Consider the following 57,671-nt stretch of genomic DNA (forward strand, 5'->3'; position numbering starts at 1 on the left):
CCATCAGGGTCGGCGACGGCACCAGTGCGGGCGCAGGGTACACGGCGACGGTCGCTTCGGCGCTCACCGGCAATGCCCAACTGGTGAAGACCGATGCAGGCACGTTGGTGCTGACCGGCACCAACAGCTACAGCGGCGGAACGGCGGTCAATGGCGGCACCTTGCGGGTCTCGCAGGATAGCAATCTCGGCGATGCGGCGGGCGGACTTTCCTTCAACGGCGGCGCGCTCAACACCAGTGCCAGCTTCGCCAGCGACCGCGCCGTCGACATGCTCGGCCAAGGCACGATCGCGACCGATGCCGCCACGACGCTGACGCTCAACGGGGCAATCTCCGGCGCCGGCGCCTTGACCAAGAGCGGATCGGGCACACTGGCGCTGACGGCCGACTCTTCCGGCTTCACCGGCACCACGGCGATCGGCGGCGGCACGCTCAATGTCTCGGGCAGCCTGTGCGGCGACGTCAACGTGCTATCGGGCGGGCGTCTCGAAGGCACCGGCACAGTCTGCGACACCACCAACGCCGCGGGCGGCACGATCGCCGCCGGCAATGCGGGCCTGCCGGGCACGCTCACCATTGCCGGCAACTACACCGGCAATGGCGGCATGCTGGAGATCGAGACGGTGCTCGGGGACGACAGCTCCGCCACCGACCGGCTGGTCGTCACCGGCGACACCGCCGGCACCACCACGCTCAAGGTCGCCAATCTCGGCGGCGGCGGCGCGCAGACGGTGGAAGGCATCAAGATCATCGATGTCGGCGGGACCTCGGCCGGCACCTTCTCGCTCGCCGGCGACTATGTCTTCGAGGGCGACCAGGCGGTGGTCGGTGGCGCCTATGCCTATCGGCTCTACAAGAACGGCGTCAGCACGCCGACCGACGGCGACTGGTACCTGCGTTCCGCGCTCACCACACCCAGCAATCCGCCAGGACCGCTGTACGCGCCGAGTGCGCCGCTCTACGAGGCCTATGAAGGCGTGCTGCAGACCTTCAATGAACTGGGCACCTTGCAGCAGCGCATCGGCAACAGATCGTGGGGCGAGGGGGCAACACCGGAAGGTGCTGATGTCCCGGGCCAAGGCCCGGTCGACGGCAAGGCCATCTGGGCCCGCATCGAGGCGGCGCACGCCAAGCTCGACCCGAAGACCTCGACCACCGGCACCGACTACGACGTAACGACCTGGAAGCTTTATGCCGGTGTCGACGGCCTGCTGCATGAGAGCGAGGACGGCGTGCTGATTGGCGGCATCACCGCCCATTACGGGACCGCGGTGGCGGACATCTCGTCGGTCTTCGGCACCGGCTCGATCGCCGCCACCGGCTACGGCGTCGGCGGCACGCTGACCTGGTTCGGCAACGGCGGGTTCTATGTCGACACCCAGGCGCAGGCGACCTGGTATGACAGCGATATCCGATCGGCCACGCTCGGCACCACGCTGGCCGAGGGCAACAACGGGTTCGGCTATGCCCTCAGCATCGAGAGCGGGCAGAAGATCGCGCTGTCCAACAAGTGGTCGCTGACCCCGCAGGCGCAGCTTGCTTACTCCGACGTCCGCTTCGACACCTTCACCGACAAGTTCGGCACGGCCGTGTCGCCCGGCAGTGGCGACAGCCTCGTCGGCCGCCTCGGCCTGTCGGCGGACTATGAGGACCAATGGGCGGATGCTGCGGGCCAGGTCAGCCGCACCCATGTCTATGGCATCGCTAACCTCTACTACGACTTCCTCGACGGTTATGATGTCGACGTGTCGGGCGTGAAGCTGGTCAGCCAAAACCAGGCGCTGTGGGGCGGTGTCGGCCTCGGCGGCTCGGTGGACTTCGCCGACGGCAAATACGCCGTCTTTGGCGAAGCTACCGCCAAGACAAGCCTCGAGAAGTTCGGCGACAGCAATTCAATCGGCGCCAAGCTCGGCTTCAGCGTGCGCTGGTAGGTGCGAGTCCGCTGCAACACAGTGGGATTTGATGATCGAAAATCCGGGGGCGAGGCACGCGCCCGGACCAGTGTTTGATGGGAACCGACAGAACATGAATCGGAAGAACTGGGGTAGAAGCGTCCTGCTGGGAGCAACCACGCTGCTGGTGATAGGCTTTGCCGTTTCGGCGTTTGCGCAGGAGGCCGGGCTGCCGGGTGGTGCAACTTCCCTGAGGGAGGGGCATGGTGACTGGACGGTGTCTTGCAATGTCACGACGCAGAACGGCGCGGCGGCAAAGGCCTGTGCACTTTCGCAGGAGCAAACGGATGCGCAGTCGCGCCAGCGCGTGCTGGCGATGGAAGTGCGCCCAAATGGCGAGATGGTGCAAGGAACGCTAATCTTGCCGTTCGGCCTTGCGCTGGATCAGGGCGTGACGCTGCAGATCGATGACGGCGTGGTGCTTCCGGCGCTGCGCTTCCGCACCTGCCTGCCCGGGGGCTGCCTGGTCGACCTGAGCTTCGAGGGAGACACATTGGCGGCCCTGCGCAACGGAACCAGCCTCAAGGTCAAGGTCGTCGCGGATGGCGGCAAGGAGACGAACCTGGCCCTGTCGCTGAAGGGCTTTCCCGGCGCGCTCGACAGGACGGCGGCGCTGCTGCAGTAAGACGTAGAATCGCTGCGAAGGCAGGCTGGTACTGGCAGCGGTCCGAAGCCGGATCCACCGCAACGACCGCTTGGCTGCGAGGAGCGGGACCCCTGAACAAGGAACTGTCAGCAATCAGAGACTTCTTGGTTGAATGATCGTGCCGCGGACAATTCAAGGGTTTAGCTGGCGGGTTCGGTCCGGCCGCCTTCGTCGCCGTCTTCATGGTCATGGGTGGACCGCGGCTTCCGCTTGGCGTCACCCTGCTTGCCTTCGTGCTTCTGTTCCCCGGCTCGCTGACATTCGTGAATGCGACCGTTTTATTCTCGCGGGCACCCCGAAACGGTCGCGAATTTTCCTTATCGAATACCGCTTTTGACGATCTATCTACTCACCATCCAGGGGCATAGATTGCAGGAACGGCAGATATTCTCGGATCCGCCACTCTGCGTGGGCGGCTCTACGCATGGGTGCGATCATTTTGGGGTCACTTAGTCAGGGGGCGGGCGCGGGCTATTGCGTGAGTTTCAAACCCCAAGCTCGCCAGGGGCGAAAGGAAAATACGCTATGGGCTGTCGCACAACGAGAATAGATCGGCCGCCTAAGAAGGCTGGGCGAGGGGCCGTCCAGTGTGCGTGGCCCAAATGTTAATGAGCCGGACAGCGACCGTTTAGCAGTACATGCAGAGCTCAGAGGCCGGGTGACAGTGAAGGGAAGTGGCCGCACCAAGGAGAGCTGTTCTACGAGCAACTCACAATGTCCTACTCACGCATTTGTGGCCGTTATTATCCCCGCCTACAACGCAGAACAATTCATCGAACGCACCTTGGCGTCGGTGATAAACCAGACCTACAGAAACATCGAAATAATAGTCGTCGACGACGGTTCGATCGATGAAACTGCATCAATCGTCCGCCGCCTATCTAATGACGATCCGCGTATCAAGTTGCTCCAACAGAAGAACAGTGGCGTCGCGTCGGCGCGGAATACGGGGATACGTGCAAGCAAGGGCATCTACATAGCGCCCATAGACGCCGACGATCTCTGGCACCCAACCAAACTCGAAAAGCAGCTGCGTGTTTTCGCTGCAGCAGGCAATGATGTCGGGCTTGTCTATACGCTTTACCGGACGATTGATGCCGATGATAGGGCGATCATTACGCCTAAGCGCACGCACCCGCATGGATGGGTATTCATGCAGCATCTCGGACAGAACTTTATAGGTCACGGAAGTTCGGCAATGTTCCGGCGCGATGTCTTACTCGAAATGGGTGGCTATTCCTCGCGACTGCGCGAAAACGGTGCGGAGGGTTGTGAGGACTTCTTCCTCCAATTGAGTATCGCCTCGAAATACCGATTCGATGTCGTCATGGAGCACTTGGTCGGATACCGCCGAACGCCAGGGGCTATGTCGCAAGACTTCGTCCGAATGCTCATCTCGCGTCGGATGGTGCTCGAGAGCCTCTTTGCTCGCTGCACCGAGGTGGTGAGCCCGATCCTATCGGATGTGATGTTCCGTAACGATGTCGAGATCGCCAGGCTCGGGCTTAAAAGGCGCCGCTTTGCTGCCGTCGCCATGAACTTCGCCAGGGTGCTCTGGCGATCGCCCTCGCAGTTCGCGAAAGTCGCCGGTGCGACGCTTGCCATTTTCCGGCGCAAGGCGAAGCAAGGAACCAAACTGGAACGCGAAGGCCGCAGCTCGGGGATCGGGAAACCGTTCTGGGACTACACTGTCGATGAGTTTTTCGATCGGGGCGAGAATACCGATTACCGCGCCTTGCTCAACAATCTGGCTGTAATGGACAGCAAACTTGGACCCTGCGGAGGCTATTTGGCGCAGCATCCCGAACGAGGAACCTTTGCAATGCCCCAGGAGGGCGGCGACTCAGACAGCCTGTTTCTGCTTCGAGGCTTGGAATGAAGAAGCTGCTGCTGTCGAAAGAGCAGTCGTCATCGGGCCGCAACTTGGCCCAGGGGGCAGAATGCACTTTGGAGCGGACAGTGAATGAACCGACGGTCAGTGTGACCGTCCTCATTGTCACCTACAATCACGCACGCTACGTAGCGGCAGCGATCGACAGCGTTCTCATGCAAGACGCGGAATTCGGTGTTGAGATCCTGATCAGCGAAGATTTTTCGACGGACGGTACCCGGGAGATCGTTGAGCGCTATGTATCCGATTATCCCGAAAGACTATCGGCGATCTATTCTGGCAGCAACTTGAGATCCAACGAGGTCGTTACGAGAGGACTCCGGGTTGCGCGCGGGCGCTATGTCTCGATCCTTGACGGCGACGACCTGTGGACATCCAGGACCAAGCTGCGAGATCAGGTGGCCCATCTTGACGCGCATCCTGAGCTCTCGGCCATATTTTACAATGCGCTCGTGGCGCACGGCGACGAGATCACGTCGCGGCGGTGGACGCCACCGGATCAGAAGCCCTTAATCACACAAAGGGAGATCTGGGAAGGCAATCCCTTCGCCACTTGCGGCGGTATGATGCGAACGGCGTGCGTTCGGGACGTACCATCGTGGTATGCAGATTTCTTTCCGATTACTGACTGGCCGCTGTATGTGCATTGCGCAAAGACAGCAGACCTCGCTTTTGTCGACGAGGTGGCAGGTATCTATCGTCTGCACCCGGGTGGGCTTGTATCGGCGCTGCCAAGCCCGCTCAGGCTTGATGCGATCGAGGGATTCTACCGGCGAATGGCGAATGTCATGGATGCCCGTGGGGCACAGTTTGCCCTTGGCGGCTGCTCCCGTTACTTTTACGAATGGTCGAAGCAGTATCTGAACGAAGGTGACTTGCCGTCGGCCAGATCGTGCTTCCTGCGATTGCTGCGAAGCGGCAGGGGCGGAAACAACGTGCCGAAACGCGATATCGCGCGGTTGGCACTGCTCCTGCTGAAATCCTCGGTGCTCGGGAGATGACGGCTTTCCGCAACTTCGAGAATCGCGATCCGGTCCCGTCCTTGCCACAGGCGGCTGTTCGTCCGAAGTGGTCGGTGATGATCCCCGTCTATAATAGCGCCCGCTTTCTTGCCTCAACGCTGCAAAGCGTGCTCGCGCAAGCCCCTGACCCGGCTCATATGCAGATCGAAGTGGTTGACGATTGTTCGTCCGACGATCCGCAAAAAGTCGTGAACGAAATCGGGGGAAGGCGTGTCGGCTTTTTCCGCCAGCCGCAAAACCTCGGCCATATCGGCAACTTCCACACCTGCCTGAACCGAGCCCAGGGGGAACTTGTCCATCTCCTGCACGGCGACGATGCCGTCCGACCAGAATTCTACGAATTGCTCGGTCGAGGTTTCGATGCGGACCCGAGAGTGGGAGCGGCGTTCTGCCGGACGGTCTTCATGGACGCCCATGGACAGGAGTTGTCGATCGAACCTGCAATGCAGTCAATCTCCGGACGGCTTGAGAATGCGGTGGTCCGACTGGCGCTCGAACAGCGCATCATGACGCCGTCCATCGCGGTCCGACGCGCGGTCTACGAAGAACTCGGCGGCTTCGACCGGCGGCTGAAATGCAGCGAAGACTGGGAGATGTGGATACGCATCGCTTCTCGTTTTCCCGTCTGGTACGAACCGCGAGCCCTTGCACTTTATCGGATGCACCCGCAATCGAACACAGGACGCCATATCCGGAGTGCCGGGGACATGGCCTACACGCGAATGGCGATTGATATTTTCAAGAGCTATCTTCCAAGCGAACTCGCGGACGATGTCGCCGCATCGGCTCGGCGGACCTATTCGCAAAGCGCTCTCGAAACCGGGCGGCGGCTGCTTGGCTCTGGTGATTGGGCTGGATGCCTCGCGCAAATGAGTGAAGCCTTCCAACTCGATCCGTCGCTCAAGACAATTGGACGTATGCTGCGACTCGTTGCGAAGCAGGGAGGCGAGATTGTCCGCCCAAATTGAAACTGTGCAACGGCAGCCGGCACGCCTGCGGCAAGGTGAGCCTGTCCGTCTCGTTTTGGCCGGATGTGGCGCCGTCACGAAGCTCTACTATGCGGAAGCGCTGTCGCGCCTTCAAGGCAGAGGCCAGATCGCAGTCGCAGGCATCTTTGATCCCGAAGCGAAATCCGCCGCGGTCGTACAGGCGAGGCTGCCCGGAGCGAAGGTTGCAGCCAGTTTCGACGGCCTTTTGGCTGTGGGCGCCGATGTGGCGATCATCGCTTCCCCGCCTCGATACCATCTTGATCAGTCGATGCAGGCGTTGCGGGCCGGCATGCATGTTCTATGCGAGAAGCCGATGGCCACGAGCAGCTCCGACGCAGATCTTATCCTCGCGGTAGCGGCAGCCAACAACCTGCATGTGGCAACAGGCCTCGTCAGAAGGCAGTTCCCTGCCACCCGATCGATAAAGGCCATGGTCGAGGGCGGATTGATCGGAAAAATCCAAAGTGTTTGTTGTTTTGAGGGTGGCCCCTTCCAGTGGCCTGTCGCTTCGACGAGCTATTTCAGCCGCGCGGAATCCGGCGGTGGAGTGCTTCAGGACATAGGCACGCACTGCCTCGACCTCCTGACCTGGTGGTTCGGAGAGCCCCATGAAATCCACTACGCCGATGACGCAATGGGCGGCGTCGAGGCGAACTGCCTTGTCCGGTTAGGTTTTGGCGGCTTCGAGGCAACGGTCCGGTTGAGCCGTGATTGGGCTCGTCCGAACCTTTACCGTCTTGAGGGCGAACGTGGCTCGATTTCTTGGGCAGTCAATGAGACTGAGCTTGTAGAGATCGCCTTGAAAGGATGCCGCACGACAGCCACCGCCTCCTTCACCAACACCGACGACCGGTCGCGCGATTTCGTCGACGCGTTCTGCGATCAGATTTCGGACTTGGTCGACACGGTCCGAAATGGAATCCCCCTTTCCGGGTCCGCCACAGCGGGGCGCAACGTGCTCAAGCAAATCGAGGAATGCTATGCCAGACGGAAACGGCTGGACATGCCTTGGCTCGGAGCAGAAGACTTTCGCCACGTCATTGCTTCCGCCGAGACCAGACAATGACCGGCACTGTTGCCGTGCTTGGCGCCAACGGCTTCATAGGTTGCCGTACCGTGGAGTTGCTGCATCTTTCCGGCTGGGCAGAGGTGAGGCCGATCGTTCGCAGGCCGAGTGCCTTCGCCAGCCTGTCCCGCTTTGCGATCGATGGAAGGGTGGCGGACGCGCATGACGTTCCTGCTCTTACTGCGGCCCTTGTTGGCTGTCAGTCCGTTGTTCATGCAGTGGCCGGTGATACTCGCACGATCGTCGATGCCGTCGAGCCTGTCTATCGTGCCGCCGCCGCCGCGGGCGTCGTTCGCCTGGTCTACCTCAGTAGCGCATCCGTTCACGGCCAATCGCCGCCGCCCGGAACGGACGAAACGAGCGCGCTGCACGACGGCCAGACGGTCGAGTACAACAATGCCAAGGTTCGTGCTGAACGTCGTCTCGGGGAATTGTCACGGGACGGTGCAATCCAGGTGGTGGTGCTGCGGCCCGGAATTGTCTTTGGCCCGCGCTCCAGCTGGACGGGCGGCTTTGCCAACGATCTCCTCGAAGGCTCTGCCTATCTGGTGGATGGCGGCCATGGCATCTGCAACAGCGCTTATGTCGACAATGTCGTTCATGCGATCAAGCTTGCCATCGAAGTGCCCGAGGCGGCTGGGCGAACCTATCTGGTCGGGGACCGCGAAAGGATAAGTTGGGCAGATCTTTGCCGCCCGATCGCCGAGGCATTGGGCTTCGACCTGGCTGCGATTTCGGTTTCCGCGCCATTGTCATTCGCACCGAACTGGACACAATGGCTGAGAGATGGCGACCTATACCGGCGGCTTGTCCGAAGCCTCCCGAGACCCGTTCGCAGCGGACTAAAGGTAGGCTATGCCGAGTGGCGGAAGTCAGGGCTCAATCAGAGGCCGCCTACGGCTCCAAAGATCAAGATATCTGAAGAACGTGCGCTGTTGCACCGGTGTCGGGTGAAACTCCCGTCGGCCAAGGCCGAGCGCGAGCTCGGATACCAACCGGTGGTCGGCTTCGAGGAGGCATGTCGGCGATCAGTCGCATGGCTAACCTTTGCCGGCTACCCGACTGCGCGGAGCCAAGTGGGCGAGAGATGACCGCCAGACCCGCCGTAGCCCGTGTCTCGGTTGTCATTACGACCTATAACCATGCTCGATTTCTCGCGGAAGCGATCGACAGTGTCCGGAACCAGAGCGTGCGGCCCGATGAAATCATCGTTGTGGACGATGGTTCGTTGGACAATCCCGAGAACGTCGTTCGCCGGTATGTCGACGTCCACTACATCCGCCAAAAAAACCAGGGTTTAGCCGCTGCCCGGAATACGGGAATGAAGGCAGCACGTGGCGATTTCATCGCGTTCCTGGATGCCGATGACAGGCTGCGCCCGACGGCGCTCGCCACCAATCTTGCTTTGTTCCATGACAGTCCCGATTGCGCCTTGGTCTATGGAGCCTATTGCTACATCGATGAGACCGGCGCAGTCAGGAATTCAGTTCCGCTGAGGCCAGTGGGAGAGGACCCGTATGCCGGATTCTTGACCGGCAACCTGATTGGAATGCATGCGACGGTGCTCTATCGCCGTAGCACATTGGAGGCCGCTGGCGGATTTGATCGATCCCTACGGGCTTGCGAGGATTACGACGTCTACCTTCGCCTGTCCCGGGCAAACAAGGCCGCATGCACCCCGGAGTGTCTCGCAGATTACCGCAGGCACGCAACGAATATGTCCAACAGCAATCCGATGATGTTGCGCGCGGCGCTAAAAGTCCTTGGCCGGCAGAGGAACCTTGCGCACACCAATCCAGACTGGACGGCCGCCTACCATCAGGGCGTCGAAAATTGGAAACGCTATTATGCGCATATGCAACTGGGACAGCTTAGTACAGCGGTTCGATCCCGTTCCTCGCTCGGCGGTCAGCTGCTGAACACCATTGCCGTTTCGCTCGCAGCGCCCTTGCAGACCACCATGATGCTGCTGCAGCGTTTCAAGGGCTGGTCAAGTCGGCGCCGCTCGGGCGTCCGGTTCGGTGACCTCAGCCGCCCGCTGCCCTTCAGTACAAATTTCGGTTTTGATCGCGGGAAGCCAGTGGACCGCCGCTATGTCGAGACTTTCCTCGCATCATGTTCGCTGAACATATCCGGCAGGGTTCTGGAGATCGGGGACAACGCCTATACGACCCGCTTCGGAGGCAGTCGGGTTGCCACGAGCGACGTTCTAAACCGATATGAAGGTCACCCGTTGACGACCTTGGTGGGCGATCTGGCCAACGGCGACGATCTGCCGTCCGAAACATTTGACTGCATCGTGCTCACCCAGACCCTGCACCTCCTTTTCGATCTCCCTGCTGCGGTTGCAACCCTATGGCGGATGCTGAAACCGGGAGGCGTGCTCCTGGTCACGGTGCCTTGGGTAAGCCCGATTGACCGAGGTGAATGGGGCGAGAGCTGGTTCTGGTCGATAACCCCGGCGGCGCTGGGCCGGCTTCTCTCAGAGAGGTTCGGGGTGGAGAATGTCGAAGTCTGCCACTATGGAAACGCCTATTCGGCTACCGGATTTCTCTATGGCTTGGCAGAACATGAGCTGAATTCGGCAATGCTCGATGTGCATGACCCCTGTTGTCCGGTGATTGTCGCCGCGCGCGCTTTCAGGCGATGAGCGGCGTGACGGTGCGTCAAACTCTCAGCAAGCTCCTGCGACGGGGCCGATTGCTTGCTGGTTACAATCGGCCGCTCGTGCTGATGTATCACCGCGTCGGAGAACCGCTCGTCGATCCTTGGGAACTCTCGGTCTCGCCACAAAATTTCGCGCGCCAAATCGAAACCCTGGCAAAGGCGCGCGATATCGTTCCCCTGCAATGGCTGGCACAACGGCTTCGGGACGGAAAGCCACCGAGAAATGCCGCGGCAGTCACCTTTGACGACGGTTATGCGGATGTCGTGCAAAATGCCGTGCCGATCATGCTACGCATGAACGCTCCTGTGACTGTCTTCGTCACCACCCACGCGCTCACCGATCCCTCAGTGTTCTGGTGGGATATTCTGTCGCGCATTACTTTGGAGACGCCTGCTCTCCCGGAGAGGCTGGCGATCCAGATCGCAGGCCGAAACTATGATTGGCTCGTGACGGAGGACGCCACGCGCGCGAAATCGAATCTCGCCATCAGTCGCACGGCGCTCCATTTCGGCTTACACGCACTGCTGAAGCCGTTGAGAGTACACGAACGGAAGAGGGCGCTGCAGCAGCTGGCAAGATGGGCAGGAACCGACGCCAGCCCCCGAACGCGTGATCGCGCCATGACTCATTCGGAGCTGCGGCATCTCGCCGACACCGATGGCGTTTCGATCGGTGCCCACACCTGCACGCATCCGTCCCTGCCGTTGCTGAAACGGGACAATCTTGAACGCGAGATCTCCGCTAGCCGCCAACAATGCGAAGAGATCACAGGGCGGAGGGTGGCGGGATTCGCATACCCCTTCGGAGACTTCGACGACAGCACCGCCAAAGCGGTAAGATCTGCTGGCATGGACTATGCAGTAACCACCCTGCCGCGTGAAGCTGGGCCCAGGGTCGACCCCTTCCGACTGCCGCGGGTCACGGTCGCTGATTGGGGTGAGATAGAGTTCCGGCGTACGGTGCTATGCCATGGCTGACCATGCATGCGGAGAACCGCGCGTCACGGCAGTCATCGTCGTGTTCAACGGTGAGAGATATCTCCGGGAAGCTATTGACAGCGTTGTCGGTCAAAGCTTCACCGACTGGGAACTCCTCGTGGTCGACGATGGCTCGAGGGACCGTTCATCTGTCATCGTGCGCGACTATGAGCAGCGCTTGCCAGGCAAGGTGCGACTACTCTCTCATCCCGACAATGGCAATCATGGTATTAGCGCGTCGCGCAACCGTGGGCTGGCCGAGGCGCGGGGCGTCTATGTCGCGTTTCTTGATGCAGACGATACATGGCTGCCCGAAAAGCTGTCCGAACAAGTCTCCATCATGGAAAGCGATCCGGCGCTCGGCATGATCTACGGCCGGACGCTGATCTGGCATAGCTGGGAAGCGGTTGCTGGCCGTGCGGACTACTATTACCCGCTCGGAGTCGAACCAAACGCCCGATACGATCCGCCCGTGCTGCTGGAGCTGCTGCTGCAGAACCAGGCCCAGACGCCGACTACTTGCAATGCCCTGATGCGTTCAAGCTTGTTCGCAACCCTCGGGGGATTCGAGAACAGTTTTCGCCTGATGTTCGAAGACCAGACATTCTTTGCGAAGGCGCTCGCATTTGCACCCGTCTACGTGTCCGGCCAGACTTGGGCGAGATACCGCCAGCACGTCGAAAGCTGCTCTGCTGCTTCTGCCAGGGCAGGCACTGACGAAGCCGCGCGTATCACGTTTCTCAAATGGCTGAATGGGGTGATGGTGGATCAGGGCGCCTCCCTCCGCATTCGTTCCGCAATCTGGAAAGTGCTCGCGCGCGAGACCTGGAAGATGAGCAAGCGAAGTATCAGCAGACGGCTGCCGCGATGACTTCCCTGCCGCGGGTGACAATCATAACCCCCTTCCTCAACGCGGAATCAAATCTGGGCGAAGCGATCGCCAGCGTCCGGGCCCAGACGGTTGCGGATTGGGAGCTCTTGCTGGTCGACGACACTTCGACGGACGACAGTGTCAGGATCGCCAATGATGCCGCGGCAACCGATCCCCGAATTAAGGTGCTGCGCAGGCCGCCCGGATCCAAGCGTGGCGCCGCGGCAGCGAGAAACGCCGGAATAGCGGCCGGCTGCGGCGATTTGCTCGCCTTCCTGGATGCAGATGATTTGTATGAGCCGCATATGCTGCAGACGGTCCTGGCGGCAGCCGATGCAAACCCGGATGCCGCAATGATTTTCGGGCCGACCAAATGGTGGTACCCGGATGGAGCGCGCTCCGACTGGATCGAGCCGACGGACGGACTTGCCGCACGCTTGCATCAGCCCCCCAGGCTTCTGGGGCGGCTTCTGCTGATGCAGGACGGCCACGTTCCGTGCACCTGTTCCGTGCTCTTGCGGAGAAGCGCGATTAGCACGGTTGGGGGCTTTGAGGAGCACTTTGATCTCTATGAAGACCAGGCTCTGTGGGCGAAGCTATTCCTGCGATTCCCAGCCTTTGTTACTCCTGTAACTCTCGCATGTTACCGGCAGCATTCCAGTTCGGCCTCGGCGAGGGCCACTGAGCGAGGGCTCTACGACCGGATGGGGAAACACCCCGCCCGCGCCGCTTTTCTGGACTGGATCGCGGAGCATGTGATGGAAAGTGGAACGCGGGATTTCCGCCTCCAATTGGCGCTGCGGCTGGCACGCGCGCCCTATGTCACGCCTGCAACGATCGGAAGCAAAGCCGAACGGCTTGCCCTGAAGATCATGATGTGGACAGCAAAGCAGCGGCGCAGGGTTCGGCGACAGCTTGCGCACGTGGCCAGGTGAGGCGTCACTTCCTGACCACCCATCGATGCGGGAAGCTGACATTGCCAAAGCCAGGCTGGGCGCTGACCGGTCGATCGTCGAGCAAACCGGGCATGACATCGAACACAGCGGCCGTCTCGACATGGTCTTCGACCACCCTGTCGTCCGCCACCAGCGCTACGTCAATCCTGTAGCGCCCTGGTCTCAGCATTAGGCTGTCCACATGTACCGTGTAGACTTCGCCCTGACGGTCATGCAGGGAATGCTCCCGGCTATCAAAGGAGGTCACAGGATCCCCGAGATCATCGATGATAGTCACAAGGCACTGCAATGTTTCGCGCGGCCCATCAACCTGAAGCCGAAAAGTTGCCGGCTGCCCGGACGCGACGGGACCCATTTCATTGAAGACTTCGATGCCGACCACACGGAGGCGGCCGCGCCCGGTGCGCGTGGACCGCACACTCAGATCGGTTCCTGCGCGTGCCTCAAGCGTCTGGAGATAACCCCGGACCACGTCCTGAGTCGGGCCGTCCGCCTGGATCATCCCGCCGTCGACAAGGATTGCGCGGGTGCAAAGTCGCTGTAGAACCGGCATCTGGTGACTGACGATCAGCACGGTGCGGCCTGTCCCGGCGATGCTCGCTGCCTTGGCAATGCATTTCTTCTGGAACGTGGCATCCCCGACGGCCAAGACCTCATCGACGACCAGAATGTCGGGATTGACGTGGGCGGCAATCGCGAAGGCCAGACGCAAGTACATGCCGCTTGAGTATCGTTTGACAGGCGTATCGAGAAACGGCTCGACCCCGGAGAAATCCACGATCTCGTCAAGCTTGGAATTGATCTCAATGCGCCGCATGCCGAGTATGGCCCCGTTGAGATAAATGTTCTCACGGCCGGTCAGTTCGGCATGGAACCCCGTGCCGACCTCCAGCAAAGCTCCCAGCCGTCCACGTATCGTCGCGCGGCCGGAAGTCGGCTCCACGATCTTCGCCAATATCTTGAGAATGGTGCTCTTTCCTGCACCGTTGGGGCCGATCACGGCAAGGACTTCGCCTGCGTGCACCTCGAAGGAGACGTTTTTCAACGCCCAGAACGGCTCGTCCGCACCTTTGCGGTGGCTTGTATCGGCCTCCCCGCGAAGGCCCCGCCTTTTGCTGGCGAGCGCGTCTCGCAGCGTGGGGAAGCTGTTGTTCGCTACACCAAGTCTATACGCCTTGGAGAGATTGGCAGCCTGAATCACAATGTCGGTCATCACTCAGATCAGGTCCGGAAACGCGCGTTCGGATTTTGAGAAGATAGTCAGTCCGGCAACGAGAAGGGCCAACGAGGAGAGCGTTGATATCGAGATCATGAGCCAGTCCGCAGGTGTGCCCAGTACGCTCCAGCGGATGGCTTCGACTGTCCCAACCATTGGGTTCAGACTATAGAGCGGCCGCCACAATTGAGGGACGAGATTGGCTGGATAGACGATCGGGGTCATGAACAGAAGTATCTGAAGGCTGAACGGCAAGAGATAGCCCACATCGCGAAAGCGAACGTTGATCGCCGACAATGCCACGCCCACTCCAGTCGCTGACGCAGCCATCACGAGCACGAACAGCGGCAAGAAGACTGCTTGTGGTGCCGGCCAGCTTCCGAATGCCAGCATGGCGGCGAACAAAAGAGCAAAGCCGACGAGCATATCGGTCAGGCATGAGGCCATCGTGGAGATAGGAATGATCAGACGCGGGAAATAGACGCGTTTCACCAGTTCCTGGTTTCTGACGAGGCTGCCCGTCATGCTGGCGACGGCTCGCGAAAAAAAACTCCATGGCACAAGCCCACACAGAACAAATAATGGGTATGGCGCGCCGTTGGACGAAATGCCTGCGAGCTTGCCGAAGAAGATGCTGAAGACCGACATAGCAACGAGCGGCTGCAGCATTGCCCAAAGGATGCCCAGATAAGTCTGCCGGTATTTGACCTTGAAATCACGCCAGGCCAGGAAGAACACAACTTCCCGATATCGCCAAAGCTCGGAAGGTTCGAACAGTCCTCGCTTGCGGGACGGATCGATGATTGTCACGACAGCTGATTGTGCGCCTGTCCGGTCCGACACGATGATGGCGTCCGCCTCCCTTGACAGCCCCATTGAGGCCTACATTTCCGCGCAGTGCAATCAGCACTTTTGATGGTGCCTGCCGTTCCACGAACCTCACCATTCGAGAGCGCATAGCAGCCGCCCTTGATGCTCGACCAGATCCTCCGGAGGCGCGAGATCGCGCCGCTCCAACCGGAAGGAGGCATTTCTCGCACACGGACTTTACGTTCGATCCGGATGCGAACGAACACTTGCCCGGGCCGTCTGAGTTTCTACCGCTATTCTCCCACCTGTGCTGGGTTTGTCGAGGATACATTTCCCCATTGAACTTGTGGTGATGTTATGCCCATCGAAGATAGTCAGGCTACAGAAATCTTTCGTTTTTACAGTGTAGTGTATGCACTGCACCGCTGGTGACAGGGTCCTTAAGATGTGCCATTGTCCAATGGGGTGGTACTATTTGCGCGGATTTGGGTTGTTCGGGCGATGCGCGTTGCGCGAACTATCATTGCGTGGAGGGAGTGACATCTCATTGGCAATTCAGACGGCTTGATGAGTCAGCGTTCATAGCTCCTGAGCAAGCTGCAAAGCTTTGGGTCGGAAATGAAAAGTGTTCTTGTCGCGGGAGCAGCCGGGTTCATCGGGTCCCACCTGGTTGATCGACTGTTGTTAAGGCAAGAAATCAATCGAATTGTTGCTGTTGACAATTTCTGGACTGGTACGCGTGCCAATCTGGATCATATCGCCGACCCTCGCTTGGTCGTGGTAGATGTGGCTGTTGAAGATTTTCAGCAGGGGAGCCTTTTTGACGAGATCTATCATCTCGCCTCGCCTGCTTCGCCTCCCTGGTATATGCAAGATCCGGTACGAACCATCTCGGCCAACGTAATAGGAACTATGCGGCTTCTGACCCTTCTTCGCGCCGGGGGCCGCTTCTGTTTCACGTCCACGTCTGAGGTTTACGGCGATCCGCTGGTAACACCGCAACCGGAAACTTATAGGGGCTCCGTTGATTGCACGGGGCCGCGTTCATCGTATGACGAAGGTAAGCGTTGCGCCGAGGCCCTGCTTTTTGAGAGTAACCGATTGAGCGGGCTCGACATTCGAGTTGCAAGATTGTTCAACGTCTACGGACCTAGGACACGACCTGACGATGGACGCGCAGTATCAAATTTCATCACGAATGCGCTGTTCGGCAAACCTATAATCGTTTTTGGCGACGGCTTGCAGTCGCGGAGTTGGGGATACGTCAGCGATATCGTGGACGGCCTAGAACAATTCTTCTGGGGGGAGGAGCATGGTTATATTGGTCCCCTGAACATCGGAAACGATCGTGAGATTTCCGTTGTCGATGTTGCCCGTTACGTCGCTGGCTTGGTGCCAGGCACCAAAATCGTGCATGTTGATCCGATCCCCCAAGATCCGACGAACCGCTGTCCGGACTTAACTCTAGCGCGGAGGATCATCCCCGGCTGGGCCTGTCAAATACCTCTTGAAGAGGGTGTGCGCCTCACCCTGGATTGGTTTCGCCGCCAGCAACAGAACGACTTGTCCAGTGTGTCCTCGGACTCGGTGGTTGCCGCATCGGTGTGAGTGGGATCCGCCCCGATAAAATGTGACCGAAAAGGGGAGAAATGTGCTCGCCGCAATCCGGTTCCTTCGAGTGCGGAAGGCTCCGCCCGCGGCAATGCATGCTTCCCCAGCAACTCCTCCAACGCGTGGTCGGCAACCTTATGGGTGTTCGAGCGGCGCGGATGGCCTCGGCGACGATCCCAGTTCGTGATGGTCACACCTTGCGCTGGCAGGTGATAAGGCCCGTACGACCGGAAGGCTGGGCGATCAGAGGCAGTGGCATGCCTTGATCAGGAAGATTACTCCCACGAAGTAAGGCAGGGCTAAAAGCCCCAAGGCGATCCAGAAGCCGGGTTCGGCCATTGCGGCGAGATCTGACAGAAGTTGCTTCATGTCGCCTCGGTCCACGCCCCCTGATCGCTCCGCATCCGATCCACAAGGAAAGAGCCCGCTCTTGAGGGAGGGGGAAGCGAGCTCTTGGCTGGGGCTTATGACCCAGCAGCACGGCGGACTTGAATTTGTACTGCGCCGGCTGCTGTCCAAACCATAATCGGGCAGCTTTGTTCCCCCGTCGTCGGCTATGGTCCTGGGCGCAGCCCGTGGTCCCGCCGAGGCGGCGGTCTATCTCAAAGCATAGAGATAGGCGGCGATGTCACGCGCTTGCTGCTCGGTGATGCCGGTGGAGGGCATGGCGGTGTGCGGATTGATGTCCCTTGCTGACCGTATCCAGCGGATCATGTTCTCCGGATTGTTAGCCAGCACGCCGCCAACATAGATCCTGTCAGATAGACTGGCGTCCAGGCGCGGGCCGACGTGGCCTACCGCCCCGGGTACACCGGTGATGGTGTGGCAGCCGGCGCAGCCATTCGCCAGCATGATCGGTATCGCACGTGCACCGACGCCGCCTGTAGCGGCGTCCGCCTCTTGCTGCACCCGACGGGCTCGGTCGGCCCACAATGCGAGCGCGCCGCCCGCGACGACCAGAAGAATGCACACGGCGATGATCAATTTAGATGGGCCAAGGCGCATGCGCGACCTTCCTGGTTCCGCTCGTCGTTATCCAGAGGCCGGCCAGCAATAGCGCTGCCCCGCCATAGATAAGGCCGGCCGGGACCCACATGACGAGCCCGGCAAGCTGCTGGTCCTCGATCGGGCTTAAATTCCACACTGCCGCCCCGGCAGCATTCTCCGGGTACCAGAGCTTCGGCGATAGAAGAAGCAGGACGCCGAGCAGGCCGGTGTGCAGGGAGGTGAAGAAAAGATGCATCACGGCACTTCCATAGGCCTGCTGTTGGCCTTGGCGCGGCAGCAACGCCCACCAGAAGAGCAGGCCGGTGCCGAGGAAGCTTGCATGTTGCGCATAATGCAGCACGCCATGCTCGAGCGCTGCCTCAAACAGGACCGGAATGTGCCACACCCATATCGCGATCCCGTGAACAATCGTTGCGGTGACAGGCCGGCTCGCAAAGGTCCAGAGCGCTCGCAGCGATTTGCCATGCCCGATCATACCCAGGGCACGCCGAAACGTTACGGGAAATGCCCACAGCAGAGCAGGGGCGGGGCAGGCAATGACCAGCAGCGGCGCCGCCACCGCCATCAGCAACTCGTGCTCGATCATGTGCGCGACAAACAGCCGCTCGCCGAGAGCATGGATCGGACTGACCAACGCTGCCGTCAGTACGCTCCATCCGGCGGCAAACAGCAGCGCCTGACGCATCCGTAGCGGACGGCCGCGAGTGCTGCGGCGCCACAGCCGCATCGCACCGGCCACGTAGATGAGCGCGACGGCCGTCAGCGGGACCGTGATGGGAAGCGCAAGTGTCCATCCGGACTCGGGCGCGCCGGAGCCATAACAGATCGAGGTGGAGAAGAACGCGTCCAGGTTCATCGCAGACACTCGTCCAGGATGAGGGCGGCGCTTCCCTGCATAATGATGACGAGTGCAAACAGCAGAGCCGCCAGCATGCCGAGACTGGCGACGAAATGCTCTGTGCCGCGCGTGCGCTCTGGTTTGAAAGCGGCGCCGCCTTGCCGCTTTGCCTGCCAGGACAGAGCACCGCCCATAAGCGAGAACAAGGCGAGCAGCAACGCTAAGGGAAGCACGACCGGCACCTGGTGATTGCATTGCCAGGGAACCAGCGAGTAGTTCAGTTGCGTCGAGACCGCCCAAGCCAACGGGCCCGACAAAAGCCCACCCCAGGAAGTTCCCAACCGCACCGCGCGCATTTCAGCCGAGCCTCGGTACCCAGTAGATCAGCAGATAGATCGGAAGCCAGGTTGCGACCACGAAATCCCAATAGAAAACATTGTCGCCGACGTCGCCGAAGCGTCGCCCGCTATGGCCATGGCGCGTGAACATCAGCACCGTCAGCACGATCGTATCGCCGACATCTGTTATCAGATGCGTGGTGTGGAGCCCGAGCAGCACCCAAAGCATCGAGCCGTAGGCGTTCGTATCCCAGTAAACGTTCAAAGCCGGAAACTCGAACCAGCGGACAAGGAGCGGGGCGAGACCGAGCAGCGACATGATAACCAGTCCGATCCGCACCGGCACGATGGCGCATTGCTTGGCATAGCGATCGAGGATGTGGTTCGGCACCAGGCTGGCGATCAGCAGCAGCGTGACGATCGTTCCTGGCCAATGGTTCGGCTGCGGTGCACTCAACGGCCATTCAGGCCAAGAGAGCGCCAGGTAGAGATAGGCGGCTGCGGCGAGCGCAAAGCCGGTGCCCTCCAGAGCCATGAAGGCGAGCGTGCCCCACCAGGTCGGGCTGCGCGGACCATGCCCAAAGGTGGGAAGCCCGGAAACATCTGTGACGGGATGCTCGTTCATTCCTCGTCCTCCGGATCACCTTTTGGCCAGAACCAACCGATCAAGGTGACGGCGATTGGCAGGGCGCCCCACACGATGGCCCAGGGCGTGAAGATCGAATAGAGAAACGTGCCGCCTACGGCGAGCGCCGCAAACAGCGGCCAGATCGACGGTGTCGCCGATTTCTCGCGGATGTCGGGATGGGCTTCGGCGACTGTCGAGACCAGCAGCTCGCGCGCGTCGACGCGAAGCCCGGTCGCTACAGGGAGGGCGTCGCGCTCGGCCCAGAGTGGCTCCGCGTTGGTGACGACCGGAATGCGCGCAAAATTATAGCTCGGCGGCGGCGAGGGCGTTGCCCATTCCAGCGTGCCGGCGTCCCAGGGATTGTTGCCTGCCGCCGTGCCGTTCGACGCGCCATGCACAAGATTGACGGTGAACAGGACGAAACTCAGGAAGAAGACCACCGCGCCTGCTGTTATGAACAGGTTGATGTTCCCCCAGCCAAGCTCGGCCGGATAGGTGTAGACCCGTCGCGGCATTCCCCACAGCCCAACGATGTGCATCGGGAAAAAGGCTGCGTTGAAGCCAATGAAGGCCAGCCAGAAATGCAAGCGCCCCAGGCGCTCGCTCATCATGCGGCCGGTGATTTTAGGAAACCAGAAATAGGCCGCACCCAGCAGCGGGAATACCGATCCGCCGATCAGCACGTAGTGGAAATGCGCGACGACGAAGTAGGTGTCGTGCACCTGCAGATCCAGCGGTACGGAGGCCAGCATGACGCCGGTGAGACCGCCGATGACGAAGATGAAGAAGAAGCCGAACACGAACAACATTGGCGTGCGGATCACCGGTCTGCCGTCCCACATCGTTGCCAGCCAGCAGAAGATCTGTACCCCGTTGGGAATAGCAATCATCATGCTGGAAGCGGTGAAGAAGCTGGCGCCGAGCTTGGGCAGGCCTGTCGCGAACATATGGTGGACCCACAGGCCGAAGGACAGGAAGCCGACCGCGATCAACGACAGAACCATGCCGAGATGACCGAACACCGGTCGCCGGGCGAAAGCCGGGATGATCGAGGAGACCATGCCGGTCGCCGGCAGGAAGATGATGTAGACCTCGGGGTGACCGAAGAACCAGAACAGATGCTGGAACAGCAAGGCATCACCGCCTTCGGCCGGGTTGAAGATGTGTGTGCCGACCAGCCTGTCGAGGATCAGGAATGTCGAGGTGATCATCACCGCCGGCATTGCGAAGACGATGACAAAGGAGGTGACCAGCATCGCCCAGACGTATAGTGGGATCTTGTCCAGCGACATGCCGGGAGCACGCTGCTTCAGGATCGTGACGATCGTCGCCACTGCCACAGCCAGGGAAGACACTTCGGTATAGGTAATCATCTGCGCCCAGACGTCGGCGCGCTTGCCAGGGGCGAATTCGGGACCGGACAGCGGCACATAGGCGAACCAGCCGACGTCCGGCGCCATGTTGAGAGCGAAAGACACCCAGGCGAACAGGCCGCCCGAGACATAGACCCAGTAACTGAACGCATTCAGCCGCGGAAACGCGATGTTGCGGGTGCCGACCATCAGCGGCACCAGATAAATGCCGGTCGCCTGTACGATCGGTACCGCGAACAGGAACATCATCGTGACGCCGTGCATGGTAAACAGCTGGTTGTAGAGGTCCGGCCCGATCAGCCCACGCTGTGGTCCCGAGAGCTGAACACGCATAGCTACTGCGTTGAGCCCGCCCAGACACAGAAAGATAAAGGCAGTGATCAGATAGCGCCTGGCGATCACCTTGTGATCGACGCTGGACAGCGCGCCGATGATGCCGGGCGGCGTACGCCAGGTGCGCTCCAGCCACCGCTGGAGGTCGGCTTCCTCCATGCCGGTATCGCGCGGTCCGTCATGCTCGGGAGCGAGATCGCCCTTTGCTTGGGCTTCCGCCCGCAGGTCGCGTCCGCTCGTCAGGTCGGCGCTGGTCATTTCAGCCCCTCGAGGTAGACAATAATGGCATTGAGCTCGTCGCCGTTTAGAGCCGTTACAGGCATGTGGGAGCCGGGCTTGATGCCTTGCGGGTCCGCGATCCAAGCGGCGAGATTGCCGCGGCTCATCATCAGCGTTCCGGCTGCAAGAGTTTGCCGGCTGGCTATGTGGGTGAGATCGGGCGCTACCGTGCCGCCTGCGGGTGTGCCGCCGATCCTGTGGCACATCACGCAGGGCCGCTGGAGGAAAAGGTCCGCGCCGGCCTTGGCTTCGGCATTGGTCGGAGCGGCGGCAGGCCGCAACTGGTCGTCCAGCCAGGCATCGAACTGCGGCCGCGGCTCGGCGATGATGAAGGTGCCCATATTGGCGTGCTGCGCGCCGCAGAACTCAGCACATTGACCACGATACACGCCTGGCTTGTCAGCCCTGATATCCAGCACATTCACATATCCGGGGATGAGGTCGAGCTTGCCCGCAAGGCTCGGCACCCAGAAGGAGTGGATTACGTCTGTCGAAGTCAAAAGAAGCCGAACCGGCTCGCCGGCTGGAATGTGGATCTCGTTCGCTGTCGTCAGGATGCGGCTTGGCTGAGCATTCTCGTAGCGCACTTCCCACCACCATTGGTGGCCGGTCACGCGGACCGTCAGCGCCTCGTCCGAGCCGACCCCGGCAAGGGTTCTGTTGGCGAAGAAGCTCAACAGGGTCAGCCCAATTAGGATCGCCGCAGTAACCCCAACCGCAGTCAAGACCACGCGCATTTTGCGATGTTCGGAAGCGAGGTCGAGCACGAGCGGATCGTTTCCTGTTCGAACTCGCCGGAACAGGGTGGCGACCAACACGACCATCACCAGCATCCACACGGCCGCGCATAATGCAGTGAAAAACCAGATCAGCCAGGCGAGCTCGCCCGCGGCGGGGCCTTTCGGATCGAGAGCGGACTGCCAGCCGCTGCAACCTGAAAGCGCCAGGAGAGCGGCTGCGCAACACGCTTTGGGAAAAAAGCGTTTCACGGTGATTTCCCCAGCGTCGCGGCATCGGGGAGGCGATTTTCCGACGGATGGACCATCATGTCGTCGTTACGCTGCGGTGCGGCGGAGGAGGGCGCGTTCCCGCTCAGCGAACGTACGAAGGCTGCAAGCTCCCAAATCTGATCATCGGGAATCTTGTTTCGGAAGCTCGGCATGCCGTTAGGCCGCCCGTCCCGGATCGTTGCGTGGATACTCTCGATCGAGCTGCCGTAAATCCACTTCTCATCCATCAGCGCCGGTCCCATGCCGCCGCCGCCATTGGCATGGCACCCCGAGCAATTGAACCAGCTGAACAGGCGCTTGCCCTCGCTGAGATGAAAGGCGTTGGCCTCGAAGCTGGCCGCCTTGTTGTCGCTCGGGAGCGGCCTTTGGCCGCCTGGCTCCAGCGCAGTCACCGGCGTTGGCTGTTGGCCGGACCCAAGGGCCGATTGCGGACGTGTGTTGCGCTCTTCCCGCTGGCAAGCGGCAAGGGCGAGCATCGTCGACAATAGCACGGTGAGGCTCCGCTTCATCGCGCCGCGCTCCCGCCGGTATCAAGGCGCGGCACACCGTATCGGGCCAGGGTCGCGTCGATCTCAGCCTTGTGCTTGGCAAGGGCTGCATCCACTTCGTCGCGTAGCGCGTCGTCCCCGCGTCGGACGCCCATGGAGATGTCGTAGACCATTGGCAATTGAGGCCCGTCGATTCGAGGTGTCACGGGCGTGATGCGCAGCGGTGTTTTCTGCTTGGAGGCGAAATAACCAGCGAGCGGGCCCCAGACGACGGCAACATCGATCTCGCCGCTGGCCACCGCCTCGACAATGCGCGCGGGCGGGTTGGGAGCCGAATAGTCGCCATAGACTGGATAGCCGACGAGATGACCGACAATGCCGCGGCGGCCGAGTGCCTGGACCGGTGGGGAATTAGCGCCGTCATCGCCGATGAGCTGCACGCCGATGCGCAGAGTGCGCAGGCGTGGATCGTTGAAAGACGTGATCTCGGGACTGTCCCGCCGCGTCACGAAGACATAGGTCGAGCGGTAATAGGGAGTGGTGGCGCGGAGCATTTCGAGATTGGCGGGGGTGCCAGGTATGAGATCGCACAGGCCTGCCTTGAGCGTGTTGCGAACGAAACCGCGGCGTTGGGCCCACCAGGTATAGGAAAGTCTTGCATCCAGTTCTTTGGCGATGATCTGGGCAATCTTGTTTTCGAAGCCCTGTCCAGCGGCGTTGGAAAACGGCATGTTGTTAGGGTCGGCACACACCTTGAGTTCACGGGCGTCGGCGGCAACCGCGAAGAGCAGCGAGGCAAACGCTACCACCGCGGCTACCAGGCCTCCGTTCGCCTCGCGTCTTCGAACTGCCTTCAACTCGAAAGCATCAGGGGAGCCGGAACACATAGAGCGTGCCTCCCGCCGTGGTCGCGTTCTTCAGGTCTTTCATCGCGTTGACGAAGCCGAGCGCCGCGGTAGCGTCGCGCGGGTCGAGGTCGCCCGATACGATCGCGCCGGCCCAACCACCGACGCCCGACAGGATCGCGACATATTGGTGCCCGTCGGGGCCGCGATAGGTGACCGGCTGCCCAATAATCCCGGACGAGGTCTTGAACTGCCAAAGCAATTCTCCCGTCCTTGCGCTCACAGCTTTGAACCAGCCCTCCATTGTGCCGTAGAACACGACATTGCCGGCGGTGGCGACCGCGCCACTCCACACCGGAAAATTTTCTTTCAGGCTCCAAGCCGGCTTTGCGGCCGCGATGTCCCAGGCGGTGAAGGCACCGCGGTTGCCGCCGGGGCCCGGGATCATGCGCACATTCATGCCGACATAGGGGGTGCCGGCGATGTAGTTCACCTCGAGGCCTTCTTCGTCCATGCACAGATTGTTGTGTGGGATGTAGAGCAGTCCTGTCTTCGGCGAGAACGCAGATGGCTGCCAATCCTTGAGCCCGGATGCTGTCGGGCAGATATCCCGGATCACCCTGCCGGTGCCGGTTTTCTTGTCCGGGTTTTCGATCAGGCGCCCGGTTTTCAGATCGACGCCCTTGCTGGAATTGACGGCCCCATAGGGTGTCGCCGACAGGACTTCCCCGGTGGTCCGATCCAGAATGTAGAGATAGCCATTGCGCTCCGGGCGGACGAGCACTTTGCGCGGCTTACCCTGCCAATTCATATCGAGCAGGATCTGCTCGTTGATGCCGTCGTAGTCGTGCAGGTCGTGCGGGCTCCATTGGTAGAACCATTTCGCGGCTCCGGTATCGGGATCGCGCGCGAAAATCCCGGAGGTCCATTTGTTGTCGCCGGGCCGAAGGTCCGGATTCCACGGCCCTGGATTGCCGGTCCCGTGATAGATCAAGTTGAGGTCCGGATCGTAAGAGATCCAGCCCCACATGTTGCCGCCGCCGATCTTCCAGGCTTCCGGCGGCCATGTGGTCACGCCAAGGTCCTTGCCCTTGTCCATGTCGTAATGCGGCTTGAAATCCGGCCCGATCAGCACGTCCTTGTCCGGTCCGGTGCCGTAAGCCGTCCAGACGACATGTCCGTCGCCCGCGTCCAGCGCCTTGACCCAGCCGCGCACACCCATCTCGCCACCGGAATTGCCGACCAGCACTTTGCCCTTCACCACAAGCGGCGCCATGGTTATGGTCTCGCCGATGTTGATGTTGCCGACATGCGCGTTCCACACCGGTTGGCCAGTGGCGGCATCCAGCGCGATCGTGTGACCATCCAGCGTGTTGAAGAAGAGGCGCCCGTCGGCGAAGACCGCGCCGCGGTTGACGACGTCGCAGCAGGCAACGCCCTGCGCGGCAGGTTCAGGATTTGGCTCATATTTCCATTTCATCGGCGCGCCCGGCTTGGAAAGATCGAGCGCGTAGACGATGTTTGGAAAAGGCGTCACGATATACATCGTGTTTCCGACGACGAGTGGCGCCGCTTCCTGACCCTTGTTCACTCCGGTCGAAAAAGTGAAGGCAACTTGAAGGTTCTTGACATTGTCCTCGTTGATGTCCGCCAGTTCGCTGTAGCGCGTCGAGGCATAATTCTTAGCCGGCATTGTCCATTGGCCGTCATCAGGTGGCGCGGCCGCGGCGGGCGGTGCGATGACGGGTGTCGCCGCGGACTGCGCGGCCGCGGCGTTCAGCAATGAGCAGCCTGCGGCCAGCACCAGCCACTTCAACGGCCTAAAGTCGAAACTGCGGCCCTTTTCCGCTCCTCGACCGTCTGGTGTCGTAGATGCGTATTCCCCCGCCACTTTCAGAGGTCCCCTCATTTGCGGATCGAACCTCCCACTCCGGCGCCGAGTTCCGCCGCGACGTCCGCCTCGGTTCCCGCGCACAACGGATGACCCCAGCCGGAGGCGCTCTTTCCGCCAGGATCGAGATCGTAGACAATGGCGTCCTTGGCGTTGGGGTTGACGCCCGCCGGAACCTTGTCCAGGCCCAGGTCTCCACGCAGGCGCCAGGCGACATTGTGATCGGCGCAGGAGGAGTCGCCGCTGATGCCAAGCCCGCCGACAATCGTTTTGCCGTCGTAGAGAGCAAGGCCGCCGCCAAATGCCACGACGCCGCCGATCGGCTTGCCAATCAGCGGATCGCTCGCACTCCCAAAGGTCTTGCTGTCGCCGGCATAAGCGGCTGCCTGGTTGACAGGATTGGTAAGCTGCAAGCCGAACAAGGGGCCACCCGGCTGAACAGAAGCATATAGGTTCGCCGTCGAGAGAGCCATCTGGGCAACGCTGAGCCCGTTGGCCGTGCTTGCCTTTTCGGCTGCGATCAGCCGGCTGCCGGGCCACTGCGCGTCGCTGGTGGGGCCGCTGAAAGCAACGGCGCAAACTGTCCCGTCACGCGTAACGATCGCCGCCCATTCATTGGTCTCGAAGCCGCCATTGGCAGGGCCTCCGCTTGCTTTGACGTTTGCCTTGAGGGCAGCCAGGAGCTTGGCGTGGTCGGCGGGGCAGGGTAGCTGTGCCCAGGCCCTGCTTTGCAGCAATGCACAATTAACCAGTACCAGGAGGCTGAAAGCCAGGGAGGAAAGCTGTGGGCGACCCATGATCCGGAGCATTCGTTGAAACACAATGTGGAAAGTGGGAGCGCTCACAGAGCAAGGAATCCCCTGGCAAACTGAGCTATGTTCCCACACTTTCAATGGAACTCGGACGAGGCCCCGATGTTCCTAGTTCCTGAAATTATGATGGAAGGCACAGACGTTGCGACCATGGGCAGCAGCTCAGGCTGCCGCCGACCGTGAGCGGGCCGATACAGACATTGCCGGACCAAACAGCTCGACCAGTTCCTCACGGCTCTCCGCACCTATGGATTTTCGACGCCTGAAAGTGCGGACGCTATGCGCAAGATAACCGAACCGATGGACACGCGGTTTTGCGCAGGCCACAGAGCTGGAACCGCATCATGGCATCATGTGAGCCTGATGCGCATCCATCGTTCCCATGTTCTGGCCGAGATGGTTCATGATCCACACCGAGCCCAAAACGACCAAGGTCACGATCAGCACACCGAAAGCGAGCGCGAGCACGTTGTTGGTGTTGTCAGGTCCTGTCGTCAGGTGCAGGAAGAAGACGAGATGGACGCCCATTTGGGCGATGGCAAGCACCGTCAGGGCCGAGATCACGGCCGGCTGGTAAATTAGATCGGTTTGTGCCGCAATGAAGGACGCCACTGACAACAGGATTGCCAGGCCAAAGCCCAGCAGATAGCCGGAAAGGCCTCCCGCCACCTCGTGTTCCTCGCTGCGTTCTTCGCCTGGTGCGGAATCGCGGCGGTCAAGCATGTCCTCGTTCCGGCTGTCCATTTCGCTCATGATGACGCTCCCAGCAGATAGACCAGGGTGAAGATGGCGATCCAGATGATGTCGAGCGCGTGCCAGAACAGGCTGAAGCAGTGAAGCCGGCGCAATATGTCGGGACGACAGCCTTTTATCCAGAGCTGCGCCATCATGGTGCCGAGCCAAAGCAGGCCAAGTCCAACATGGGTTCCGTGGCAGCCCACAAGGGCGAAGAACGCGGACAGGAAGGCGCTACGTGATGGGCCCGCCTGCTCATTCACCATGGCCGCGAATTCCTGCACCTCCAGGAACAGGAAGGCTGCACCAAGCAGGCCGGTCACCAGCAACCAGAACTGGGTGGCGGCCATTGACCGGCGGTGGGTCGCGAGCATCGCAAGGCCGCCGGTGAAGCTCGAGGTGAGCAGCAGCGCCGTCTGTGCCGCGACGCGCGTCAACTCAAACAGCTCCTTGCCTGTTGGCCCGCCCGCCGCCGAATTGGACAGGACGGCATACGCGGCGAAGAAAGCCGAGAACATTATGATGTCCGACAACAGGAAGATCCAAAAGCCGTAGGCAACTGTGACGAACTTCGAGGCCGGGCCACCCTCGCCGTGGCCGGTCGCCGAGAACAGGTGGTGGCCATGCCCTGCGGTGCGACCCAGCCGGTAGGGATCGCGCGTTGCGGTGCCGGCGGGGATGTCGCTCATGCCACACGCTCGCGTCTGCGCATCCAGGCACGCTGGGCTGCCTTGCGCTCAAGATCGATGCGGCCGACCTCGTCGGCAGGGATCTCGTAGTCGCCATGCTCGCGCCAGGCGAATACAACGAAGGTGGCATAGGCCCCGATGAAGCCGACAATCGCCAACCACCAGATGTGCCAGATGAGCGCAAAGCCAATCAGAGTGCTGAAGAAGGCGGTGACGAAGCCTGTGGGGCCATTGCGCGGCATCTCGATCGCCTCGTAGTCCTCTTCGGTCTCCTGACTCTGCTCGTCCATTGCCCTTTGCTTGATGGTCCAGTAGGGCTCCTCGTTTTCGACATGCGGCAGCCGCGCGTAGTTGAAGACGGGCGGCGGCGAGGATGTCGACCATTCCAGCGAGCGCCCGTCCCAAGGATCGCCGGTCTCGTCGCGCAACTCGTCGCGATGCCTGATCGAGACGACAAGCTGCGTGATTTGGCATGCGGCGCCGACGATCATCACCACGATTCCGAAGACCGCCACGACAAGCCACGGCGCCCACATATCCATGTCGATATGCTGAAGGCGGCGGGTCATGCCGAGAAGGCCGACGATATAGAGCGGCACGAACACCAGAATGTAGCCGGCAAGGGTGACCCAGAACGCCGCCTTGCCCCAACCTTCATGCAGCCGGAACCCGAAGGCTTTCGGGAACCAGTAGGTGAAGCCGGCAAAGGCCGCGAACAGCACGCCCGAGATGATGACGTTGTGAAAATGCGCCACGAGAAAGAGCGAATTGTGCAGCATGAAATCGGCCGGCGGAACGGCGAGCAGCACGCCGGTCATGCCGCCGATGATGAACGTGGTGACAAAGCCTAGCGCCCACAGCATTGGCGTTTCGAAGCGCACGCGCCCGCCATACATGGTGAAGAGCCAGTTGTAGATCTTGACCCCGGTGCCGACGGCGATAACCGAGGTGGCGATGCCGAAAGCCGCATTGACATCGGCGCCGGCGCCCATGGTGAAGAAATGGTGCAACCAGACCATGAAGGAGACGATGCAGATGAACATCGTCGCCGCAACCATCGAACGATAGCCGAACAGCGGTTTCGACGAGAAGGTCGAGAAGATCGCCGAATAGATCCCGAAGGCGGGAAGCACGAGGATGTAGACCTCGGGGTGACCCCAGGCCCAGATGAGATTGACGAACATCATCTGGTTACCGCCGGCTTCGTTGGTGAAAAAATGGAAGTCGAGATAGCGGTCGAGGGTTAGCATGGCGAGGGTTGCGGTAAGGATAGGGAATGCGGCGACGATGAGCATGTTGGAGGCAAGCGAAGTCCAGCAGAACATCGGCATGCGCAGATAGCCCATGCCTGGCGCCCGCATCTTGAGGATGGTGGTCGCCAGGTTGACGCCCGTGAGCAGGGTGCCGACGCCGGAGATCTGGATCGACCACAGATAATAGTCGACGCCGACGCCTGGCGAGTAGGTCGTCTCCGACAGCGGTGCATAAGGCAGCCAGCCGGTGCGCGCGAACTCGCCGACGACGAGCGAAATGTTGACGAGCAGCGCGCCGGTCGCGGTCAGCCAGAAGCTCACTGAGTTCAGCGTCGGGAAGGCGACGTCGCGGATGCCGAGCTGCAGCGGGATGACAAAATTCATCAGCCCGATGACAAAGGGCATCGCGGCGAAGAAGATCATGATCGTGCCGTGAGCCGAAAAGACCTGGTCGTAGTGCTCCGGCGGCAGGTATCCCGGCCCGTGGATGGCGAGCACCTGCTGGGTGCGCATCATGACGGCGTCAACGAAGCCGCGCAGAAGCATCAGCGCCGCCAGCACGATATACATGACGCCGATCCGCTTTTGGTCGACGGAGGTTATCCACTCATGCCAAAGATAGGGCCAGTAGCCTTTGATCGTTACCCAGGTCAGAACGGCGGCGGCGGCCAGGAAGACGATCAGGGCCGCGCCAAGCGGAATAGGCTGGTCAAAGGGAACGGCCGACCAGTCGAGCTTGCCGAGCATCGTCATCCTCCTTCATCGTGCTGGTGAACCATGGGCGGCGCTCCCGCCTTGGGTTCAGCTTTCGGCATCACCTGCGGCTCTCCGGCGGCGGTTGCAGCAGGTCCCGGCCCTGGAGGCAGCGTCTGGCGCACGACCGCATCGAACAAGCCCGGCTGCACATGGCCGAACGAGGATGCCGGCGCGTTGATGCTTTGCTTGGCAAGCTGGCGATAGGCGCTGGCATTGAGCACGCCGCCTCCGCCATGCAAGGAGGAGGCCCCAACTGGCGAAGGCGTCAGCCGAAACCGCCCTGACACGGAAATTCATGTCCGAAAAGCCATCGCCACTGAAATGCGCCGACAGGCCGAAGGCGCGCTTTTGTCTCCAACGGCGAAGAGCGCTGCATCGAGATGACGGAGCGTCTCGCGCGCCCCACGCTCCGATCTTAACTTGTTCTACGTCAGCGTTACGGCAAGCTGGGGGCCGTGTGGTCGGCCTGCCTTGTCGGCCACGCAATTCGCCTCGACATTTCGCGAAAGAGACTGCGCCTAACGTGCTGCAGGCTGGATGCTTCTCCTTGCGGAAACGGTCAGCAAATGTCCAACTCGGCGGTACCGCCGGTGCTACGGCGAACGCGAGCCCTACAAGATGCAACCCAACCTCGGGCGAGACGCCGTTGCGCGCTGGGACGTTTCGCGATCACACAATATCGGTTGGCTTGGCTCTTAAAGGTTCCGCCCCCGTGTGTTCCTCCCCGGCGAGCTGTTGATCTCCCGGTTCGCGATCCGTGTCGGCAGGTCTCCGATTGCCTGCCATGTAGGTGCGATTTCAGGCAACCAACTCGAGCTGCCAGCATTGATTTGGGATAGTCTCGGGAGAAATGCCATGCTGCAATTCAACCTGCCTCGAGAAGTTGCAATCGGTGATGAAGTTGCCCTGACGAGTACGGTCATGGACATGCTTCCCAGTGGACGCGCCAGGGTGAGCATCCCCTCCTATGATCGTCCTTATGCGATCGATGCGCCCCCCAGAACTCACGTCGGAGACAAAGTCGTTCTTGTTGGGGACGTCACTCGGGTCGATCCTGAAACCAACAAGCTGAGCGTACGGATTGACTGTGGCGGGGTGGTTACCGTCCACAAATCGGCGATCATAAGGCTCAAGAAAAATTGCGCGGTCCGAAATGGCTGACGCATCACCCCGCGACGCAAAGCTCGCCAACGAGGCCGAGCTCGCGGTATGGGACTATCCACGCCATCTCGCCGCGCCGGCCTTACCGACGGGCTGCGCTCGATGAAGCTTGACCTCATCGGCGAGGTGGCCGAACTCGCGCGCTATATCGGCTACTGGAAGCCCTATGCGACGAGCCATGAAGGGCTTGACGCCAACCGTGCAATGCAGACCGGGGTCCGCAACGCTGTGTTGGCACAAGCGGTCGAAGAACGGCGCGCAGGGCAGTTTCGACGGATCGGGACATCAATCGGGACAGGCCACGACGCTCCGCGTCCGATATGGCGTGACGGATGAGGGAGATGCCACACTGGGTTCGCGGTGCCTGGATTCTCTTGAAGGATGCAGTCACCGGCTTCATCAACGACAATGCGTTGAGCCACGGGGCAGCGGTGGCTTTCTACGCCACGACATCGCTGGCGCCGATCCTTCTGATCGTCGTGGCGGTCGCTGGTCTGGCGGTGGGCAAGGATGCGGCCCAGTTCGCCCTGTCAGCGGAGATATCCGGCGCGATGGGCGCGCAGAGTGCCGATCTGCTCAAGGCGACGATCGAGACGGCTTCGCACAGATGGTCCGGGACGCTTGCCACGCTCATCGGATTGGTGACGCTCTTCGTCACTGCCTCCGGTGTTTTCGGTGAGATGCAACAGTCGCTGAACGAGATATGGAAGGTAAAAGCCGACGGCCTGTCGCTTTCGCGCCTGGTGCGGGCGCGTGCGGCAAGTCTCGGCCTGGTTGCCGCACTGGGCTTCATGCTGATGGTATCGCTGGCGGCAAGCGCAGCGATCACAGCGCTGAGCGAAGTCATCAATCACCACCTGCCGTTCGGCGAACTGGTGCTCAGCACGGTCAACACGGTTGTCTCTTTCTTGCTAATTGGGCTGCTCTTCGCAGCGATCTACAAGGTCTTGCCGGATCGAACGCTCAAATGGCGCGATGTTGCCGTCGGGTCGGTGGTCACTGCGTTGCTGTTCACCATCGGCAAGTCGCTGATCGGCTGGTATATCGGCACCAGCGCGATAGCGACTTCCTACGGAGCGGCAGGCGCGCTGATGGTGGTGCTGCTTTGGGTCTATTATTCAGCGCAGATCTTCCTCTTCGGTGCAGAAATTACGCGCGCTTACTCGGTCAGGCGTGGAAGCCGGCCAGACCTTGCGCCGGTAGTGGCGTTGAGCGGCAACAAGATAGACGCGCCGCGCCGGCCTGAAGTGCATGACGGCGAGATCGCCGCATGGATTGTCGTAAGCAGCCTGATCACCGCGCTGGTCTCGCAATTGTGGCGGCGAAAGCAGGATTGACGCCGCGCGGGGCACGATTGCAAAAAGCCGTAGCATCTTGATTTAGCCCCGTATGGGCGCAGCACCATTGAAGATAACAGGGTCCCGGCCGCTGCGCAGGAGCAAGGCGAAGGTTATCCGTGCTGTCCGGCAGTCTTGATCCGTGGAGCGCGGCGCGGTCGTGCCGCGCGTTTGGACGCTTGACGCCTGTGGCTTTGGCAGAAGGAGTCGGTCTGCCACACCGGACGGTTCGGCACATAGCGCGGGCCCGTGCTGTGCTCCGGCATTCAGGTCCCGTGGGGAGGATTTAGGCGGTGCGAAGGCACTGTTTCGTTACCCTCGGACCTGCAAATCGGGGCCTTGGCTCGGGGCCGTGTCGATCATCGGTAGCATCGCGCGTTAACCCTGATAGACACTCACCAAGCGGGATCGAAACCCCGAGAAAAAGCGGGTCGAAGCTGAGCGGTCGAGTTCTCCAAATCGGTGACCGTTAGCGGCTGGCCGTCTCCGAGATCGACTGCGAAAATGCGGGCTTTGCAGACAGGCGGTGACAGCTGCCGCCCCTTCAGTCAGAAATGGGCTTCTTTTCATGTGGAGATCCTCACCGAAAGATACATTGATCAAATCATATTGTTCGATTTCGGGGTCGAAAGGGGTATCGCCAACATATGCCGTCGCAATAAGAAGAATTGGACGAGATGCAATTCATTGGGATAAATTGCACATAACGCAATAACCCGATGAATTGTAGGTTGAGCAGGCAACAAAGGCATTGCGAACATCTGTCGTCTTGTCTGTGATTTAACCATAGCTGGTACACGAGAAGGCAATTGGTGATCGGTGGGCCGGGCAAGCGCTATTCCTCCGCGGTTTGGAGACGGTGCGCCCGCTCCCGAATGTGCCCGGCGCCGCGATACAGGCGGCGTGAGTTGGATATGCAAGAGAGGGCTTGCAGTGCACCAACGTGCATATCTCGACTAGTGCTGGTGTTGCCGGAACCGTGATCGACCAGGCAGGGAGAACTCAGATGTACACCAATATCCTCGTGAGCACGGATGGCTCCGACGTCGCCAGGAAGGGCGTTGAGCAGGGGATAGCCTTGGCGAAAGCCTTGGCTGCCAAGGCGACAGTTGTCACTGTCACGGAGCCAATGCTGATTGACTATGGAACCGGATTTACCTCCGGGTCTATTCCTTCGCAGGAGGAGGTTGATAGTTTTGAGGCCGCGAGCAAGGAATTCGCAGGGCAAGTCCTCGATCAAGTCAGGGAGGCAGCTGACCGGATGGGGGTATCCGCAGAATTTCTACATGTCCCGGATGCCTACCCGGCCAAGGCGATTATCGACACCGCCAAGTCACGAGGCTGCGACCTGATTGTGATGGCTTCCCATGGCCGTCGTGGCATCAGAAAGCTTTTGCTGGGAAGCCAGACATCGGAGGTTCTCGCGGATGGAAGTGTGCCTGTATTGGTCGTGCGGTAGCCAAACGAAACCGGAGAAGTGCTGGCTTCCTTTGCGCTCAACCTTCCGAAAGAGACGGTATCCTGTGACGACGATGTCTCCAGTCGGCCTCGGCATTTAGAGGTGCCGCGCAATGGCATCCATGACTGGCGCAGGCTAGACAACGATAACGCGGGCGCCGTTGCGCACTGTCCCGAAGAGTTCAAAAACATGCTCGTTCAACATCCGGATGCAGCCGGATGATGCAGCTTTTCCAATGGTCCAGGGCTCATTCGTCCCATGAATGCGATACAGCGTGTCCTGGCCATTGCGATACAGATACAGCGCCCGCGCGCCGAGAGGATTGTTTGGGCCTCCCGGAACGCGCTGCGGCAAGCTCGGGTTACGGCGTCGCATGTTGGCGGTGGGGGTCCAGGTCGGCCATTGGGCTCGTCGTCCGACGATTGCCTCTCCATCCCATCTCTGTCCGTCCCGACCGACTGCGATGCCGAAGCGGATCGCCCTGCCGGCGTCTTCGACATAGTACAGGAAGCGCTCCTGCTTGTTGATTAGGATTGTTCCGGCGGTTTCCCTACCTAAGTAAGGCACCGTTTGCCGACGGAATTGCTGGGGGATGCGCGTTTTGTCTACGAGAGGGATGTCAAACGGCTTATCTGGAATTGTTCCAATATACCAACTTTTTTGGGAAGCTTCCGCACGCCCGGACAGCGCCAGAAATGATATTCCCCCAACGATCACGGATCGTCTGCTCAAAGAATTCACCAAATGAACCTCCGAAATATGATGACTTGTTGGCTGGTATTTTATGAGCTTCGATGAGCCTGCGCTATCGGGACCAACATTTCTGACATCGGCCTCTCCGCTTGAGGGTGCAATCTCTTATGCCATACGAGCGCCTCGTCAGGCTGCGTGGTGTTCCCGGCGGTCAGTTCGAACCGGCGTCCAATCTCCAGCTTCGCCAAGGAATGGGCTCACTCTTGTCTTCGACAAGATTACCTCAGCCGAAGACTCCAATCACGTACTCGAAAGCTGATGGCTGAGAAGGCAATTGTTGGCCAGGAGGCTGTTCAGGGAAAGTTTGCCGTTGTTCGACCGCTCCGCCAAAGGAGGGTGCTTGAGGCCCAGCCAGCCCGCCTCCCGCGCCTCTTTGGGCGAGATTCCGAACTCGCGCTTGAATGTCCGGCTATATGTCGAGGGATCCATGAAGCCCCACTCCTCCGCAATGCTCGAAATCGGGCGTCCGTCCGCGATGTTCCCGAGCGCGTCCCTCGTTTTCAGCAGCCGCTGTCGCCGGATATAGTGCGAGATTCCTCCGGCTGGTTCGAAAATCCGATAAAGTCGGGAGCGTGAAATGCCGAGGTCTTGCGAGAGCTTTCCCGGTGTCAGATTCCGGTCGGCCAGATTGGCTATTATGATCTTGTTTGCGCGGGCCATGATGACCGCGTCGATCGGCTCCTGTGCTTCGAAAAAGTGATCCCGGGACGGGGAAATGCATGCGGCAAGCAGGCTGGTGGTCGCCGATGCGATATACGGGACGTCGTTTTCGGTGCGATCGGGGAAGGAATGATAGAGCAGCAGAACATAGTCGGCGACGAACGCAGCCATCTCGGGCCGGATATCGAGCGTGAAGGGTTGCGAGAAGGCGAAATCCCGCGGAAGGAATAGCGCAAGGACACCGTCATCCTCACCCTGGTCTTCATGGGGTGCACCTAGGCATTGCCAGCGTAGCTGTCCCATTCTTGGCGGGCCGCCGCCCGCGGGGATTGTCTGGGGCACCGAGAGAGCCCAGTGGTCGAACACCGGACTCCTTCTGCTGCGCCACCGCCGACGGTACCCCATCCCGGGATATTCGATGAAAGCCAGCACGAGGCTCTCCAATCGCCACGCCCGCTCGCGCGCCGAGAACGAGCCGAACTCGTCTCGCAGCAATTCGACGTCGGCAATATTTGAGTGCCAACTCCGGAAAAGGTCGAATTGCTCGGCCGGTGGCGCCTGCGAGGTATCAACGTCTACGACGCATCTTAGAGGTTCTGCGGTCCCGATCGCTTCGCTTTCGCTGACAATTGATGGCTTGTCTTGCATTGAGGCAAACTCATTGCTTGAAAGAGGGTGACGGCAACCCCATGGAATTCTCGATCAAGAGACCAGACGTGTCGGGCTCAGCCCCGGCGGATGTAGCCGCGGCGAGATCGAGGTTATGCGACTTGAAATCCCGACACCCGCACCTGCTTGGGTGGTATAGAACCAGTCGACAAGAACATCTCGCCCAGCCAGCAGAATCGATGATGTGCGGATGTCGGCCGCGTGTATGGCAACTGCTCCAGCGATCGGCTCGCCAAGAGTATCGCTTCGTACTGTTACCTCCATCACAAGCTCCTATCGCGCTAGCAGATCAACAATGAACGATGTGCCTTTCGCAAGGAGACGGTCCTGACAATTAAAAATCCAGAGTGGAGTTATCGAAAATCATGATGCTAAAGACGAGGACAAGGCCGAGCTTAAACGGTCAGCGATTTTTGAAAAATATGCGAGGAATCCATAATATGGGTTTGACGTATATTTCTTGTAGCTTGTGGGATGATCTCCAGGCGCCCCCGACCTCTGCCAGGAATCCGTCACTGTCTTGACGAAAGGGACAATCCCAATGAATTGTTGATCAGGAGGTTGCTCAGGATGCCAGCATCCGCGACTGGCTCATCCACAGTCAGCCAGGTCGAATGCTTGACGCCCTGCCACCCGAGTTCGCGCGCTTCTCTTGGAGAGATGCCGAACTCTGTTTTGAACATCCGGCTGTAGGTAGACGGATCGTGGAAGCCCCATGCTTCGGCTATGCTGGAGATCGTTCGCTTGTCCGAACTATCCGCCAGGGCGTCGCGCGTTTTGAGCAGCCGCTTGCGTCGCACATAGTTGGACACACCGCCTACCGGCTCGAAAATCCGGTAGAGACGGGAGCGCGAGACACCGACCGCACGGCAGAGTTTGTTGGGCGTCAAGTCGGGATCGCTCAACCTCTCCGCGATACGCTTGGCGATCCGAGCGGCAGACACCGCGTTCACAGGCCCTTGTGCCTCTGCCAGATGATCTTTTGTCGGCATAAGAGCCGCCGCGGAAATATTGGCGGTCGCGGTAACGATATGGGGTAGATCCGCTTCTCTCAAGTGAGGAAGTGAGCGATGCAGGAGAACCGCGTAGTGGGCAAGAAAATCAAGCGCTGCGTCGCTGGCTTCGATTTTCGATGATCTGGTTGCCGGCCATGTGCGCGGCAGAAAAAGTGTGATGAACAGGTCGTCGTTGCTCACTCCAACATCGGGCAGGGCCAGACACCTCATGCGGGGCCGACGAGATATCATCTCGCCCCCAGCACACCGCGAGAACGGCACCGACAGCATCCAGTGATCCAACAGCGGTCGTCTGCGATGTTCCCATTGTATCTCGTAGCCGGAGCCTGGAATTTCGATGGAACTCAACGCCAGATCGCCCAACTGCCATACCTGATGACGAGCCGGGAAGGCGGAGTGCTCAGCTCGAAGAAGCTGTATTTCGGCAGCCCCGGTAAACCATGATCGATAGAAATCAAACTGTTCGGCTGGGGGGGCCAGCAAGCTGCTTACGTCGATGGCGCATCTTAGAGGTTCACCCGCAAAAGGGTCGGTGGGAACGCCGGCAGCGGTTACTCTCGCGTCCATAACAAACTCCTGTCGTACAAGAGACGCCGAAGTATAGGCAACTCAAGGGGTCGGCAGGCCGTATCCCGCAAGGAAAACCGACAATAAAACACGCCTCAACCTGCCGCCGCGGATGAGATTGATTTGAGACAATCTTAAGCCGGAGATACGCCCCTAGAGTGGGCTAGGAATCCCAAACGTAGGCAATGCGTTTATTTCTCGTGGAAACTGGGACAGCGTTTTTCCCATCGTATTTACCCTTGCGACCATGGCCATTCTCGTCGGCGCCGAGCGCACCTTGTGGAGTGACTTGCATTTCTCTTGCTTGCGACCCACCGGTCGGAAGGTCTGTTGCGGCCCACTGAGGTCGCGCCATGAGAATCTCCTGACGGCCAACCAATTTCTATCCACTTTCCGACGGAGTGCCTGAAAGCTCTCGGATTGGGGTGGTTCAGTAGGCAAATAGGCCGAATGCGGGCTGCACATAACTGTGATGAGGCTCTACGCGTAGGTATGTTCTTGGCTTTAGGATTCGCCGACCGCGGGGGATCCGGCATTTCTGCCGACTGCCTCCGTCCAACAGGAGCCGACGGCTCCATCGTTTTCCACCCTGATCAAAATGCCTGGGGCCCCGCGTTAACCAGCCTCGGATCGGCAGGTTGGGCATCCCATCGGTCTGGTGCTGCGTGTCTCCAGAAGCGCCGACGCGCCTCACTGGGGGAGCATCCGAAGATTGACGTATAGGCTCCAGCGAAACGGCCCAGGTGCCAGAAACCAAAGCTCATGGCGATATCGGTGATCGAGAGGCGATCGCCCTGCGTCAGGATAAGGCCGTGCGCGGCCCGAAGCCGCCGCTCCCGCTCGTAAGCTCGAGGGCTGACTCCCAGACGTTCCTGAAAGGCGCGCTCCAACATTCGCTCGCCAATGCCCAGTACCTCGCAGACGGCACTGACGGAAACAGGGCTATGAGGCTTTGCCTCCAGAATGGCCAGGGTAGCGTCAACGATCTCGCGCCGATCGCTGGAGCCGGGGGCGCGGGGGGACGGTTGCTCCGGGAGGGAAAGCACCCGCGCGAGCGCGGCGCCCGCTTCGCTCGCCGCAACGGCCAGGCCGGCACTTAGGTCATAGCCACGCTGTGCTGCAGCTGCGGCGAACCCTACGGTTCGCAGCAGCTTCTGCTGAAGCTCCAGCTCGGCTCCTGCCGTGAGGCGTTGCTCATGTATCCCTGGCGTCAACGAGCTCCTCTGGCCCAGGTGGGAGGCTGATGCCGTGCGCAGAGACTCGAGCGCGGACCCACGCAGACCGATCCGCATGAGGCGATAGCTTCCTGGCATCTCCAGCTTGAATTCCGTTCCCGGGCCGATGATCCGCAACTGCGGTACTTCACTCCGTTGTCCGTTGAAGGTCGTGGCTTCGCCCCAGAGGAACACCGCCGTCAACGCATCGTCATTGATCGCCCCAGACATGGCGATGCCACCCTTGTCCCGCAAATCGAGGACGAACGTGTCGCCATAGTCTATCGTTGCAAGGCTCGATGCATGGCGCTGCTCGCCAATCTGCTGGATATGGAATTCCGCGTCGGGATCAGACTCGCGGGTGCGCGCGACCACGGAATTATATTGGCGGGCGTACCAGTTAGGAGCCTCCAACAACGAGGGCCTCTCCAAGTCTTTTGTCCGGACTGGGGTTGGACGCGATCGCTTTCGTCCAACTCGGTAAGTCAAGCAACCGAGTCCGGCTTGTTTCTGCGGGCGATCTTTATAATCAGAAGAATGATTCCGATGGCAAAGAGAAGACAGCCAACCATGATGCTCGATGGAGAGCCATAGCGATAGCCCGATGCAAAAATGAGAAAGCCTATGAGCAAGAGGCCGATAGCTATCAATTTGTTTGCCAACAGGGCCTTGGTGTTTCCTTCCATTGTCGCAGCTCCTTAAAATTTGACGTTTCGAGGTGGTGTCGAGGGTCTTTCTGGCTTTCGCTCTATTCGGTCTTTTCTTCCGGCTTCCAGGAAGCCGACTGAACATTCGAGTCGAGCGCGAGGTGAGCGACGACGCGTTCGACTGATTGCGCATCATCACGGTTGCTGAACAACGTTGCTTCTATTCTCATGGCGTCGCCCTCATTGATGGGTTGGCTGTTCGGATCGGGTGATGCCGATGACGTCTCGACGACGCCCGGCCGGTGTGTGGCCGGCACAACGACAGTCAGCTGCGAAAAACCCAGTGTCGGGGAACGATCCCGCGAATAGGGCGGTTCGGAGATAGGGGATCTTGTGCGCGTGGTGGCGATCAGGAAGGGAATAGCCGACATTTCGTTGCTAATTTGTACAGGCGAGGCAAGGCCCGTCACGGTTCTTGGACCGGCGCAGCTTTGCACCAGCAACGCCAGCGAGATAACCAACACAAATCGTCCTGCGGGGTTTTGCATGCTGCTGGCCGCGCCGGCTTATCTTCGTAAACTCACCAGCCTTTGGCCATCCTTGTCCAACAGTTGCACTCGTCCTGTCTGTGGGGCTTCAAAGCGATGGACGGACCCGAGTGCCTTCAGAAGATTGCGCTCTTGATCCATGAGTGGCTGATCGCAGATCATCCTGGACGAGCCGGTTTCCGAGACCGTCAGCGCTTCCCCGGTCAAGGCGAAGCCGCCAAAGAACCGATTGCACGAACCATTCCCATGGATGCGTCCATCCGGCTCGAAGGCAAGGGTGGGTTTCGAACCCGCGACCGTGGTTACTTCTCGAATCTCGTCCACGAGCCAATCTCCGTGAAGGAGGTCGCCCGGCTCTCCGGCGCAGCCCTCAAATTTCCGATCGCCAAGGATGACGGTCGCGGTTTGGGGGTATGGCATTCCGCTCATGGTATCGACGCATATTTTGGCAGCGACGGTCACCGCGAGTTGCCGGCCGCCGACCGTTGCCAAATAGGTGTCGGCGTCGCCTTGCCTTGTAGGGTTCGGAGCCGGCTTAACCGTGAAGGTCTCGCCCCCTAAGGCGTTGAAGCTGAGCGCGGTGTCCGAGATACTGATCTGCCAGCCCGGCTCGTTGCCGCGTGCGGTCAGCGCCGCGGCCTCCGCATTGCCCGTCGCGGTGGCGAACACCGACAACACCGCAAGTGAAGCGGCTAATGACGGAGACGAGCAGGAATCTGGGCTCACGGTTGCAGCCTCCAGACGAAGCGTCACTGAATTCGAAGGCCGCCCGGAAACCGGCCTCTGGCGGGGCAGCTTCGCCAAAAATATTGCGCCGAATGTACTGACATCCGGCCGTCAGTCTATCGTCGCGGTTCGGAGAACGAGTCCATTCGGCGAAAAATGGACGCAAAGCCAAGAATTGAGATTCCAAGAATATGGATGATGGCCGCGGACCATCTCGGCCGCCCTTTGGCGAGGACGAACCTCAACGGGATGGTTCGATCGTATCGAGGCGTTCCGCACGGTCTCCCGGACGCCGGAACGACAGATACTCGGTTGCTTTTTGGACGACAAAATAGACGGAGGGGATGATCAGCAGGCCGATCGTCGTAGCCGCGGCCATGCCCCCGAAAATTGTGACGCCAACAGCCCGCCGCGCGCCTGCGCCCGCGCCGGTCGACACGACAAGAGGAATGATCCCGAGGATGAAGGAAACCGCGGTCATCATGACCGCCCTGAAGCGCTGCTCGGCCCCGGTCCGCGCGGCCTCCACTATGCTCTGTCCTTCGTCGCGCCGCTCCTTGGCGAATTCCACGATCAGGATGGCATTCTTTGCCGCCAGCCCGATCAGCAGCACCATGGCGATCTGCACGTAGAGGCTGTTCTGCAACCCGAAGACCTTCAATGCCGCGATGGCGCCGAAGAGAGCCGCTCCGAGCGAAAGGATAACGACCAACGGAAGCGACCAGCTCTCGTATTGGGCGACAAGAAAGAGATAGGCAAAGAGGAACGCCAGCGCGAAGACCAGACCCTCCTGGCCGCTGCCGCGACGTTCTTGAAACGACAGGCCCGACCATTCGAAACCATAGCCGTTCGGCAAAACCTGGGCCGCTGTCTTCTCCATTGCGTCCATGGCGCCGCCGCTCGAGCTTCCAGGTGCGGTAATGGCGTTTATAGGAGCGGCGACCGACAGGTTGTAGCGCTGAATGGCGAACGGCGACAGGATCGTCGTCAGCGACGTCAGAGTGTTCAAGGGCACCATGGTGCCGTTCCGGCTGCGCACGTGCAGGTCCAAGATGTCTTCCGCATGGGCACGGAAATCGGCATCGGCCTGCAGATTGACCTGGAACACGCGGCCGTTGAGCGTAAAATCATTTACGTAGCGCGATCCGAAAGCCGCGCCGATCGTGGAGTAGACGTCCGACACGCTTACCCCGAGCGCCTCGGCACGCGTTCTGTCCACGTCGACATAGACTTGCGGGACATTGGCGCTGAAGGTGGTGGCGGCCCCGCCGAGTTCGGGCAGGTGATTGAAGGCGCCAAGCAGGGCGCTGACGACCTGCGCGATCTCCTGCGGCGGTTGCCCTTCTAGCGCCTGCAGGCGGAAGTCCAGGCCACCGACCGAGCCGATGCCGGCGATCGCCGGCGGAGCGAACACGGCGACATTCGCGCCAGGGATCTGGGAAAATTTCATCCGCAGCGCCTGCAGGATGCCGGCGAGCTGCAGTTCCCTGGACGTGCGCTCGTCCCAGGGCTTCAGCGCCGCGACCGCCATTGCGCCGCTGGGCGAACTCGTCGACTGAAGGATGCTGAATCCCGCAACCGTGATGACGTCTTGCACGCCGCCGGTGTCGGCCAGAATCTTGCGCACGTCCTCCACGATGGCTTTCGTGCGATCGAGTGAAGCGGCATTGGGCAACTGGATGTCGACGAACAGCGCGCCCTGGTCCTCGTCGGGCAGGAAGGTCGACGGCAGCCCGGTGAAGATCAGATAGGCGGCGGCAAAACAGGCAAGCAATCCCGCCAAAGGCACGTACCAATGCCGCACCAGAAACCCGACGAGGCGTCCATAGCCGTCGCGCGTCCTGTTCATGAATGCCGTGAACCAGGCCAAGGGGCCGCGCTTGAAATGACCCGCATGGCGCCGCAGAAGCAGTGCGGCCAGCGCCGGGCTCAGGGTCAATCCAACAAACGAGGAAATCACCAGCGCCGAAGACAGCGTCACGGCGAACTGCCGGTAGAGCTGGCCACCTATGCCGCCGAGAAACGCTGTCGGCGTCACCACGGCCAGCAGCACCAGGGTCGTGGATATGATCGGCCCGGTGATCTGGTGCATCGCCTTGCGCGTGGCGTCGGCGACCCCGATGTCCGGCGTATCCTCCAGCACATGCTTGACGTTCTCAACGACAAGGATGGCATCGTCCACCACCAGGCCGATTGCCAGCACCAGCGCCAGAAGAGAAACCATGTTCAGCGAATAGCCGGCGGCAAACAGCACCGCCAAGGCGCCGAGCATGGAAACCGGGATGGCAAGCGCGGATATGAACGTGGCGCGCCAATCCTGCAGGAAGACATAGGTGACCGCGAGAACGATCAGGAACGCTTCAAGCAAGGTTCGAGTCGTCAGCGAGATGCTGGCATTCACGAAGCGGGTCGCGTCGTAGACGATGTGATACTGCATGCCTTTGGGAAAGCGTGACGAAAGGCGCTCCAGTTCGGCGCGTACCGAGGCCGCGGTCTGGATGGCGTTGGCGCCGGGCGACTGGTTGATCTGCATCATCGCCGATGCGTGTCCGGCAAAGCTGGCGCTCGAAGCATAGCTTCGCGCGCCGAGCTCGAGTCGCGCGATGTCGCGCAGGTAGACCTTGGCCCCCGACGAGCCCGTGCGCACGACGATGTCGCCGAACTCCTCGACGCTCCTCAGCCGCCCCTGCGCGACCAGCGTGTACTGCAGCTCCGAGCCTTGCGCCTGCGGCGGCGCGCCCGCCTGCCCGAGTGTCGCCTGGATGTTCTGGCGTTGGATGGCGGCTGAGACATCGTCGGGCGTCAGCCCAAGCGCACCCATGCGCTGTGGGTTGAGCCATACCCTCATCGAGTATTCCGAGGCCCCCGCGACCGAAGCCTCACCGACGCCCCGCACACGCGATATCGTGTCGGCGATGGTCGTGGTGATGAAATTCGTGATCGCCAGCGCATCGAGGCTGTCGTCCGGTGAATAGAAAGCGATGCCAAGAATGAAATCCGGCGAGCGAGCGCGCACGGACACGCCTTGCTGCGCAACCGCCGCCGGCAGCCGCGAGATCGCCAGTTGGGCACGGTTCTGTACGTTGATCTGCGCCGTCTCGGGGTCGGTTCCGACTTCGAAGGTCACCGACAGCGTGTATTGGCCGGCGTTGGAGCTGGTGGACGACATGTACATCATGTGATCCACGCCATTTATGGCCGTCTCCAGCGGGCCACCGACGACGTCGGCGATGACTTCCGCGCTTGCTCCCGGATAGGAGGCCGACACTGTCACCGTTGGAGGGCTGATCTGCGGGTATTGCTGTATGGGAAGAGAAAACACCGCGATCGCACCGGCGATCGAAATGATGATCGAGATAACGATCGCGAGCCGGGTGCGGGTGATGAACAGGTCCGAGATCATTGCGTGCCCTCGCTTTCGCGCGGGGTGACCTGCTGACCATCGGAAACGCGCTGCAGTCCTTCGACGACGATCGTCTCGCCGCCTTTCAATCCGCTCGTCGCTGCCCAGCGAGTGTCGATGCGCGCACCGGTCGTGATCGCCTGCCTGGTCACGGTATTGTTGTCGTTGAGCACGAAGACGAACTTGCCCTGGCGGTCCTGAAGAACGGACGCCATCGGCACCATCGGCAATTTTCTGGCGTCTTCATCGACGACTGTCAGCCGGACGAATTGGCCTGGCGCCAATATATGGTCGGGGTTGGGGAACAGCGCGCGTACGGCGACGGTGCCGGTCTGCTGGTTGACCTCATTGTCGATGAACTGCACCCGCCCCGGTGAAGCGAATTCGGTGCCGTTGGCGAGCAACAGGCTCAGGCGGAACCCGTTCGGATCGATTTTCTGGCCGCCGGCCAGTTTCTGCCTGATGTCGACCAAGGTGCTGTCGGCGATCGAAAATGCGACGCGAATAGGGTCGAGTTGCACGATGCGCGCCAATGGCGCGGAGCCGGGGCCCACGAGATTGCCGCGCGTCGCCAGGGAGCGGCCGATGGTGCCATCGATGGGAGACCTGATCTGAGCATAGGAAAGATTGAGTTCGGCCGTATGGAGCGCTGCGTTGGCGCTTTGGACATCCGCCGCGGCGACATCGAATGCAGCCTGCGCATCGTCCAGCGTGGCCTGAGCAATGGTCCTGCGATTGAGCAGGTCCCTGGCGCGCGACAGGCTTTGTTGCGCGGCATTGCGGGTGGCTTCGGATCGCGCCACTTGTGCTTGGGCCGACATCACCGCCGCCGACAGTTGATCCGGCTCGATTTCGAAAAGCAGATCGCCCTCCTTCACGCGCTGGCCTTCCGAAAACCGGATCTCCTTCAACAGGCCGGACACGCGCGCCTGAATGTCGACCGCGTCGATGGCCTCGACCTGCGCGTTGTATGTCAGCGGCGCGTTTGCTGGACCGGACTGGACTTTCTGCACGACCACCGGCACCGGCGCCGGCTGCGCGGTCTGCGTACGTGCCGCGCCCGCGAAGCCGGCCACGCCGACCAGCATTGCAGCCGCCACGATCTTGGCTCGAAAATCAAAATTGCTTTTCATCATGGGCCCTCGCATCCCGCTCTAAGGCCAAAACCTTCGTCCTGCGCACGCTTAGCGCAATGACGAGATACGCCAGTCCGGCAATCATCATGGAAAATCCGGCCACCAAGCCAGTCGGCATCTCTCTGACTATCGGCCACTTCAACAGTATGGAGAAGGCAGCAAATATGGCGACGATTCCGGAAACGGCGAACCAATACCAGCCGCCGACTTTCCTGACTTCCGTGGCAATGATTAGTTGAAGAATACCGTGGACGAATAGTACAAACGCTATGAACAGTGATATTGCGGCCGATGCTTTTATAGGGTTGAAGTAAATCATGATGCCGCCGATGAGCTCGAAGAAGCCGGTCAGTTCCTGCCACACGAAGCCCGCCCAACTTTTGATCCAGAGAGATTGGATGACCTTGATGACGCCGACTGCCGTCAGGGCCACGGCGAACACGACGTTGGATGCGAAATTGGAAACGCTGGGAACTGCGACTGAAAACACGCCGCCCGCAAGCAGGAGGAGCCCAAAGAGCAGAAACCTGCGCCACTTGCCCTGCTCGATTTCGGCCCGTTCATATGGCGTTGCAGGTGGGTGATCCGATGTTTCTGGCATGTCCCCGTTCCATGCAGGTTCTAAATATCGATCTCGCACCCTGCGGGCAGGGAAGAGAACCGAGAGCGCTCAACGGAAAGTATCAGGAAGTCTGCCGGACGGAGCGTCAGGAGCCTGTTTGGTTGCCTCGCGGCGAGATTTCCAGATGACGACGGCTGCCTAGTCGAGATTTTCTCGCGGCCTTGCTTCGTCAGGACCATGAGGCCGTGTCGGATTAACTGATCGCTGGGAAGTGAAGGCGGCATACGGCTTTCCGCTGACTCTCAAAGGGTGCTCTTGTGAAGCCGGCCGTCCTTCATGATGACGACGAAGTTCTTATGCGGATCCTCGATCAGCCGGATGTCGTCGAGCGGATTGCCGTCCACGACCAAGAGGTCCGCGAAAGCTCCTTCCTCGATGACGCCGAGCTTGCCAGGATAAGGGTTGCGCAGATTGGAGAGCGCGAGCAGTTCGGCATTGCCGGAGGTAGCCATCTGCAGGACTTCGGCGTTCTTGTACCAGTTGGCTAAATGCGTGAGCATCATGCTCTGGCGCGGACCCAACGCGGGCGAGAACAGCACGTCGGAGCCCCAGGCCGTCTTGATGCCGTGCTTGCGAGCGAAGGCATATATCCTCGGCGTGCCTGAGAAAAGCTGCTGGGCGCGGTCGGCGCTAGGTCCGGTCAGCGGGCCGGTGTCCTCCGCTGTCAGGAAAGGCTGGGTGCTGAGCCATGCGCCCTTCTCGGCGATCATGGCCGCCGTGTCCTCGTCCATCAGGTGCGCGTGCTCGATCGACTGCACCCCGGCTGCCAGCGCGCGCCGTATCGCGCGAGACGTATAGGCGTGCACGGTAACGTAGGTGTTCCAATCCTGTGCGACCTCGACGCCTGCCCGCAACTCTTCTTCGCTGAAGGTGACTATGTCCAGCGGACTGCGGGGCGACGATACGCCACCGCCGCCCACCAGCTTTATCTGTGACGCGCCTTGGAGGAGCTGCTCCCGGATCCGCATCTTCAGGTCGCCGATATTGTCGACGATGGCCGCTCCCCCCAGGAGTTCACCTTCGCTGAGCTTGCCGCCGTCGCGTGGAATCTCGCTTGGCAGGCGAAGATCGGCGTGGCCCCCGGAGGTCGTGATCATCGCGCCGGAGGGATAGATGCGCGGGCCAGGGATCAGCCCGGTGTCGATGGCCTGCTTGAAGGAGAAGGAGGGACCTCCCAGATCGCGTATGGTGGTGAAGCCGCGACTGAGTGTGCGATCCGCCTCGGCGGTGGACGCGGCGAAGATAATCCCCGGGTCGCCGTTAAGCAGGATGTTGACCGGAACCGCCGCGAAGATAGCATGCCAATGCGCGTCGATGAGCCCTGGCATGAGGACGCCATTGCGGCATTTGATGACGGTGGCGTTCTCCGGGGGAGGGGCGTTCGTCATATCGATTCCGGAAATCCTGCCGCCCTCCACCAGGATTTGCGCTCCGTCCTTCACCGCACCCGACTTGCCGTCGAATAGCCGGACCTCGCGAAACAGGATCTTGGAAGGGGGCGCGGCCGTCTGCGCGAAGGACGGCTTTGCCAGCACCCCGGCGATGGCGGCAGCCCCGAAACCGGAGAGAAAACTGCGCCTGGAAAAGGCCTCCAGACGACGAGAGACTCGTTGAAGATCGGGATTGAGACAACCGCAACCGGAACTGTGAACGAGGTGACCGTACTTCGAGCCTAGCCGCAGCATGTCTTTTGCTTTCGGTTGAGCGACACTGACACCTGTCGGACGGCGCTTCGTGTCGCGGTTCTTGTCGTTTCAGGTCCCGTTATTCGACCAGCACATCGCCGCCGACAGGATTGGCGCTGTCAAAGATGAGGAATACGATCGGAGTCCCCGACTCGGCTGTTGCATCGGTCCGCCTGGCGCCGACTTCGCCGCCGAGAGGCACGGAATATTCCGCGACGATTTCGCCGAAGGTGTTCCTCTGGACTGCAACTTTCTGTCCGGGCCGAACGGTCTCATTGAGTTCGACCAACAATTCGACGAAACCGCCATGCGTCGCGGTGACGGGAAACATGCCGTCCGCGACGAAAACGCTCGAATCCTTGCTGGTTCTGCCGATAGGGCCTGAAATTATTCCGTGGTGCTTGATGACGTTCATCGTTCCTTCGACGAACAGGGCGATCATGTCGTGATCGAAGATCCGCGGCTTGCCGATCTCGGGCGTGAAGGCTGGAATGCCGGCATCGATGAGGGCATTGGCAAGAAGGCCCGGCTCGCCAAAGTTGTCGAAAATCTGATCGACCGGATAGAGTTCCGCCATCGCGCGCACTTCGGGGATATCCATGCGCGCAAGGTGAAACGCAGTCGCGTCCATACCTGTGGCGGCTGTATGAAAATCGATTGCATAGTCGAGGTTTGACCGCAGAAGCCGGTTGAATATCAGGCCGGCGTGGCGCGTCGGCGCGTCGGGAGCGCCCTCATTGCCAGGGAACAACCGATTGATGTCGATCAGGTCGATCCCGCGCCCAGAATTCGGCCATCGCCGTTCCATGCCCTCCATTGCGGGGCGTGAAATGTCGAATACCGCCATCACGGATCCGGACATCGCGGCCGGATCGAGCTCACGCATTACGGATTGCACCGTGTGAATGGGGCTCATTTCGTCGCCATGCACCCCGCTCGTCAGCCCCAGCCGTTTGCCCGGGGCTGCCCCCTTGGCGACCATCACCGAGACGTACCAGTGCTGGCCCGTCGGCATCTGTACGCCCTGGAAATAAAAGCTGTGCTTGCCTGGTTCCAGATCCGAGATGTCAAGCGAACTGATGACCTTCTTTTCGTCGATGACATCGCCGGTATAGACGGTCCCCGACGTCCCTGCGGGAGACGCGCTTGCAGCTGCCGAGCCAGTTTGTGCCTGCGCCGGCCCGGCGATGAGCGCAGCGGCAGCGCCGATCGTGGCGACTGACGCGATCATGAAGTCGCGACGTCCGAGGCCCTCGCTGGTTTCATGCGCCATGGCTGTGGTCCCTGCCGATGAGGATCATGCTGCAGATCTCGCGGTGACGCCTGTGACGGCGGCTAGATCGTCCTTACCGATTCCCGTTGTGCGCGTGGTATCCGGGCATTAGTCCCACAAGACATTTCAGGGAGTACAGCCTCCAACAAGAAAAATGGACTGGTGGTCTAAGATTGGGATGCTTTGCATACTGGGTTGAGAGCCACCACAACCGGTGTGAGAAGCCTCGGATATGACGCAGTCACCTCCACAACTTCGTCGGGTACAATTAAGCCCCGTTCGCGAATTCCTAGCGATACCTCAAATGGGCCAGATGACATGTTAACGATTGATTAACATGCTTCTATGCTGGTAGTAGACAGGGTATTATATCCACCTTCAACATTGCTTGCCGGAATTGTATATATTAGAATGAACTAATGTGCTTGCAATAACCCGTGTTGCACCAACAAAGACGGATAGTTGCTATGGATGCTATAGTTCATGCCGCCGGGCTATCTGGAGGAGCAGGTGCCGAGAAGTCCCTGCAATGCGCCGTCGACATCGATACCTCCACGGCACCACCTGCTAAGCAATTCGACCTGTTTCGAACCTGGTATCAAGGCGTTGCCGACACTGAACTTATGCAAGAACAGAGCCATTCGTTTCCAGCGCATGAAACAGTGTGGGATCTGGGAACGTTGGCTGTCATGTTCCTCGAATTGCCTGGCAGTGGCTACCGCTGTCGCTGGCGGCATTTGAAAAACCCTTCGGTGGATAATTGGTATTTGAGCCTGCCCTTGTCCAAGGGCAGGCTTCCTGGAAGTTGGCAGGTCGTGAGAACGACCCTGCAATCTTTTGCAGAGCCCTACGAATGCGTGATGGAGAACGACGCCCTCCTTGCCGTTTTCCTGCCACGCGACCTGCCTTTCATCCAATCGTCCAGGATTGAAATACGTGAGGAGTCGAAAAGACTCCTGGCAGACTATATGCTTCTGCTGCACCGTTCTTTTTCCGATCTGAGGGCCGTGGATGTATCGCACATTGCCACTGCCACCACCAATCTGCTGGCTGCTTGCGTGTCACCATCGCATGACCGCATCACCGAGGCGAAGCGTGTGATCGACGCCGTGATCGCCGAGCGCGCTGCTAAAATCATCGCACAAAGTTTGAATGACCAGTCCTTGGCATCCGAAAGGCTTTGCCGCGAACTCGGTGTGTCCCGCTCTCGCCTCTACCGGATATTCGAACCGGCTGGAGGTGTTTCGAATTATATTCGCCACAAACGCCTGCTCAAGACACGTGATATACTTTCCGACAGCTTGGATGGGCGCCCGATCTCCGCCATTGCCGGGGATTGGGGCTTCACGGATCCATCGGCGTATAGCCGGATGTTCAGGAAGGAATTCGGCATTACGCCAAAGGAGGCACGCGTGGAAGGCTGGCAAGGCGCCCAGGCCACGAGCTCGCAGCAGATCAGTCAGCCTGACAGCAGGGCGAACACGCTGAGTGGCCTTCTGCTGCGAAACAGCTTTGGGCCCTAGACTGCGATGGCGCCGGCAAGGATGCCGTAGATTGCCGCGACCGCGCCAAGTGCGGCGACGACGAACATCCCCATCTCCGCGGGAGTAAACACCCTCTGCCCCCGCTCCTTCCGAGCCATGACGAAGAGGATCGTGCCCGGTCCGTAGATGACGGCCGAGAGCAGCAGGTGCTTGGCGCTGGCGGCGTAGATGAGACCGGCCGTATAGATCAATGCTGTCGCTGCCCTTGCGAAATCGACACGCCGAGCTGCGGGATCGTTCTCGTAGCTCTCACCGCTCCATGCGAGCTTGAACCCGTAAGCGGCGACAAGAAGATATGGGATGAGGATCATGGAACTGGTCAGCTCGAGAGCGAGCCTGAAGGCCTGTTGAGCAAAGAGCGTCAGGACTAGAAAAACCTGCACGACCGTATTGGTCAGCCAGAGCGCCCGCGACGGGACGCCATGCTTGTTTTTATACGCAAGAAAACGGGGCATTGTCTGGTGATGTGATGCGGTGAACAGGATTTCAGCTGCCAGCAGCACCCAGGACAGATAGGCACCGGCAACGGAGATCAGCAGGCCGAAGCTGACGAACTTGGCGCCCCATGGCCCGACCACCGCTTCCAATACGCCGGCCATGGAGGGATTGCGCAGCGCTGTCAGTTCAGGACGAAGCATGATCCCGTAGGAGGGAATGGTGACCAGCACAAGCAGACAGAGCACGCCGAGAAAACCAAGGAGCGTCGCGACCCCGACATCCCCGCGGTTGCGTGCGTAACGCGAATAGACGCTCGCACCTTCGATTCCGACAAAGACGAATACGGTCACCAACATGGTCCCGCGAACCTGGCTCGCGATGCTGCCAACGCTGACTTCTTCCCCGCCCCAGAAATTGGCCGTGAAGATATCGGCGCTGAAGCCGTAGATAACGAAAACGATAAAGAGAAAGATCGGAATGATCTTGGCGTAAGTGACAATGGTGTTGATCGCCGCCGCTTCCTTGACGCCCCGCAGGATCAGCGAATGTACGATCCACAGAAGCATCGAGGAAATGACGATCGCCGTGATGGTATTGCCATCGCCGAACACAGGAAAGAAAAGCCCCAGCGTCGACTTTATCAGCACGAAATAGGAAACGTTGCCGAGAACGGCGGCAGACCAGTAACCGAGGGCCGAGAGGAAGCCGAGATAGTTGCCAAAGCCGGCCTTGGCATAGGCATACACGCCCGCATCGAGCTCCGGCTTGCGAACTGACAAAGTCTGGAAGACGAAGGCCAACATCAGCATTCCGACGCCGGCGATGGCCCAAGCGATCATGGCCCCGAACGGACCGGTTTCGCGACCAAAGGCCTGCGGCAACGAGAAGATGCCCGCGCCGACCATCGAACCGACGACCATAGCCGTCAGGGTCCATATCGAGAATTTTTGCTGAACGGTCGAGTTCATTGGATTTGGATCAACAATTCCTTTGGCGGACGACGGTCCAGCGGCCTCTTTGTTACGCCTGCAACCTAGCTCGAATCTGGCGCGCACGTGATTGGCATAAAATCCCACTAGTATACCTGACGTCCAAAACCTTTGCCTTGGCTCGTTTAACCGGTTGCCGACATTCGCATTTACTGCTTCTGATCAGACCTAACCTTGCTGGACCGAGACGTGTCGGCGAGGCGTCTGATCGCGAACTCTGGTTCGCGCAGCCAGGAGAGCGGTTTATGACTTCAAACGAAAATCAGAAGCTTTCGCTGTTTGCGCTAACCAGCATGGTTGTGGGATCGATGGTCGGCGCGGGCATCTTCAATCTGCCTGGCCGGTTCGCGACTGCGACAGGTCCGTTCGGCGCGATCATCGCCTGGGCAATTGCGGGAACCGGCATGTACATGCTGGCGCGGGTGTTCCAGGCGTTGGCCGAGAAGAGGCCAGACATCGACTCGGGCGTCTTCGCCTATGCCAAGGCCGGCTTCGGCAACTACATGGGCTTCCTGTCCGCCTTCGGCTACTGGCTGGGTAGTTGCCTGGGCAACGTCTTCTATTGGGTGCTCATCGGCTCGACGCTGGGGCGGTTCTTTCCGGGGATCTTTGGGGACGGCAGCAGCGCCATCGCCATCATCGTCTCGTTGATCGGCATCTGGGCTTTCCACTTCATGATCCTGCGCGGCGTCGAGCAGGCGACCTTCATCAATACTGTCGTGACGATCGCCAAGATCGTGCCGATCCTGGTCTTCATACTGCTCCTGATCTTCTTCTTCCATTTCGGGCAGTTCCGCGAGAATTTCTTCGGCGGCTTGGACATGCCGCCAAAGTCCCTGATCGCCCAGGTGCGCGACACAATGCTGATCACGGTCTTCGTCTTCCTCGGCATTGAGGGCGCCAGCGTTTATTCCCGCTTTGCCAAGGTGCGTTCCGACGTCGGTACGGCGACGATTCTCGGTTTCGTCGGCGTCACAGGCCTGATGGTAGCGGTCACGCTGCTGCCCTACGCGGCTCTGCCGCAATCGGCTGTCGCCGGTGTCCAGCAGCCGTCGATGGCCGGCGTTCTCGAAGCGGTCGTCGGTCACTGGGGTGCGGTCTTCATCTCGATCGGCGTTCTGATCTCGGTGCTCGGCGCCTATCTCGCCTGGTCCCTGATCTGCGCCGAGGTGCTGTTCGCGGCGGCGAAGTCGGAGGACATGCCAAGGCTCTTCGCAGCGCAGAATGGCAACAAGGTTCCCGCCAACGCACTCTGGCTCACCAACATCGTGGTGTCGCTCTTCGTGATCTCCACCTACTGGTCGCGGGACGCGTTCAACTTCATGCTCGACATGACGAGCGTCACCGCGTTGCTGCCCTACCTGCTCGTGGCTGGCTACGGCGTCCTGCTCGCCCGTAGCGGCGTTGGCTATGAAAAAACGCCGGATCAGCGCGGCCGCGACCAAATCTTCGCCTGGATCGCGGCGATTTACACGATCTTCATGTTCGTCGCCGCCGGGCTCAAATACGTGCTGCTTGTTGCCGTCCTCTTCGCGCCCGGAACTATCCTCTACGTCTGGGCGCGGCGCGAGCAGAAATTGCAGCTGTTCACGCTCGCCGAACTCTTCGTGTTCGCCGTCACGCTCATCGCTGGCCTGATCGGAGCCTACGGGCTGCTGACGGGCGCCATCGCACCTTGAACAGAAAGAAGGAAGGTCATGACAAACAATACTTCATTCGGCGTTCATTCAGAAGTTGGTCAGTTGCGCAAGGTCATGGTGTGCGCTCCCGGCCGCGCCCACCAGCGGCTGACACCCAGCAATTGTGACGCACTCCTCTTCGACGACGTGCTCTGGGTAGACAATGCCAAGCGCGATCATTTCGACTTCATGACCAAGATGCGCGACAGGGGCGTCGAGGTGGTTGAGATGCACAATCTGCTCGCCGAGACGGTCGCCATTCCGGAAGCCAAGAAGTGGATCCTCGACCAGCAGATCGTGCCGAACCAGGTCGGCCTCGGCCTCATCGACGAGGTCCGCTCCTATCTCGACGGCCTCTCTAATCGCGACCTCGCTGAGACACTGATCGGCGGGCTGTCGACCTTCGAATTCCCGGAAAGCATTGGCGGCGAACAACTGGCGCTGATCCGTGACGCGGCCGGCGTCAACGAATATCTGCTGCCGCCTTTGCCCAACACGCTCTACACCCGGGACACCACCTGCTGGATCTATGGCGGCGTGACGCTGAACGCCCTTTATTGGCCCGCGCGCCACGAGGAGACCATCCTCACCACGTCGATATACAAGTTCCACCCGGACTTCGCCGGCAAGGTCAATGTCTGGTGGGGTGACCCGACCAGGGATTGGGGGCTTGCCACATTCGAGGGTGGGGACGTCATGCCTATCGGCAAGGGCAATGTGCTTATCGGCATGAGCGAGCGCACTTCGCGCCAGGCTATCAGCCAAGTGGCGGCGGCCCTGTTTGAGAAAGGAGCTGCCGAACGTGTGATCGTCGCCGCAATGCCTAAGCTGCGCGCGGCGATGCATCTCGACACGGTATTCACGTTTGCCGATCGTGACTGCGTGCTGATGTATCCGGACATCGTCAACGGCATTGACGCATTCTCCTATCGCCCTGACGGCAAGGGCGGCGTCGAACTCCACAAGGACAAAGGCAGTTTCATTGAGACGGTGCGTGACTCGCTTGGTCTCAAGAAGATGCGCGTCGTTGAAACCGGCGGCAACGACTACATGCGCGAGCGCACCCAGTGGGACAGCGGCGCCAACCTGGTTTGCGCCTCGCCTGGTGTCGTTTTTGCCTACGATCGCAACACGTACACAAATACGCTGCTGCGCAAGGAAGGCATAGAAGTCATCACTATCTCAGGCGCGGAGCTCGGCCGCGGCCGAGGCGGGGGCCATTGCATGACCTGCCCCATCATGCGTGATGCGGTCGACTATTGATAGCAATCCGGCCAGGCTCGGTACAGACGGCCGGTCGGCCCACAAATAGTCTGAAGGCCATACGCTGCCGGACGGCGTCCAGCACATAAAGACCATTTGCCCCAGAATTGCTCATAGAGTGTTGGAGTCGCTCCCAGTCCTTTAGGAACAATCGGCGCATTGTTTGGACGGAATATTCGTTGTTGGCGAGCGGATGTAAATGTACCCAGGAGATGAAACCATGAGAAGTATCATATTTGTTTCTGCTTTGGCTCTGATGGCTGCGGGTTGTACTGCCACGGAACAGCGAACAGCAGGCACGGCGTTGGCAGGAGCCGGAACGGGTGCGGTCATCGGCGGCCTTGCAAACGGCAGTCGAGGTGCCCTTGTAGGCGCGGCGGTCGGTGGCGGCACAGGGGCTGTGGTCGGCGCTGCGACGGCACCGCGCGCGCATCATCGCGAATGCTGGGTTCGTGATCGCTGGGGCCACACGGTTCGCGATCGTCAGGGTCGACCCATCACAAAACGTTGCTAGGCGCGATGCGTAAGATCAGCTTTATTCAGCATGAATCGAGCTGGTTGAGCGATATCGATGAACATTGGTCTGGGCGCTGAGCAAGCTTCCGGACCAATTTTCGGGGTAACGCCATCCAGCCGGCCGGGAACAGACTATACCATGGCAAAGCGCACGCTCTTTGCGCCTACGTATATTCTGGCGGTTATCGCCGTCATATGGGCGCTGCAGGCCGCTGCCTCAATTTTTGCGCCAGTCGTGTGCGCTCTTTTCCTCATCGCGCTGGTGTGGCCATTGCAGCGCAACCTGCAGCGGCGTCTTCCAAAGCTGATCGCACTGGCGATAGTCGTCTGTGTCGTCGTCCTGGCATTCTTCGCCTTTGCATCGATCGCCAGTTGGGGTTTTGGCCGCATTGGCCGATCGGTCCTCGCCGACAGCGCCCGCTTTCAAGGACTCTACAGTCAACTCGCCGAGTGGTTGGAAGGGCACGGTGTCGTGATGGCCGGCGCCTGGGCTGAGCATTTCAATGTCGGCTGGTTCGTGCGGATAGCTCAGGGCGTGACCGCAAGGCTGAATACCGTGATCTCGTTCTGGATCGTTGTCGTCGTTTACGTGCTTCTGGGTCTTCTCGACGCTGAAGCGGCGGCTCGCAATGCTCGTGTAGCGCTGAGCGCCCAGGCGGCGGCCGCCCTGATCGATGGCAGCAGTCAGACAGCATCGAAATGGCGACGTTACATGCTGGTTCGGACATTGATGAGCCTTGCGACCGGTTCGATGGTCTGGGCGCTTTCGGCGGCTTTCGGACTGCGGTTTGCCGCCGAGTGGGGCGTTATCGCCTTCACCTTGAACTATATTCCGTTTATCGGGCCGTTCGTCGCGACATTCTTGCCGACGCTCTACGCGCTCGCGCAGTTCGGATCGCCACAGGCCGCCGTCTCGATTTTTGCCGGCCTCAACATCATTCAGTTCGTCATCGGCAGCTACATAGAACCGCGGGTTGCCGGCTACGTGTTGGCGATGTCGCCTTTTGTGGTGCTGTTTTCGGTCTTCTTCTGGTCGTTTCTTTGGGGGGTGTTCGGCGCGTTCATAGGTGTGCCCATCACCATCGCGCTGGTTACTTTTTGCTCGCAATCGTCGGCGACCCTTTGGATCGCTCAATTGCTTGGGTCCGCCGATCGGCGGAACGCGTGATAGCCGCCGGGAAATTCGATTGGCCGCGCCCCTAGCGACAACCGGATCCCGCGCCCCGGACGAGGCCGATGATACAGACCGACAGGATGCCGCCAAGAAGGCCGGCAATGCCGACCCCAATCAGCACGCCGGGCGTGAGGGTGCCGACACCGCGAGCGGTGGCATCGACAGCATTTTCGACGTTGCCGACGAAGTTTGCCAAGGCGGGAATCCGACCGGCCAGCCCTGTCAGGGCCAGTCCTCCCACGACGCCAGCCGCCGCGACAGATTTCCGACCCAGTGCAGCCATGCGCCAAAACCAGGCCGTAGCGAAAGCTCCGCCCGCGCCGCAGATAGCTTCAATCAAAAGCAGGGCCGCTGTCTCAAGGCCGGACATGCTTGCATCGCCCACTTGCTGTCCGGCCATCCATCGCCTTGCCGACCAGCAGAGTTCCGGCTCCGCGACCGTGGTCAGGCGGTCGCGGCCGCGCCTTGGCCGGCCGTCGCAGAAGCGCGTTGAAGCGCATCGCGCAGAACCTGCTCCTTCGTCTCATCCAGCGACGTCTTAAGCACCACACCGCCAAAGGCCTGGATCTCCTTAAGCACCTTGTCCGCTGTCATCTCGTGCGCGAGCACGAATAGGGCAGCGTCCCCAGGCTGGATGCTGGCTGACAGATCGCGCATGAACGCATCGTTGATACCCACGTCCGTCAAAGCGCCGCCAAGGGCTCCGGAGGTGGCGCCGACCGCAAGTCCGATCAGCGGATTCAGGAAGAGAACACCGATAAGCAAGCCCCAGAAGCTACCGGATACGGCGCCTGCCGCCGTCATATTCACAAGTTGATTGAGCTTTATCGCGCCCGCCTCGGTCTTGGTAGCAATAACCGCGTCGCCAAGTTTAATAACGTATTCCTTTTGAAGTCCTATGAGCCGTTGACGTACCTCTTCAGCCTTGGCCTCGTTTGGATAGACGATGACGATCAGATCGGACATGGGGCCCTCCTAGGCTAAGACTTTTCAAGGGCTGTAATACACATCCTAGAAGGTGAAAGATTGAGCCGGAAATCCGAATAGTGTGCAGCACGTCTCATTTTGCTTGCCTGTCCGACTGGCAAACCTGCGGTCTCGACATTGGTCGTCGGCCGCTTCGTCCGTTGCGCTCGGCTTCGTCGCGACGAATTCTCGTCCGGGCCGCCCGAACTTCTCCTATGTGGTCAGAGAGGCCGCGCTGCTGGTCTCGAGGGGTGGCTGATCCCGGTCATGCGGCA

53 protein-coding genes are annotated in these 57,671 nt (G+C 60.3%); 21 read left to right on the forward strand and 32 right to left on the reverse strand.

The window, feature by feature from the left end:
- From LB533_RS18750 to LB533_RS18800, 11 genes are all read left to right on the forward strand, one after another.
- On the forward strand, nucleotides 1-1,931 hold a 1,931-nt coding region (locus LB533_RS18750), incomplete at its 5' end, for an autotransporter outer membrane beta-barrel domain-containing protein (protein WP_224677898.1).
- A 94-nt stretch (nucleotides 1,932-2,025) separates the two neighbouring features.
- Nucleotides 2,026-2,577, forward strand: a complete 552-nt coding sequence (locus tag LB533_RS18755; protein ID WP_224677899.1) for an invasion associated locus B family protein — start codon at nucleotides 2,026-2,028, stop codon at nucleotides 2,575-2,577.
- 754 nt (nucleotides 2,578-3,331) lie between these two features.
- Nucleotides 3,332-4,477 carry a glycosyltransferase family 2 protein gene (locus LB533_RS18760; protein WP_181169437.1) on the forward strand — a complete coding sequence of 382 codons (1,146 nt, stop codon included), beginning with the start codon at nucleotides 3,332-3,334 and terminating at the stop codon, nucleotides 4,475-4,477.
- Nucleotides 4,474-5,490 (forward strand): glycosyltransferase family 2 protein, encoded by a 1,017-nt coding sequence (locus tag LB533_RS18765; RefSeq protein WP_224677900.1) that lies wholly within the window; start codon nucleotides 4,474-4,476, stop codon nucleotides 5,488-5,490. The genes LB533_RS18760 and LB533_RS18765 overlap by 4 nt, the downstream gene beginning before the upstream one ends.
- Nucleotides 5,487-6,479, forward strand: a complete 993-nt coding sequence (locus LB533_RS18770) for a glycosyltransferase family 2 protein (protein WP_224677901.1) — start codon at nucleotides 5,487-5,489, stop codon at nucleotides 6,477-6,479. Before LB533_RS18765 ends, LB533_RS18770 begins: the two co-directional genes overlap by 4 nt.
- On the forward strand, nucleotides 6,463-7,566 hold the full coding sequence (locus LB533_RS18775) for a Gfo/Idh/MocA family protein (protein ID WP_181169438.1): 1,104 nt from the start codon (nucleotides 6,463-6,465) through the stop codon (nucleotides 7,564-7,566). Before LB533_RS18770 ends, LB533_RS18775 begins: the two co-directional genes overlap by 17 nt.
- Entirely contained in the window at nucleotides 7,563-8,657 is a 1,095-nt protein-coding gene (locus LB533_RS18780) for an NAD-dependent epimerase/dehydratase family protein (RefSeq protein WP_181169439.1), read from the forward strand. Before LB533_RS18775 ends, LB533_RS18780 begins: the two co-directional genes overlap by 4 nt.
- Nucleotides 8,654-10,216, forward strand: coding sequence for a glycosyltransferase (locus LB533_RS18785; RefSeq protein ID WP_140641773.1), 1,563 nt, complete (start codon nucleotides 8,654-8,656; stop codon nucleotides 10,214-10,216). Before LB533_RS18780 ends, LB533_RS18785 begins: the two co-directional genes overlap by 4 nt.
- Nucleotides 10,213-11,211, forward strand: coding sequence for a polysaccharide deacetylase family protein (locus LB533_RS18790; protein WP_140641775.1), 999 nt, complete (start codon nucleotides 10,213-10,215; stop codon nucleotides 11,209-11,211). Before LB533_RS18785 ends, LB533_RS18790 begins: the two co-directional genes overlap by 4 nt.
- Nucleotides 11,204-12,082, forward strand: coding sequence for a glycosyltransferase family 2 protein (locus LB533_RS18795; RefSeq protein ID WP_140641777.1), 879 nt, complete (start codon nucleotides 11,204-11,206; stop codon nucleotides 12,080-12,082). Before LB533_RS18790 ends, LB533_RS18795 begins: the two co-directional genes overlap by 8 nt.
- Nucleotides 12,079-13,017, forward strand: a complete 939-nt coding sequence (locus LB533_RS18800) for a glycosyltransferase family 2 protein (protein WP_181169440.1) — start codon at nucleotides 12,079-12,081, stop codon at nucleotides 13,015-13,017. Before LB533_RS18795 ends, LB533_RS18800 begins: the two co-directional genes overlap by 4 nt.
- A 4-nt stretch (nucleotides 13,018-13,021) precedes the next feature.
- Here LB533_RS18800 and LB533_RS18805 read toward each other — a convergent pair whose 3' ends face one another.
- Both LB533_RS18805 and LB533_RS18810 read right to left on the reverse strand, forming a co-directional pair.
- A complete protein-coding gene (locus tag LB533_RS18805) occupies nucleotides 13,022-14,251 on the reverse strand; it encodes an ABC transporter ATP-binding protein (protein ID WP_140641781.1) in 1,230 nt (409 codons plus the stop codon).
- Nucleotides 14,252-14,254: 3 nt separating this feature from the next.
- Nucleotides 14,255-15,130 (reverse strand): ABC transporter permease, encoded by an 876-nt coding sequence (locus LB533_RS18810; protein WP_140517471.1) that lies wholly within the window; start codon nucleotides 15,128-15,130, stop codon nucleotides 14,255-14,257.
- A gap of 552 nt (nucleotides 15,131-15,682) precedes the next feature.
- Here LB533_RS18810 and LB533_RS18815 point away from each other — a divergent pair.
- Nucleotides 15,683-16,672 carry an NAD-dependent epimerase/dehydratase family protein gene (locus tag LB533_RS18815; RefSeq protein ID WP_140641783.1) on the forward strand — a complete coding sequence of 330 codons (990 nt, stop codon included), beginning with the start codon at nucleotides 15,683-15,685 and terminating at the stop codon, nucleotides 16,670-16,672.
- A gap of 246 nt (nucleotides 16,673-16,918) precedes the next feature.
- Here the strand turns inward: LB533_RS18815 and LB533_RS29900 are convergent, their stop codons facing one another.
- The 15 genes from LB533_RS29900 to LB533_RS18885 form a co-directional block, all read right to left on the reverse strand.
- Entirely contained in the window at nucleotides 16,919-17,044 is a 126-nt protein-coding gene (locus LB533_RS29900) for a hypothetical protein (RefSeq protein ID WP_263487607.1), read from the reverse strand.
- Between the two features lie 228 nt (nucleotides 17,045-17,272).
- Nucleotides 17,273-17,680, reverse strand: coding sequence for a c-type cytochrome (locus tag LB533_RS18820; RefSeq protein WP_224677902.1), 408 nt, complete (start codon nucleotides 17,678-17,680; stop codon nucleotides 17,273-17,275).
- A complete protein-coding gene (locus tag LB533_RS18825) occupies nucleotides 17,661-18,539 on the reverse strand; it encodes a cytochrome c oxidase assembly protein (protein ID WP_224677903.1) in 879 nt (292 codons plus the stop codon). The genes LB533_RS18820 and LB533_RS18825 overlap by 20 nt, the downstream gene beginning before the upstream one ends.
- Entirely contained in the window at nucleotides 18,536-18,877 is a 342-nt protein-coding gene (locus LB533_RS18830) for a hypothetical protein (protein ID WP_140641789.1), read from the reverse strand. Before LB533_RS18830 ends, LB533_RS18825 begins: the two co-directional genes overlap by 4 nt.
- A 1-nt stretch (nucleotide 18,878) precedes the next feature.
- Nucleotides 18,879-19,484 (reverse strand): heme-copper oxidase subunit III, encoded by a 606-nt coding sequence (locus tag LB533_RS18835; RefSeq protein WP_224677904.1) that lies wholly within the window; start codon nucleotides 19,482-19,484, stop codon nucleotides 18,879-18,881.
- Entirely contained in the window at nucleotides 19,481-21,451 is a 1,971-nt protein-coding gene (gene ctaD / locus LB533_RS18840) for a cytochrome c oxidase subunit I (RefSeq protein WP_224677905.1), read from the reverse strand. The genes LB533_RS18835 and ctaD overlap by 4 nt, the downstream gene beginning before the upstream one ends.
- The gene (coxB, locus tag LB533_RS18845; RefSeq protein WP_140641795.1) at nucleotides 21,448-22,461 is read right to left on the reverse strand and encodes a cytochrome c oxidase subunit II; all 1,014 of its coding nucleotides are present in this window, start codon (nucleotides 22,459-22,461) and stop codon (nucleotides 21,448-21,450) included. The genes ctaD and coxB overlap by 4 nt, the downstream gene beginning before the upstream one ends.
- Nucleotides 22,458-22,991 carry a c-type cytochrome gene (locus LB533_RS18850; RefSeq protein WP_224677906.1) on the reverse strand — a complete coding sequence of 178 codons (534 nt, stop codon included), beginning with the start codon at nucleotides 22,989-22,991 and terminating at the stop codon, nucleotides 22,458-22,460. Before LB533_RS18850 ends, coxB begins: the two co-directional genes overlap by 4 nt.
- Nucleotides 22,988-23,827: a substrate-binding domain-containing protein gene (locus LB533_RS18855; RefSeq protein WP_224677907.1), complete on the reverse strand. Its 840-nt coding sequence runs from the start codon at nucleotides 23,825-23,827 to the stop codon at nucleotides 22,988-22,990. Before LB533_RS18855 ends, LB533_RS18850 begins: the two co-directional genes overlap by 4 nt.
- Nucleotides 23,828-23,837: 10 nt before the next feature.
- Nucleotides 23,838-25,616 (reverse strand): methanol/ethanol family PQQ-dependent dehydrogenase, encoded by a 1,779-nt coding sequence (locus LB533_RS18860; protein WP_411970899.1) that lies wholly within the window; start codon nucleotides 25,614-25,616, stop codon nucleotides 23,838-23,840.
- Between the two features lie 104 nt (nucleotides 25,617-25,720).
- Entirely contained in the window at nucleotides 25,721-26,599 is an 879-nt protein-coding gene (locus tag LB533_RS18865; RefSeq protein WP_224677909.1) for a GlcG/HbpS family heme-binding protein, read from the reverse strand.
- Nucleotides 26,600-26,860: 261 nt separating this feature from the next.
- Nucleotides 26,861-27,271, reverse strand: a complete 411-nt coding sequence (gene cyoD, locus LB533_RS18870; protein ID WP_224677910.1) for a cytochrome o ubiquinol oxidase subunit IV — start codon at nucleotides 27,269-27,271, stop codon at nucleotides 26,861-26,863.
- Complete coding sequence (gene cyoC / locus LB533_RS18875) at nucleotides 27,268-27,942, reverse strand: cytochrome o ubiquinol oxidase subunit III (RefSeq protein ID WP_224677911.1); 675 nt, start codon at nucleotides 27,940-27,942, stop codon at nucleotides 27,268-27,270. Before cyoC ends, cyoD begins: the two co-directional genes overlap by 4 nt.
- Complete coding sequence (gene cyoB, locus LB533_RS18880; protein WP_224677912.1) at nucleotides 27,939-29,942, reverse strand: cytochrome o ubiquinol oxidase subunit I; 2,004 nt, start codon at nucleotides 29,940-29,942, stop codon at nucleotides 27,939-27,941. The genes cyoC and cyoB overlap by 4 nt, the downstream gene beginning before the upstream one ends.
- 2 nt (nucleotides 29,943-29,944) lie before the next feature.
- On the reverse strand, nucleotides 29,945-30,172 hold the full coding sequence (locus tag LB533_RS18885) for a COX aromatic rich motif-containing protein (protein WP_318012503.1): 228 nt from the start codon (nucleotides 30,170-30,172) through the stop codon (nucleotides 29,945-29,947).
- A 634-nt stretch (nucleotides 30,173-30,806) separates the two neighbouring features.
- Between LB533_RS18885 and LB533_RS18890 the strand changes: the two genes are divergently transcribed.
- The 4 genes from LB533_RS18890 (at nucleotide 30,807) to LB533_RS18905 (ending at nucleotide 33,908) form a co-directional block, all read left to right on the forward strand.
- The gene (locus LB533_RS18890; RefSeq protein ID WP_140641803.1) at nucleotides 30,807-31,112 is read left to right on the forward strand and encodes a preprotein translocase subunit YajC; all 306 of its coding nucleotides are present in this window, start codon (nucleotides 30,807-30,809) and stop codon (nucleotides 31,110-31,112) included.
- Between the two features lie 102 nt (nucleotides 31,113-31,214).
- Nucleotides 31,215-31,448, forward strand: a complete 234-nt coding sequence (locus LB533_RS18895) for a hypothetical protein (RefSeq protein ID WP_224677914.1) — start codon at nucleotides 31,215-31,217, stop codon at nucleotides 31,446-31,448.
- 5 nt (nucleotides 31,449-31,453) lie between these two features.
- Nucleotides 31,454-32,449 (forward strand): YihY/virulence factor BrkB family protein, encoded by a 996-nt coding sequence (locus tag LB533_RS18900; RefSeq protein ID WP_224677915.1) that lies wholly within the window; start codon nucleotides 31,454-31,456, stop codon nucleotides 32,447-32,449.
- Between the two features lie 1,006 nt (nucleotides 32,450-33,455).
- Nucleotides 33,456-33,908 carry a universal stress protein gene (locus LB533_RS18905; protein ID WP_224677916.1) on the forward strand — a complete coding sequence of 151 codons (453 nt, stop codon included), beginning with the start codon at nucleotides 33,456-33,458 and terminating at the stop codon, nucleotides 33,906-33,908.
- Nucleotides 33,909-34,043: 135 nt separating this feature from the next.
- Here the strand turns inward: LB533_RS18905 and LB533_RS18910 are convergent, their stop codons facing one another.
- The 12 genes from LB533_RS18910 to LB533_RS18965 all read right to left on the reverse strand — a co-directional run bounded on the left by LB533_RS18910 (nucleotide 34,044) and on the right by LB533_RS18965 (nucleotide 48,827).
- Nucleotides 34,044-34,649 carry a L,D-transpeptidase gene (locus LB533_RS18910; protein ID WP_140641811.1) on the reverse strand — a complete coding sequence of 202 codons (606 nt, stop codon included), beginning with the start codon at nucleotides 34,647-34,649 and terminating at the stop codon, nucleotides 34,044-34,046.
- A 252-nt stretch (nucleotides 34,650-34,901) separates the two neighbouring features.
- Nucleotides 34,902-35,969 carry a helix-turn-helix domain-containing protein gene (locus LB533_RS18915; RefSeq protein WP_140641813.1) on the reverse strand — a complete coding sequence of 356 codons (1,068 nt, stop codon included), beginning with the start codon at nucleotides 35,967-35,969 and terminating at the stop codon, nucleotides 34,902-34,904.
- Between the two features lie 533 nt (nucleotides 35,970-36,502).
- Entirely contained in the window at nucleotides 36,503-37,573 is a 1,071-nt protein-coding gene (locus LB533_RS18920; protein WP_224677917.1) for a helix-turn-helix domain-containing protein, read from the reverse strand.
- Nucleotides 37,574-38,166: 593 nt separating this feature from the next.
- Entirely contained in the window at nucleotides 38,167-39,204 is a 1,038-nt protein-coding gene (locus LB533_RS18925) for a helix-turn-helix domain-containing protein (RefSeq protein WP_140641817.1), read from the reverse strand.
- Between the two features lie 68 nt (nucleotides 39,205-39,272).
- Nucleotides 39,273-39,473: a hypothetical protein gene (locus tag LB533_RS18930; protein ID WP_140499417.1), complete on the reverse strand. Its 201-nt coding sequence runs from the start codon at nucleotides 39,471-39,473 to the stop codon at nucleotides 39,273-39,275.
- Nucleotides 39,474-39,535: 62 nt separating this feature from the next.
- Nucleotides 39,536-39,982: a hypothetical protein gene (locus tag LB533_RS18935; protein WP_140641819.1), complete on the reverse strand. Its 447-nt coding sequence runs from the start codon at nucleotides 39,980-39,982 to the stop codon at nucleotides 39,536-39,538.
- Nucleotides 39,983-40,000: 18 nt separating this feature from the next.
- A complete protein-coding gene (locus LB533_RS30030) occupies nucleotides 40,001-40,708 on the reverse strand; it encodes an META domain-containing protein (RefSeq protein WP_140641821.1) in 708 nt (235 codons plus the stop codon).
- A 241-nt stretch (nucleotides 40,709-40,949) separates the two neighbouring features.
- Nucleotides 40,950-44,111, reverse strand: coding sequence for an efflux RND transporter permease subunit (locus LB533_RS18945; protein WP_140641823.1), 3,162 nt, complete (start codon nucleotides 44,109-44,111; stop codon nucleotides 40,950-40,952).
- Entirely contained in the window at nucleotides 44,108-45,244 is a 1,137-nt protein-coding gene (locus LB533_RS18950) for an efflux RND transporter periplasmic adaptor subunit (RefSeq protein ID WP_224557474.1), read from the reverse strand. Before LB533_RS18950 ends, LB533_RS18945 begins: the two co-directional genes overlap by 4 nt.
- On the reverse strand, nucleotides 45,228-45,848 hold the full coding sequence (locus LB533_RS18955; RefSeq protein ID WP_140641827.1) for an HdeD family acid-resistance protein: 621 nt from the start codon (nucleotides 45,846-45,848) through the stop codon (nucleotides 45,228-45,230). The genes LB533_RS18950 and LB533_RS18955 overlap by 17 nt, the downstream gene beginning before the upstream one ends.
- Before the next feature lie 263 nt (nucleotides 45,849-46,111).
- Nucleotides 46,112-47,554 carry a metal-dependent hydrolase family protein gene (locus tag LB533_RS18960; protein ID WP_140641829.1) on the reverse strand — a complete coding sequence of 481 codons (1,443 nt, stop codon included), beginning with the start codon at nucleotides 47,552-47,554 and terminating at the stop codon, nucleotides 46,112-46,114.
- A gap of 79 nt (nucleotides 47,555-47,633) precedes the next feature.
- Nucleotides 47,634-48,827, reverse strand: a complete 1,194-nt coding sequence (locus tag LB533_RS18965; protein WP_140641831.1) for a succinylglutamate desuccinylase/aspartoacylase family protein — start codon at nucleotides 48,825-48,827, stop codon at nucleotides 47,634-47,636.
- Nucleotides 48,828-49,294: 467 nt separating this feature from the next.
- On the opposite strand from LB533_RS18965, the gene LB533_RS18970 reads away from it, so the two are divergent.
- Nucleotides 49,295-50,350, forward strand: a complete 1,056-nt coding sequence (locus LB533_RS18970) for a helix-turn-helix domain-containing protein (RefSeq protein ID WP_224677918.1) — start codon at nucleotides 49,295-49,297, stop codon at nucleotides 50,348-50,350.
- Here LB533_RS18970 and LB533_RS18975 read toward each other — a convergent pair.
- Nucleotides 50,347-51,777 carry a basic amino acid/polyamine antiporter gene (locus LB533_RS18975; protein WP_140642096.1) on the reverse strand — a complete coding sequence of 477 codons (1,431 nt, stop codon included), beginning with the start codon at nucleotides 51,775-51,777 and terminating at the stop codon, nucleotides 50,347-50,349. The genes LB533_RS18970 and LB533_RS18975 overlap by 4 nt on opposite strands.
- Before the next feature lie 266 nt (nucleotides 51,778-52,043).
- Here LB533_RS18975 and LB533_RS18980 point away from each other — a divergent pair, with 266 nt between their 5' ends.
- From LB533_RS18980 to LB533_RS18990, 4 genes are all read left to right on the forward strand, one after another.
- Entirely contained in the window at nucleotides 52,044-53,477 is a 1,434-nt protein-coding gene (locus LB533_RS18980) for a basic amino acid/polyamine antiporter (protein WP_140641835.1), read from the forward strand.
- Between the two features lie 18 nt (nucleotides 53,478-53,495).
- Nucleotides 53,496-54,740, forward strand: a complete 1,245-nt coding sequence (arcA, locus tag LB533_RS18985) for an arginine deiminase (RefSeq protein WP_140641837.1) — start codon at nucleotides 53,496-53,498, stop codon at nucleotides 54,738-54,740.
- A gap of 256 nt (nucleotides 54,741-54,996) precedes the next feature.
- A complete protein-coding gene (locus LB533_RS30175; protein WP_348640292.1) occupies nucleotides 54,997-55,254 on the forward strand; it encodes a YMGG-like glycine zipper-containing protein in 258 nt (85 codons plus the stop codon).
- Nucleotides 55,255-55,395: 141 nt separating this feature from the next.
- Nucleotides 55,396-56,424: an AI-2E family transporter gene (locus LB533_RS18990; RefSeq protein ID WP_140642098.1), complete on the forward strand. Its 1,029-nt coding sequence runs from the start codon at nucleotides 55,396-55,398 to the stop codon at nucleotides 56,422-56,424.
- 31 nt (nucleotides 56,425-56,455) lie between these two features.
- Here LB533_RS18990 and LB533_RS18995 read toward each other — a convergent pair whose 3' ends face one another.
- Entirely contained in the window at nucleotides 56,456-56,830 is a 375-nt protein-coding gene (locus tag LB533_RS18995) for a hypothetical protein (protein WP_140641839.1), read from the reverse strand.
- Between the two features lie 44 nt (nucleotides 56,831-56,874).
- Nucleotides 56,875-57,396 carry a DUF1269 domain-containing protein gene (locus LB533_RS19000; protein WP_140641841.1) on the reverse strand — a complete coding sequence of 174 codons (522 nt, stop codon included), beginning with the start codon at nucleotides 57,394-57,396 and terminating at the stop codon, nucleotides 56,875-56,877.
- Between the last annotated feature and the right edge of the window lie 275 nt (nucleotides 57,397-57,671).

Origin of the sequence: Mesorhizobium sp. BR1-1-13 (genome assembly GCF_020165515.1) — a bacterium.
Taxonomy (GTDB): Bacteria; Pseudomonadota; Alphaproteobacteria; order Rhizobiales; family Rhizobiaceae; genus Mesorhizobium.

Bases quoted from the DNA above. Each gene is read 5' to 3' on its own strand.
- LB533_RS18780 (WP_181169439.1), top strand. From the start codon at position 7,563: ATGACCGGCACTGTTGCCGTGCTTGGCGCCAACGGCTTCATAGGTTGC.
- LB533_RS18790 (WP_140641775.1), top strand. From the start codon at position 10,213: ATGAGCGGCGTGACGGTGCGTCAAACTCTCAGCAAGCTCCTGCGACGG.
- LB533_RS30175 (WP_348640292.1), top strand. From the start codon at position 54,997: ATGGCTGCGGGTTGTACTGCCACGGAACAGCGAACAGCAGGCACGGCG.
- LB533_RS18765 (WP_224677900.1), top strand. From the start codon at position 4,474: ATGAAGAAGCTGCTGCTGTCGAAAGAGCAGTCGTCATCGGGCCGCAAC.
- LB533_RS18825 (WP_224677903.1), bottom strand. From the start codon at position 18,539: ATGAACCTGGACGCGTTCTTCTCCACCTCGATCTGTTATGGCTCCGGC.
- LB533_RS18805 (WP_140641781.1), bottom strand. From the start codon at position 14,251: ATGACCGACATTGTGATTCAGGCTGCCAATCTCTCCAAGGCGTATAGA.
- LB533_RS18960 (WP_140641829.1), bottom strand. From the start codon at position 47,554: ATGCTGCGGCTAGGCTCGAAGTACGGTCACCTCGTTCACAGTTCCGGT.
- LB533_RS18945 (WP_140641823.1), bottom strand. From the start codon at position 44,111: ATGATCTCGGACCTGTTCATCACCCGCACCCGGCTCGCGATCGTTATC.
- LB533_RS18920 (WP_224677917.1), bottom strand. From the start codon at position 37,573: ATGGACGCGAGAGTAACCGCTGCCGGCGTTCCCACCGACCCTTTTGCG.
- LB533_RS18795 (WP_140641777.1), top strand. From the start codon at position 11,204: ATGGCTGACCATGCATGCGGAGAACCGCGCGTCACGGCAGTCATCGTC.
- LB533_RS29900 (WP_263487607.1), bottom strand. From the start codon at position 17,044: ATGAAGCAACTTCTGTCAGATCTCGCCGCAATGGCCGAACCCGGCTTC.
- LB533_RS18980 (WP_140641835.1), top strand. From the start codon at position 52,044: ATGACTTCAAACGAAAATCAGAAGCTTTCGCTGTTTGCGCTAACCAGC.
- LB533_RS18800 (WP_181169440.1), top strand. From the start codon at position 12,079: ATGACTTCCCTGCCGCGGGTGACAATCATAACCCCCTTCCTCAACGCG.
- LB533_RS18785 (WP_140641773.1), top strand. From the start codon at position 8,654: ATGACCGCCAGACCCGCCGTAGCCCGTGTCTCGGTTGTCATTACGACC.
- LB533_RS18970 (WP_224677918.1), top strand. From the start codon at position 49,295: ATGGATGCTATAGTTCATGCCGCCGGGCTATCTGGAGGAGCAGGTGCC.
- LB533_RS18770 (WP_224677901.1), top strand. From the start codon at position 5,487: ATGACGGCTTTCCGCAACTTCGAGAATCGCGATCCGGTCCCGTCCTTG.
- ctaD (WP_224677905.1), bottom strand. From the start codon at position 21,451: ATGACCAGCGCCGACCTGACGAGCGGACGCGACCTGCGGGCGGAAGCC.
- LB533_RS18830 (WP_140641789.1), bottom strand. From the start codon at position 18,877: ATGCGCGCGGTGCGGTTGGGAACTTCCTGGGGTGGGCTTTTGTCGGGC.
- LB533_RS18890 (WP_140641803.1), top strand. From the start codon at position 30,807: ATGCTGCAATTCAACCTGCCTCGAGAAGTTGCAATCGGTGATGAAGTT.
- arcA (WP_140641837.1), top strand. From the start codon at position 53,496: ATGACAAACAATACTTCATTCGGCGTTCATTCAGAAGTTGGTCAGTTG.
- LB533_RS18950 (WP_224557474.1), bottom strand. From the start codon at position 45,244: ATGAAAAGCAATTTTGATTTTCGAGCCAAGATCGTGGCGGCTGCAATG.
- LB533_RS18915 (WP_140641813.1), bottom strand. From the start codon at position 35,969: ATGCAAGACAAGCCATCAATTGTCAGCGAAAGCGAAGCGATCGGGACC.
- LB533_RS18810 (WP_140517471.1), bottom strand. From the start codon at position 15,130: ATGGGGCTGTCAAGGGAGGCGGACGCCATCATCGTGTCGGACCGGACA.
- LB533_RS18905 (WP_224677916.1), top strand. From the start codon at position 33,456: ATGTACACCAATATCCTCGTGAGCACGGATGGCTCCGACGTCGCCAGG.
- LB533_RS18755 (WP_224677899.1), top strand. From the start codon at position 2,026: ATGAATCGGAAGAACTGGGGTAGAAGCGTCCTGCTGGGAGCAACCACG.
- LB533_RS18835 (WP_224677904.1), bottom strand. From the start codon at position 19,484: ATGAACGAGCATCCCGTCACAGATGTTTCCGGGCTTCCCACCTTTGGG.
- cyoB (WP_224677912.1), bottom strand. From the start codon at position 29,942: ATGCTCGGCAAGCTCGACTGGTCGGCCGTTCCCTTTGACCAGCCTATT.
- LB533_RS18935 (WP_140641819.1), bottom strand. From the start codon at position 39,982: ATGCAAAACCCCGCAGGACGATTTGTGTTGGTTATCTCGCTGGCGTTG.
- LB533_RS18900 (WP_224677915.1), top strand. From the start codon at position 31,454: ATGCCACACTGGGTTCGCGGTGCCTGGATTCTCTTGAAGGATGCAGTC.
- LB533_RS18955 (WP_140641827.1), bottom strand. From the start codon at position 45,848: ATGCCAGAAACATCGGATCACCCACCTGCAACGCCATATGAACGGGCC.
- LB533_RS18965 (WP_140641831.1), bottom strand. From the start codon at position 48,827: ATGGCGCATGAAACCAGCGAGGGCCTCGGACGTCGCGACTTCATGATC.
- LB533_RS18895 (WP_224677914.1), top strand. From the start codon at position 31,215: ATGAAGCTTGACCTCATCGGCGAGGTGGCCGAACTCGCGCGCTATATC.
- LB533_RS19000 (WP_140641841.1), bottom strand. From the start codon at position 57,396: ATGTCCGATCTGATCGTCATCGTCTATCCAAACGAGGCCAAGGCTGAA.
- LB533_RS18975 (WP_140642096.1), bottom strand. From the start codon at position 51,777: ATGAACTCGACCGTTCAGCAAAAATTCTCGATATGGACCCTGACGGCT.
- LB533_RS18930 (WP_140499417.1), bottom strand. From the start codon at position 39,473: ATGGAAGGAAACACCAAGGCCCTGTTGGCAAACAAATTGATAGCTATC.
- LB533_RS18820 (WP_224677902.1), bottom strand. From the start codon at position 17,680: ATGCGCCTTGGCCCATCTAAATTGATCATCGCCGTGTGCATTCTTCTG.
- LB533_RS18995 (WP_140641839.1), bottom strand. From the start codon at position 56,830: ATGGCCGGACAGCAAGTGGGCGATGCAAGCATGTCCGGCCTTGAGACA.
- LB533_RS18850 (WP_224677906.1), bottom strand. From the start codon at position 22,991: ATGAAGCGGAGCCTCACCGTGCTATTGTCGACGATGCTCGCCCTTGCC.
- cyoD (WP_224677910.1), bottom strand. From the start codon at position 27,271: ATGAGCGAAATGGACAGCCGGAACGAGGACATGCTTGACCGCCGCGAT.
- LB533_RS18815 (WP_140641783.1), top strand. From the start codon at position 15,683: ATGAAAAGTGTTCTTGTCGCGGGAGCAGCCGGGTTCATCGGGTCCCAC.
- LB533_RS18990 (WP_140642098.1), top strand. From the start codon at position 55,396: ATGGCAAAGCGCACGCTCTTTGCGCCTACGTATATTCTGGCGGTTATC.
- cyoC (WP_224677911.1), bottom strand. From the start codon at position 27,942: ATGAGCGACATCCCCGCCGGCACCGCAACGCGCGATCCCTACCGGCTG.